This window comes from Pelagerythrobacter marensis, from assembly GCF_036700095.1.
Lineage (GTDB): Bacteria > Pseudomonadota > Alphaproteobacteria > Sphingomonadales > Sphingomonadaceae > Pelagerythrobacter > Pelagerythrobacter marensis_A.
Genome location: NZ_CP144918.1, coordinates 978,831 through 1,035,537 on the forward strand (window position 1 = coordinate 978,831; position 56,707 = coordinate 1,035,537).

Annotated in this window: 53 protein-coding genes (1 of these 53 running past the window's edge); 36 read left to right on the plus strand and 17 right to left on the minus strand. The window is 66.2% G+C overall.

What is annotated here, in order from left to right; all coding sequences use genetic code 11:
• The first annotated feature begins 89 nt into the window (after positions 1–89).
• The 5 genes from V5F89_RS04525 (at position 90) to V5F89_RS04545 (ending at position 4,651) form a co-directional block, all read left to right on the plus strand.
• Positions 90–1,256: an isovaleryl-CoA dehydrogenase gene (locus V5F89_RS04525; protein WP_338447058.1), complete on the plus strand. Its 1,167-nt coding sequence runs from the start codon at positions 90–92 to the stop codon at positions 1,254–1,256.
• 89 nt (positions 1,257–1,345) lie between these two features.
• A complete protein-coding gene (locus tag V5F89_RS04530) occupies positions 1,346–1,732 on the plus strand; it encodes an endonuclease domain-containing protein (protein WP_338447059.1) in 387 nt (128 codons plus the stop codon).
• Positions 1,729–3,336 carry a carboxyl transferase domain-containing protein gene (locus tag V5F89_RS04535; RefSeq protein ID WP_338447060.1) on the plus strand — a complete coding sequence of 536 codons (1,608 nt, stop codon included), beginning with the start codon at positions 1,729–1,731 and terminating at the stop codon, positions 3,334–3,336. The genes V5F89_RS04530 and V5F89_RS04535 overlap by 4 nt, the downstream gene beginning before the upstream one ends.
• Before the next feature lie 86 nt (positions 3,337–3,422).
• The gene (locus V5F89_RS04540; RefSeq protein WP_338447061.1) at positions 3,423–3,926 is read left to right on the plus strand and encodes a hypothetical protein; all 504 of its coding nucleotides are present in this window, start codon (positions 3,423–3,425) and stop codon (positions 3,924–3,926) included.
• A 92-nt stretch (positions 3,927–4,018) separates the two neighbouring features.
• Positions 4,019–4,651 carry a hypothetical protein gene (locus tag V5F89_RS04545; protein WP_338447062.1) on the plus strand — a complete coding sequence of 211 codons (633 nt, stop codon included), beginning with the start codon at positions 4,019–4,021 and terminating at the stop codon, positions 4,649–4,651.
• A 9-nt stretch (positions 4,652–4,660) separates the two neighbouring features.
• Here the strand turns inward: V5F89_RS04545 and V5F89_RS04550 are convergent, their stop codons facing one another.
• Positions 4,661–6,397, minus strand: coding sequence for a bifunctional metallophosphatase/5'-nucleotidase (locus V5F89_RS04550; RefSeq protein WP_338447063.1), 1,737 nt, complete (start codon positions 6,395–6,397; stop codon positions 4,661–4,663).
• A 164-nt stretch (positions 6,398–6,561) separates the two neighbouring features.
• Here V5F89_RS04550 and V5F89_RS04555 point away from each other — a divergent pair, with 164 nt between their 5' ends.
• Positions 6,562–7,065, plus strand: a complete 504-nt coding sequence (locus V5F89_RS04555; RefSeq protein ID WP_338447064.1) for a hypothetical protein — start codon at positions 6,562–6,564, stop codon at positions 7,063–7,065.
• Positions 7,066–7,300: 235 nt separating this feature from the next.
• Here V5F89_RS04555 and V5F89_RS04560 read toward each other — a convergent pair whose 3' ends face one another.
• The gene (locus tag V5F89_RS04560) at positions 7,301–9,580 is read right to left on the minus strand and encodes a TonB-dependent receptor (RefSeq protein ID WP_338447065.1); all 2,280 of its coding nucleotides are present in this window, start codon (positions 9,578–9,580) and stop codon (positions 7,301–7,303) included.
• Between the two features lie 140 nt (positions 9,581–9,720).
• Between V5F89_RS04560 and V5F89_RS04565 the strand changes: the two genes are divergently transcribed.
• Positions 9,721–10,614 (plus strand): GDSL-type esterase/lipase family protein, encoded by an 894-nt coding sequence (locus V5F89_RS04565; RefSeq protein ID WP_338447066.1) that lies wholly within the window; start codon positions 9,721–9,723, stop codon positions 10,612–10,614.
• Here V5F89_RS04565 and V5F89_RS04570 read toward each other — a convergent pair.
• On the minus strand, positions 10,600–11,496 hold the full coding sequence (locus V5F89_RS04570; RefSeq protein WP_338447067.1) for a sugar phosphate isomerase/epimerase: 897 nt from the start codon (positions 11,494–11,496) through the stop codon (positions 10,600–10,602). The two genes, V5F89_RS04565 and V5F89_RS04570, sit on opposite strands and share 15 nt — an antisense overlap.
• Before the next feature lie 94 nt (positions 11,497–11,590).
• On the opposite strand from V5F89_RS04570, the gene V5F89_RS04575 reads away from it, so the two are divergent.
• The 4 genes from V5F89_RS04575 to V5F89_RS04590 are packed head-to-tail and all read left to right on the plus strand — an operon-like array spanning position 11,591 to position 18,209.
• Positions 11,591–12,223, plus strand: a complete 633-nt coding sequence (locus V5F89_RS04575) for a TetR/AcrR family transcriptional regulator (protein ID WP_338447068.1) — start codon at positions 11,591–11,593, stop codon at positions 12,221–12,223.
• 13 nt (positions 12,224–12,236) lie between these two features.
• Positions 12,237–14,486 carry a beta-glucosidase gene (locus V5F89_RS04580; RefSeq protein WP_338447069.1) on the plus strand — a complete coding sequence of 750 codons (2,250 nt, stop codon included), beginning with the start codon at positions 12,237–12,239 and terminating at the stop codon, positions 14,484–14,486.
• A 3-nt stretch (positions 14,487–14,489) separates the two neighbouring features.
• Positions 14,490–16,046: a carboxylesterase/lipase family protein gene (locus tag V5F89_RS04585; protein ID WP_338447070.1), complete on the plus strand. Its 1,557-nt coding sequence runs from the start codon at positions 14,490–14,492 to the stop codon at positions 16,044–16,046.
• A gap of 24 nt (positions 16,047–16,070) precedes the next feature.
• On the plus strand, positions 16,071–18,209 hold the full coding sequence (locus V5F89_RS04590; RefSeq protein ID WP_338447071.1) for a beta-N-acetylhexosaminidase: 2,139 nt from the start codon (positions 16,071–16,073) through the stop codon (positions 18,207–18,209).
• Between the two features lie 37 nt (positions 18,210–18,246).
• Here V5F89_RS04590 and V5F89_RS04595 read toward each other — a convergent pair whose 3' ends face one another.
• Together V5F89_RS04595 and gyrB are read right to left on the minus strand one after the other, a co-directional pair.
• Positions 18,247–19,554 carry a glycoside hydrolase family 1 protein gene (locus V5F89_RS04595; RefSeq protein WP_338447072.1) on the minus strand — a complete coding sequence of 436 codons (1,308 nt, stop codon included), beginning with the start codon at positions 19,552–19,554 and terminating at the stop codon, positions 18,247–18,249.
• Between the two features lie 183 nt (positions 19,555–19,737).
• Positions 19,738–22,266 carry a DNA topoisomerase (ATP-hydrolyzing) subunit B gene (gene gyrB, locus V5F89_RS04600; protein WP_338447073.1) on the minus strand — a complete coding sequence of 843 codons (2,529 nt, stop codon included), beginning with the start codon at positions 22,264–22,266 and terminating at the stop codon, positions 19,738–19,740.
• 190 nt (positions 22,267–22,456) lie between these two features.
• Between gyrB and V5F89_RS04605 the strand changes: the two genes are divergently transcribed.
• Complete coding sequence (locus V5F89_RS04605; protein WP_338447074.1) at positions 22,457–24,010, plus strand: class I adenylate-forming enzyme family protein; 1,554 nt, start codon at positions 22,457–22,459, stop codon at positions 24,008–24,010.
• A gap of 522 nt (positions 24,011–24,532) precedes the next feature.
• Entirely contained in the window at positions 24,533–26,116 is a 1,584-nt protein-coding gene (gene guaA / locus V5F89_RS04610; RefSeq protein WP_338447075.1) for a glutamine-hydrolyzing GMP synthase, read from the plus strand.
• 51 nt (positions 26,117–26,167) lie between these two features.
• Here the strand turns inward: guaA and V5F89_RS04615 are convergent, their stop codons facing one another.
• The gene (locus V5F89_RS04615; protein ID WP_338447076.1) at positions 26,168–27,208 is read right to left on the minus strand and encodes an SMP-30/gluconolactonase/LRE family protein; all 1,041 of its coding nucleotides are present in this window, start codon (positions 27,206–27,208) and stop codon (positions 26,168–26,170) included.
• A gap of 129 nt (positions 27,209–27,337) precedes the next feature.
• On the opposite strand from V5F89_RS04615, the gene V5F89_RS04620 reads away from it, so the two are divergent.
• From V5F89_RS04620 to V5F89_RS04635, 4 genes are all read left to right on the plus strand, one after another.
• On the plus strand, positions 27,338–28,168 hold the full coding sequence (locus V5F89_RS04620; RefSeq protein WP_338447077.1) for a LytTR family DNA-binding domain-containing protein: 831 nt from the start codon (positions 27,338–27,340) through the stop codon (positions 28,166–28,168).
• 188 nt (positions 28,169–28,356) lie between these two features.
• Positions 28,357–28,899: an NAD(P)H-dependent oxidoreductase gene (locus V5F89_RS04625; protein WP_338447078.1), complete on the plus strand. Its 543-nt coding sequence runs from the start codon at positions 28,357–28,359 to the stop codon at positions 28,897–28,899.
• A complete protein-coding gene (locus tag V5F89_RS04630; RefSeq protein ID WP_338447079.1) occupies positions 28,896–29,738 on the plus strand; it encodes an arylamine N-acetyltransferase in 843 nt (280 codons plus the stop codon). Before V5F89_RS04625 ends, V5F89_RS04630 begins: the two co-directional genes overlap by 4 nt.
• A 96-nt stretch (positions 29,739–29,834) precedes the next feature.
• Positions 29,835–30,809 (plus strand): nitronate monooxygenase family protein, encoded by a 975-nt coding sequence (locus V5F89_RS04635; protein WP_338447080.1) that lies wholly within the window; start codon positions 29,835–29,837, stop codon positions 30,807–30,809.
• Positions 30,810–30,826: 17 nt separating this feature from the next.
• Here V5F89_RS04635 and V5F89_RS04640 read toward each other — a convergent pair whose 3' ends face one another.
• The 5 genes from V5F89_RS04640 to V5F89_RS04660 all read right to left on the minus strand — a co-directional run bounded on the left by V5F89_RS04640 (position 30,827) and on the right by V5F89_RS04660 (position 34,022).
• Positions 30,827–31,375 carry a DUF924 family protein gene (locus V5F89_RS04640; protein ID WP_338447081.1) on the minus strand — a complete coding sequence of 183 codons (549 nt, stop codon included), beginning with the start codon at positions 31,373–31,375 and terminating at the stop codon, positions 30,827–30,829.
• A 7-nt stretch (positions 31,376–31,382) separates the two neighbouring features.
• The gene (locus V5F89_RS04645) at positions 31,383–31,781 is read right to left on the minus strand and encodes a hypothetical protein (RefSeq protein ID WP_338447082.1); all 399 of its coding nucleotides are present in this window, start codon (positions 31,779–31,781) and stop codon (positions 31,383–31,385) included.
• 1 nt (position 31,782) lies between these two features.
• Positions 31,783–32,205, minus strand: coding sequence for a hypothetical protein (locus V5F89_RS04650; RefSeq protein WP_338447083.1), 423 nt, complete (start codon positions 32,203–32,205; stop codon positions 31,783–31,785).
• Positions 32,206–32,264: 59 nt separating this feature from the next.
• The gene (tldD, locus tag V5F89_RS04655; protein ID WP_338447084.1) at positions 32,265–33,695 is read right to left on the minus strand and encodes a metalloprotease TldD; all 1,431 of its coding nucleotides are present in this window, start codon (positions 33,693–33,695) and stop codon (positions 32,265–32,267) included.
• A gap of 66 nt (positions 33,696–33,761) precedes the next feature.
• Positions 33,762–34,022 (minus strand): zinc-finger domain-containing protein, encoded by a 261-nt coding sequence (locus V5F89_RS04660; RefSeq protein ID WP_338447085.1) that lies wholly within the window; start codon positions 34,020–34,022, stop codon positions 33,762–33,764.
• A 79-nt stretch (positions 34,023–34,101) separates the two neighbouring features.
• On the opposite strand from V5F89_RS04660, the gene V5F89_RS04665 reads away from it, so the two are divergent.
• A complete protein-coding gene (locus tag V5F89_RS04665; RefSeq protein WP_338447086.1) occupies positions 34,102–35,073 on the plus strand; it encodes an ABC transporter ATP-binding protein in 972 nt (323 codons plus the stop codon).
• Positions 35,074–35,115: 42 nt separating this feature from the next.
• Here V5F89_RS04665 and V5F89_RS04670 read toward each other — a convergent pair whose 3' ends face one another.
• Positions 35,116–35,316 (minus strand): hypothetical protein, encoded by a 201-nt coding sequence (locus V5F89_RS04670; protein WP_338447087.1) that lies wholly within the window; start codon positions 35,314–35,316, stop codon positions 35,116–35,118.
• A gap of 123 nt (positions 35,317–35,439) precedes the next feature.
• Between V5F89_RS04670 and nadB the strand changes: the two genes are divergently transcribed.
• From nadB to V5F89_RS04695, 5 genes are all read left to right on the plus strand, one after another.
• Positions 35,440–37,020, plus strand: a complete 1,581-nt coding sequence (gene nadB / locus V5F89_RS04675) for an L-aspartate oxidase (RefSeq protein WP_338447088.1) — start codon at positions 35,440–35,442, stop codon at positions 37,018–37,020.
• A gap of 77 nt (positions 37,021–37,097) precedes the next feature.
• Positions 37,098–37,436, plus strand: a complete 339-nt coding sequence (locus V5F89_RS04680; protein WP_338447089.1) for a GIY-YIG nuclease family protein — start codon at positions 37,098–37,100, stop codon at positions 37,434–37,436.
• A 21-nt stretch (positions 37,437–37,457) separates the two neighbouring features.
• Positions 37,458–38,348, plus strand: coding sequence for an alpha/beta hydrolase (locus V5F89_RS04685; RefSeq protein ID WP_338447090.1), 891 nt, complete (start codon positions 37,458–37,460; stop codon positions 38,346–38,348).
• Between the two features lie 504 nt (positions 38,349–38,852).
• Entirely contained in the window at positions 38,853–40,940 is a 2,088-nt protein-coding gene (locus V5F89_RS04690) for a ribonucleoside-diphosphate reductase subunit alpha (protein WP_425334373.1), read from the plus strand.
• A gap of 728 nt (positions 40,941–41,668) precedes the next feature.
• Positions 41,669–42,013, plus strand: a complete 345-nt coding sequence (locus V5F89_RS04695; protein WP_338447092.1) for a hypothetical protein — start codon at positions 41,669–41,671, stop codon at positions 42,011–42,013.
• 99 nt (positions 42,014–42,112) lie between these two features.
• On the opposite strand, the gene V5F89_RS04700 is transcribed toward V5F89_RS04695, so the two are convergent.
• Complete coding sequence (locus V5F89_RS04700; protein WP_338447093.1) at positions 42,113–42,355, minus strand: DUF2171 domain-containing protein; 243 nt, start codon at positions 42,353–42,355, stop codon at positions 42,113–42,115.
• A 101-nt stretch (positions 42,356–42,456) separates the two neighbouring features.
• Positions 42,457–42,729: a hypothetical protein gene (locus tag V5F89_RS04705; protein WP_338447094.1), complete on the minus strand. Its 273-nt coding sequence runs from the start codon at positions 42,727–42,729 to the stop codon at positions 42,457–42,459.
• Between the two features lie 165 nt (positions 42,730–42,894).
• On the opposite strand from V5F89_RS04705, the gene V5F89_RS04710 reads away from it, so the two are divergent.
• The 7 genes from V5F89_RS04710 to V5F89_RS04740 all read left to right on the plus strand — a co-directional run bounded on the left by V5F89_RS04710 (position 42,895) and on the right by V5F89_RS04740 (position 48,420).
• Complete coding sequence (locus tag V5F89_RS04710) at positions 42,895–43,962, plus strand: ribonucleotide-diphosphate reductase subunit beta (RefSeq protein ID WP_338447095.1); 1,068 nt, start codon at positions 42,895–42,897, stop codon at positions 43,960–43,962.
• Between the two features lie 79 nt (positions 43,963–44,041).
• The gene (locus V5F89_RS04715; protein WP_338447096.1) at positions 44,042–44,311 is read left to right on the plus strand and encodes a DUF4160 domain-containing protein; all 270 of its coding nucleotides are present in this window, start codon (positions 44,042–44,044) and stop codon (positions 44,309–44,311) included.
• The gene (locus V5F89_RS04720) at positions 44,304–44,570 is read left to right on the plus strand and encodes a DUF2442 domain-containing protein (RefSeq protein WP_338447097.1); all 267 of its coding nucleotides are present in this window, start codon (positions 44,304–44,306) and stop codon (positions 44,568–44,570) included. The genes V5F89_RS04715 and V5F89_RS04720 overlap by 8 nt, the downstream gene beginning before the upstream one ends.
• An 18-nt stretch (positions 44,571–44,588) precedes the next feature.
• The gene (locus V5F89_RS04725; protein WP_338447098.1) at positions 44,589–45,389 is read left to right on the plus strand and encodes a hypothetical protein; all 801 of its coding nucleotides are present in this window, start codon (positions 44,589–44,591) and stop codon (positions 45,387–45,389) included.
• A 45-nt stretch (positions 45,390–45,434) separates the two neighbouring features.
• Positions 45,435–46,556 carry an 8-amino-7-oxononanoate synthase gene (locus V5F89_RS04730; RefSeq protein WP_338447099.1) on the plus strand — a complete coding sequence of 374 codons (1,122 nt, stop codon included), beginning with the start codon at positions 45,435–45,437 and terminating at the stop codon, positions 46,554–46,556.
• On the plus strand, positions 46,553–47,176 hold the full coding sequence (gene bioD / locus V5F89_RS04735; protein ID WP_338447100.1) for a dethiobiotin synthase: 624 nt from the start codon (positions 46,553–46,555) through the stop codon (positions 47,174–47,176). The genes V5F89_RS04730 and bioD overlap by 4 nt, the downstream gene beginning before the upstream one ends.
• Positions 47,173–48,420, plus strand: coding sequence for an adenosylmethionine--8-amino-7-oxononanoate transaminase (locus V5F89_RS04740; protein WP_338447101.1), 1,248 nt, complete (start codon positions 47,173–47,175; stop codon positions 48,418–48,420). Before bioD ends, V5F89_RS04740 begins: the two co-directional genes overlap by 4 nt.
• 19 nt (positions 48,421–48,439) lie before the next feature.
• Here V5F89_RS04740 and V5F89_RS04745 read toward each other — a convergent pair whose 3' ends face one another.
• Entirely contained in the window at positions 48,440–49,231 is a 792-nt protein-coding gene (locus V5F89_RS04745; RefSeq protein ID WP_338447102.1) for a 2-keto-4-pentenoate hydratase, read from the minus strand.
• Between the two features lie 149 nt (positions 49,232–49,380).
• On the opposite strand from V5F89_RS04745, the gene V5F89_RS04750 reads away from it, so the two are divergent.
• The 5 genes from V5F89_RS04750 (at position 49,381) to V5F89_RS04770 (ending at position 54,558) form a co-directional block, all read left to right on the plus strand.
• Positions 49,381–50,406 (plus strand): LacI family DNA-binding transcriptional regulator, encoded by a 1,026-nt coding sequence (locus V5F89_RS04750; RefSeq protein ID WP_338447103.1) that lies wholly within the window; start codon positions 49,381–49,383, stop codon positions 50,404–50,406.
• A gap of 119 nt (positions 50,407–50,525) precedes the next feature.
• Entirely contained in the window at positions 50,526–51,158 is a 633-nt protein-coding gene (locus V5F89_RS04755; protein WP_338447104.1) for an RpiB/LacA/LacB family sugar-phosphate isomerase, read from the plus strand.
• Positions 51,159–51,216: 58 nt separating this feature from the next.
• Positions 51,217–51,990, plus strand: coding sequence for a 2-dehydro-3-deoxy-D-gluconate 5-dehydrogenase KduD (gene kduD, locus V5F89_RS04760; RefSeq protein WP_338447105.1), 774 nt, complete (start codon positions 51,217–51,219; stop codon positions 51,988–51,990).
• Positions 51,987–53,009 carry a sugar kinase gene (locus V5F89_RS04765; RefSeq protein ID WP_338447106.1) on the plus strand — a complete coding sequence of 341 codons (1,023 nt, stop codon included), beginning with the start codon at positions 51,987–51,989 and terminating at the stop codon, positions 53,007–53,009. Before kduD ends, V5F89_RS04765 begins: the two co-directional genes overlap by 4 nt.
• Positions 52,996–54,558, plus strand: a complete 1,563-nt coding sequence (locus tag V5F89_RS04770; protein WP_338447107.1) for a carboxylesterase/lipase family protein — start codon at positions 52,996–52,998, stop codon at positions 54,556–54,558. The genes V5F89_RS04765 and V5F89_RS04770 overlap by 14 nt, the downstream gene beginning before the upstream one ends.
• A 16-nt stretch (positions 54,559–54,574) precedes the next feature.
• On the opposite strand, the gene V5F89_RS04775 is transcribed toward V5F89_RS04770, so the two are convergent.
• Together V5F89_RS04775 and V5F89_RS04780 are read right to left on the minus strand one after the other, a co-directional pair.
• A complete protein-coding gene (locus tag V5F89_RS04775; RefSeq protein ID WP_338447517.1) occupies positions 54,575–54,964 on the minus strand; it encodes a cupin domain-containing protein in 390 nt (129 codons plus the stop codon).
• 47 nt (positions 54,965–55,011) lie between these two features.
• The gene (locus V5F89_RS04780) at positions 55,012–56,358 is read right to left on the minus strand and encodes a pectate lyase family protein (protein ID WP_425334374.1); all 1,347 of its coding nucleotides are present in this window, start codon (positions 56,356–56,358) and stop codon (positions 55,012–55,014) included.
• 172 nt (positions 56,359–56,530) lie between these two features.
• Between V5F89_RS04780 and V5F89_RS04785 the strand changes: the two genes are divergently transcribed.
• A protein-coding gene (locus tag V5F89_RS04785; RefSeq protein ID WP_338447108.1) for a TonB-dependent receptor crosses the window boundary here: on the plus strand, positions 56,531–56,707 show its 5' end (the start). It continues 2,622 nt past the right edge of the window; the window shows 177 of its 2,799 coding nt (coding positions 1–177); it begins with the start codon at positions 56,531–56,533; its stop codon lies off the right edge, out of view.

Below are 56,707 nucleotides of genomic sequence, written 5' to 3' on the forward strand. Positions count from 1 at the left end.
CAAGTTCCAAAGACTTTTGGATCGTGCCGGCTGTTCGTTTGCCGCCGCGGGCGCGCTCGGCTATGCGCCGTCTGCCAACAGGAGATCCCATGCGCGCCACCCCCGATTTCGATTTCCAGCTGGGCGAAACCGCCGCGATGATCCGCGAGAGCACCGCCCGCTTCGCCGACGAACAGATCGCTCCCCTGGCCGAGAAGGCCGATCGCGAAGACTGGTTCCCGCGCGCGCTGTGGCCTGCGATGGGCGAGCTGGGCCTGCACGGCATCACGGTGGAGGAAGCCGACGGCGGGCTCGGCCTGGGATATCTCGAGCATGTCATTGCGGTCGAGGAAGTCAGCCGGGCCTCGGCCTCGGTCGGGTTGTCGTATGGCGCGCACTCGAACCTCTGCATCAACCAGATCCGCCGCTGGGGCAGCGCGGAGCAGAAGGCGAAATATCTGCCGAAGCTCATTTCGGGCGAGCACGTCGGCTCGCTGGCGATGAGCGAGGCGCAAGCCGGCTCCGACGTGGTTTCGATGAAGCTCAAGGCCGAGGCGGTAGAGGGCGGCTATGTGCTCAACGGCACGAAGTTCTGGATCACCAACGCGACCCACGCGGACACGCTGGTCGTCTATGCCAAGACCGCGCCCGAGGCGGGGAGCCGCGGGATCACCGCCTTCATCATCGAGAAGGACATGCCCGGCTTTGCGATCGGGCAGAAGATCGACAAGATGGGTATGCGCGGCAGCCCCACGGCCGAGCTGGTTTTCGACGATTGCCGGGTGCCCGAAGAGAACGTGATGGGCCCGCTGCACGGCGGGGTCGGCGTGCTGATGAGCGGGCTCGATTACGAGCGCGTCGTGCTGGCCGGATTGCAGCTCGGCATCATGCAGGCCTGCCTCGACTGCGTGATCCCCTACGTCCGCGAGCGCAAGCAGTTCGGCAAGCCGATCGGCGCATTCCAGCTCATGCAGGCGAAAGTGGCCGACATGTACGTCGCGCTGCAATCGGCGCGCGCCTATACATATGCCGTGGCGAAAGCCTGCGACGCTGGCCAGACGACCCGTTTCGACGCGGCCGGCGCGATTCTGCTCTCGAGCGAAAACGCCTTCCGCGTCGCCGCCGAAGCGGTGCAGGCGCTGGGCGGCGCGGGCTATACGAAAGACTGGCCGGTCGAGCGCTACCTGCGCGACGCCAAGCTGCTCGACATCGGCGCCGGCACCAACGAGATCCGCCGCATGCTGATCGGCCGCGAGCTGATCGGGGCGGCAGGGTGATCGATCCTCCCCGGAACGGGGAGGGGGACCGCTCGGCGCAGCCGAGTGGTGGAGGGGGCCCGGCGATTCTCCTTCAGCCGATCCGGCAGGTGAAGCGTGCTCGCAAGCTGCGCCGCGCAATGAGCCTGCCCGAGGTCCTCCTCTGGCAGGAACTGCGCAAGCGGCCCGGCGGCTTCAAGTTCCGCCGCCAGTGTCCGGTAGCGCCTTATACGCTTGACTTCGCCTGCCTCGAAAAGCGACTGGCGATCGAGATAGATGGCGAGGCGCACGATCGCGGCGATGCACCGAAACGGGATGCCGAACGCGACCGGGTGCTGGCGGCCAAGGGCTTTTCCGTTCTGCGCATCGCCGCGCAGGACATCTTGAACGATCTGGAGAGTGTCGTGAACGGTATTCTTGCCCGCTGCCAAGCACTGGGCCCCCTCCACCGTCCTGCGGACGGTCCCCCTCCCCGTTCCGGGGAGGATTTCGAATGACCGCCCCCGTTCTTACCACCAAGCTCGACCGCGAAAGTCCCGAGGCGCAGGCGCGCCATGCGCATAACAAGGCGCTGGCCGAGGAACTGCGCGCCAATGTCGCGCGGGCCGCGCTCGGCGGGCCGGAGAAGCATCGGGAGCGGCACGTTTCGCGCGGCAAGCTGCTTCCGCGCGATCGGGTGGAGCGGCTGCTCGATCCGGGCTCGCCGTTTCTCGAGATCGGGCAGCTTGCTGCCAATGGAATGTACGAGGGCGACGTCAACGGCGCCTCGATGATCTGCGGGATCGGCCGTGTCTCCGGCCGGCAGGCGATGATCGTGGCCAACGATCCGACCGTGAAGGGCGGGTCCTATTATCCGATGACGGTCAAGAAGCACTTGCGCGCGCAGGAAATCGCGCAGGAAAACCGCCTGCCGTGCATCTACCTGGTCGACAGCGGCGGCGCGAACCTGCCCTATCAGGCCGACGTCTTCCCCGACCGCGATCATTTCGGCCGGATCTTCTTCAACCAGGCGAACATGAGCGCGCTGGGCATCCCGCAGATCGCCTGCGTCATGGGCTCCTGCACCGCGGGCGGCGCCTATGTGCCGGCGATGAGCGACGAGACGGTGATCGTGCGCAACCAGGGCACGATCTTCCTCGCCGGTCCGCCGCTGGTGAAGGCGGCGACGGGGGAGGAGATCAGCGCCGAGGATCTGGGCGGCGGCGATCTCCATGCCAGAAAGTCGGGCGTGGTCGATCACCTTGCCGAGAACGACGAGCACGCGCTGACCATTGTGCGCGATGTCGTCGGCCACCTGGGCGAGAACCCGAACCGGGCGACAGGCGTGCAGCTGCGCGATCCGCGCCCGCCGAAGTTCGATCCCGACGACCTCTATGCCATCGTGCCGGAGGATGTCCGCGCGCCCTACGACGTGCACGAAGTGATCGCGCGGCTGGTCGACGGCAGCGAATTCCACGAATTCAAACAACATTATGGCTCCACGCTCGTCTGCGGCTTTGCGCATATCTGGGGCATGCCGGTGGCGATCCTTGCCAACAACGGCGTGCTGTTTTCCGAAAGCGCGCAGAAGGGTGCGCATTTCATCGAGCTGGCCTGCCAGCGGCGCATCCCGCTGCTGTTTCTGCAGAACATTTCCGGCTTCATGGTCGGCGGCAAGTACGAGGCGGAAGGGATCGCCAAGCACGGCGCCAAGCTGGTGACGGCGGTGGCGACCGCGACGGTGCCCAAGATCACGGTCGTGATCGGCGGCAGCTTCGGCGCGGGCAATTACGGCATGTGCGGCCGCGCCTATCAGCCGCGGTTCCTGTTCACCTGGCCCAATGCGCGGATCAGCGTGATGGGCGGGGAGCAGGCCGCGAGCGTGCTCGCCACCGTTCATCGGGACGCCGATACGTGGAGCGCCGAGGAGGCCGAGGCGTTCAAGGCCCCGATCCGGCAGAAATACGAAGACGAAGGCAACCCCTACTACGCCACGGCGCGCCTGTGGGACGATGGCGTGATCGATCCGGTGCAGACGCGCGATGTCCTGGGGCTGGCTTTTGCGGCCACGCTCGAGGCGCCGATCCCCGAACGGCCCGCCTTCGGCGTGTTCCGCATGTAGCAGGCGGCCCGGGGGCAGGATATTTTTCGAAACCGGCCGGCACCTTCGCGCATTGGGGGGGCAGACGCCGGACAAGGAGACGCTCGATGATCATTTCAACCCGCTTCGCCCTCGCCGCTCCGCTTGCCCTGGCAGTGGCGGCCTGCGGCGACACCACCGATGTCGACGAGCGCGTGGTCGAAACGCCCGAACTCGAAACCCCGACCGACGTGACCCTGCCCGAAGTCGAGGTGGAATATCCCGAAGTGCCGGTGAATGCGCGCGCCTCGGTCGAATATGCCGGAACCTACGAGCTGCACACCCGCGACGACCAGGTCAGCACGATCACGCTGGGCGAGGACGACACCTATATCTGGCGCGCCCCCGACGGCACCGAAACGCGCGGTTCGTTCACCTGGGGGGAGGATAACAGCCGGATCCTGATCGAGCGCGACGGCGAGACCCAGGCCTATGCGGTCGCCGAGAACGTTCTCTACCGCCTGCCCGCGGCCGATGCCCCGACGGCAGGCGAACGCAGCGAGGAGACGACCTGGCGGCGCAGCGCGCCCGCGACGGACGACGACGGCGCTGCCGGTTCGGCGGGCGAATAGGCCGCCGCCCGCGCATTTCGCATCGCCCGGGTCTTTAACCCGGCGCCGGCCGTCGCTAGATTGCGCGAAATCTAGCGAATGGACCGATGAACATGACGGCGCCCAGCAACGGGGACAACGAGCGCGCCCAGCTCCTCCGCCTGGCGATGCAGGCGATCGCGCGCACTGGCGAGACCCCCACGCGCGCGGCATTGGCGAAAGAGGCGCGCATGCCGCGCGCACGGATCGACGCGATCTTCGCGACCGACGACGAGCTGTTCGATGCCATCCTCGAACAGTGGTACGCCCCCGACATCGCGATCATGGAAGAAGTGATCGAATCCGACTTGCCGATCCGCCGCAAGTTCTACGAATTCTTCGCGCGCCGGTTTCGCCGCGCGCGCGAGCGTTTTCGCAAGGACCCGGCGGCCTTCGCCGTCTATTGCGAGATCGGCACCGACAAGTTCGAAAACGTGCGCGGCTATATCGATCTGGCCGACCACTATCTGTCGGAACTGATCGCCCAGGCGCAGGAGGAAGGCTATTTCGCCGGTCTCGGAATCAATCGCGCGCTTTCGCTCATCAACCAGATGGTCGCCTGCTATATCCTGCCGCAGATGCTGATGATCCTGGACGAGGACAAGCTGGCGGAAGACAAGCTGGCGACGATCATCGACACGCTGTTCGACGGTCTTTCGGGCGAAGCGCGCGGCGCGGCCCCCGTCGCCGGCCTGCGGATCGCCTGACGACGCCGGTTATCGCTGCGTGAGGTCGCGCACGCGCCCGGTCGCGGGGAGCGGGCGCATGTCCGCCGCGCCCAGATAGGCTTCGATGGCATCGAGATCGAGCGGGCCGGTGACGCTCTCGGCGCCCTGTTCGAACACGGTGAAGCCGTCGCCGCCCGCGGCAAGGAAGCTGTTCGTCGTGATGCGATAGGTGGCCGCGCGATCGACGGGCCGGCCGTGAAGACTGGCCGAAACGATCCTGCCGCCCGCCGGCCTGCTCATGTCGTAAGCGAAGGCGAACCCTTCGGAGACGGAGAAGGTCTGGACGAAGCCGTCGTCGTCCAGCTGCTGTTCGAGCAGGGCGAGCACCTGCGCGCCGGTATAGGTTCGGGTCACCAGCGTGTTGCCGAACGGCTGCACGGCGAAGATGTCGCCGAAGGTCACCGTGCCATCGCCATCCGGCACGATCGGCGCACGAATGCCCGAATTGTTCATCAGCGCGATCTGCGCGCCGGCGTCGCGCGTGGCGAACAGGTGCGCATCGGCGATCAGGTTGCCCAGCGCGGTTTCCTCGGTCGCCGGGCCGGGGTCCCGCGCTGGGCCGGAAATCCGCCCGACGGGCCGGGTCGAGGCTTCGCGGGCGGCCTCGGCATAGCGGGCGACATAGGCGGTCATGCCGGGATCCGCGGGGAAGGAGGCGAAAGCGGGATCGGCATTCTCCCCGGCGTTCTGCACCACGATGTTCCGCGCCGCGACCGAAAGGACCGAATCCGTCGCGGGGTCGATCGTCAGGGCGATATCGGTCAGCAAGGTGCCGCCGTATCCGGCGCTCGTGACGGTGAAGTCGCGCGCGGGATCGACCTCGCCGAACGCGCAGATATACGACCGGTGGGTATGGCCGGAAATCACCAGGTCCACGCGCGGGTCCAGCCGTTCGAGGATGGCGCGCAGGGGCCCTGCGATTGCACCGCAGCCGGAAAACGGGGTCCCCGGTTCCGGCTCCAGGCCCTGATGGATCGCGACCACTATCGCGTCGGCACCGTCCGCCTTGAGCTGCGGCACGATCGCATTGATCGCATCCGCCTCGTCCCCGAACGTCAGCCCGGAAACCCCGCTCGGGGTCACGAGCATCGGCGTGTCCTTCAGCGTCAGGCCGATCACCCCCACCGCGACCGCGCTCTCGCCGCGCCCGAAGCGGCGGATCGCGGCGCCCGGGAACAGCGTGTCGCCGCTTTCGGTCAGCACGTTGGCTGCCAGGAAGCCGAAATCGGCGCCGGCGAAATCCGGTTCCACGGCACAGGGTTCGCGCAATCCGTGACGCGCGCACCCGCCGTCCTGCAATCGCTTGAGTTCGCGCCAGCCGCGGTCGAACTCGTGATTGCCGACGGCGTTGAAATCCAGCCCCATGCGGTTCATCGCCCCCACCGCCGGTTCGTCGAGGAAGAGCGACGAGACGAGCGGGCTGGCGCCCACGAGATCGCCCGCAGCGATGACCAGCGAATGGTCGCCCCCTTGCCGGTGCCGCGCGACCGCGCTCGCGAGATAGGCCGCGCCGCCCGCGCGCACCGCGTGGCTTGCGCCATCGCTCCCGGTCAGGCGGATCGGCCGGGCGAGCGGCTCCAGGTTGCCGTGAAAATCGTTCAGCCCGACGATCTTGATCGTGACCGGTGCAGGGGCCGGACCGCCAGCCGGGGGCGCCTCGCGCAGTGTCGAGCAGGCGCCGAGCGTGGCGACGAGAAGCGGGAGCAAGAGCGCGCGCGAAATCATGCGGGATGTCTCCTGCCGGCGATAGATGTCCGGCCGATGACATGCGTGCCGCCGGCCGCGACGGGAAGCAGGCGGAGCGATCGCGGTCGTCGGCCGGGCTGTCGGAATTTTGTCACACGATGACTCTAACCGCATTGCATCGCTGATTCGACAGGAACTTTCTCATGCGTATCACGCCCGCTGCATTTGCCTTTGTCGTTGCCGCCCCCCTCGCCCTTGCCGCCTGCGGCGAGCGGCCTGAAGGGGAAAGTGCCGAGGATTTTGCCGCCCGCGTCAACGGTGGCGCGACTCCCGCCGCCGCGAGCGGCCCGCGCGATGCGAAGCAGCCCGACGGGCCGCGCGATCCCTCGCTGCCGCGCGTCGCGGCCGACGGGCGCAAGGCGCTCGATCAGGGGAATGCCTATTGGCGCAGCAATCCCGACGGCACCCGCGACAGCCTCGCGATCGGCAAGGACGGCACGTTCACGATGGTTCAGGACGGCCAGACGCAGACCGGCAAGTGGGAATGGCTGCCCGACGGCAAGCGCTTGCGTCTGCTGGGCGTGACGCACCAGCCGATCGTTCTGATCGCCGACGGGGCGCTCTATCGGATGCAGAACGAGAACGTGCCGTTCGACGACGTGACGCCCGACCGCGTCTACCTGAGAGGCGAAAACGCCGCGCAATAGGGCTTCTCCACAGGCCTTCCCGCAGCCTGATCGCGCCGGCGAGGGCGACCACGGTCCGGCCGGCGCGGCAGGCCCCGTTGCCGCCCGCCACGACCGCTGCGGGTGTCACTCCTCTTCCCCGGCCGCGCGGACTCCCTCGGTCACGCCGGCAAACGGCGATATGCTCGGCTCGCCCATGAACGGGTTTCGATCCCAGGGCTTCGATCCCAGGGGCTTCGATGGTTGTGTTGCGAGTTCAGAATCGAAAGGCGAGTGTGCCGCCGATGGTGCGGAATGCTTCCGGCATCACGATCTTCGCATAGCCGTCCGGATTGATGACGCCGGCCGCGTAAGGCGCGTAGAAGCGCTTGTCGAGCAGGTTGCGGGCATAGATGCCGATCCGCCAGCTACGGTCCTCGGCGCCGATGCCGATCGTCCCGTTGAGCAGGCCATAGGCGGCGATCTCGGCATTGGGGTCGCCGATGACCGCTTGCGTTTTCGAACGCCACGCCCAGTTGGCGGAGGCGTCGATCTGCAGATCGTCGCCGACCGGCTGCTCGTAATTGGCGCGCAGGACGTAGGACCACTTGGGTGCGTTGGGCAGGCGATAGCCGCGATAGTTGGCGACCGTCGTGGTCGTCCCCGGCACGACATAGCATCCCTCGCCGACGACGGGGGATATGGGCTGGCCCGGATAGCAGACGCCGTCGTAATCGCGGAAGGTCGCGTCGTTGTAGGCGCCGCTGGCCGACAGACGCAGCGTGGGCGTGATGCGGAAGCTGCTCTCCACCTCCACGCCCCGCGCGCGGAGCATCCCGGCATTGGAGAGATAGAAGGCGGGCGGAGTGACGGTGGTGTCGAAGGTCTGAGCCTGGAAGTCGCGGAAATTCGACCAGTAGAGCGCGAGGTTGAACGTGCCCCTGCCATCGAGGAAGTTCGCCTTGGTGCCGATTTCCCAGCTCTTCACGGTTTCGGGCTTCACCTCCCGGATCACGCCGCTGGTGCCGTCGATTGCCGGTCCCTTGAAGCCGGTCGAATAGGTCGCATAGAACATGAGGTCGCGGGTCGGCTCGATCTGGACGCCGATTTTGCCCGACAGATTGTCCGCCTTCACCGTACCATCGTAGTCGGGCAGCGTGCCGAGCGGGACGGCAGGGAAGGGGAGCGGCGTCACGACCAGCGTGCCGTGGTTGCGGTCGTTCGTGTAGCGCATGCCGCCGATCAGCTTGATCTCGTCGGTCAGGGCGAAGGTGGCGTTGCCGAAGGCGGCCAGGCTGCGGACCCGGTTGGTGGCATCGCGGCGCCCGCCGCCCACGACCACCGGCATGCCGAACAGCCCGTAGTAATTGCCGTACTGGACCGTGTAGCCGGCGTTCTCGGTGCGATAGTAATAGAGGCCGAGGACGTATTCGAGGCGCTCGCCCCCGGGCGAGGTCAGGCGCAGTTCCTGCGTGAACTGGTTGCTGTCGACGCCGCCGTCGCTGTTGTTGAAGACATCGGCGGGGGACGCGTCGATGTCCGAAAGTTGCAGCGTTTCGAGATGGCGATAGGCCGTGATCGAGGTCAGCGTGTGATCGCCCAGCCCGAGATTGACTTCCAGCGATCCGGCATAGAGCGAAGTGTCGGCAGTCCAGTCGCCATCCATATAGCTCAGGTAGACGTCCGGCCCGGGCTTCACCGGGAAGGCGGCGAACTGCGAATTGTATAGCGCGCTCGAGCCCAGCGACTGGATGATCGCGCCATCGCGTGCGAAGGCCGTCTGGTACTCGCCCGTCAGCAGGAACGAGAGGTTGTCCGCCGGCTCCCACAGCAACCTGGCGCGGATGCCGTTGTTTTTGCGGTCGCCAACCGCGCGCGAATCGTTGAGCACATAGGGAATCGCGCCGTCCTGGCCGTTCGCATAGCCGGATACACGCAGCGCGACGGTGTCGCCGAGCGGCACATTGGCACTTGTCTGCACCACGCGTTCGTTGCGCTCCCCATATTTGAGATCAAGCGACATCGAGGACACGCCGATTTCCGGCTTCTTCGTGATGACCTGGATCACGCCTGCGCTGGAATTCTTGCCGAACAGCGTGCCCTGCGGGCCGCGCAGCACCTCGATCCGCTGGATATCGGCAAAACCGGTCGAGCCGGGATCGCGCGCCAGACCGATGACCACCCCATCGATCACAAGGCCCACGGTCTGCTCGACCCCACTGTCGTAGGTCTGCGTGCCGACGCCGCGGATCTGATAGCCGCCGCCGTTCGATACCGGGTTGGTTGCCGAGAAAGTGATATTCGGCGCCAGGTACTGAATGTCGCTGACTTCCTTCAGCCCCGATTCGGAGAGAGCGTCACCCGACACGGCCGTTACGGAGATCGGAACATCCTGCAGCCGCGCTTCGCGGCGAGTCGCGGTGACGATGATTTCGTCGCCGCTGCCGCTTGCCGCTGCGTCGTCTTGTTCGCTCTGCGCCATGGCGGGCGCCGTCCACAGGGCGGTTGCCGCCACTGTGCCGAGCAAAATGGTCCGTCCCGCGCCGAATCGATCCATGATATCCTCCCCTCAGGCGCTGACAGGCGCCGTTACTGTCGGGAGACCGTACAGCGGCAACTTACAAGCAGTCAAGATCGCTTGTAAGTTGCCGTCCCGGCGGATAGGTGTCGAAAGATGCGCAGGAGGGCGCGTTGAATATGAAGTCCTGGATTATCTGGCCGTTGCTGGCGGCCGCCCCAGCAGCCGTGGCGGCGGAGCCGGCGCCTGCACCTGCACCTGCACCTGCACCTGCACCCAAGGTCGGCGTCGTTGCCGATCCCTGCGCGACCTTGCCGCCGATGCCGGCCATCGTTGCCGACTATATGGCCCGGGCGAAGGCGGCGGCCGAGGCCGGTGAGCCCTTGCCGCCGGCGTCCGAGGCGGGGATGGAGATATACCGCCAATGGCAGCAGGACCTGTTGCTGGCCGATTATCCGGGGCTTTGCCGCTATGCCGAAGCCAATCGGGCATTACCGCCGGCGACAGCCGATCGCGTCGTCTTCATGGGCGATTCGATCACCGAATTGTGGTTGCGCGAGCAGCCGGCCTTTTTCACCGGCGACCGCATCGGCCGCGGAATTGGCGGACAGACCACGACCCAGATGGTGGCGCGCTTTCGCGCCGATGCGATCGCGCTCGAACCGCGCATCGTCCACATCATGGCCGGCACCAACGATATTGCGGGCAATGGCGGGCCGACCTCGCTCGACCGGATCGAAGCGAATATCCGCACGATGGTCGATCTGGCGCAGGCGCACGGGATCGAGGTCGTGCTGGGATCGGTGCTGCCCGCACAGCGTTTCGATTGGCGGCCCGGTATCGACCCGGTTGAGACAATCGCTGCGCTGAACGAGCGCCTGCGGACGCTCGCGGCGAGCAAGGGCCTTGTTTACGCCGACTACTACAGCGCGCTCGACAATGGCGAAGGCGGTCTTTCGCAAGAGCATGCCGAGGACGGCGTCCACCCCACGCCTGCCGGCTATGCGGCGATGCGGCCGATCGCCGAACGCGCTCTGGCGGCGGCGCGCACCAGCGAACTAGAGGGCCGATAGGAAGCGATAGGCCTTCCCGATCGCTTCGATCACGCGGTTGGCGGGTGTCTCCTCCTCCTCGACGAAGGCATAGCGAACGCCGGCCGCCGCCATCGCTTTCATCGCCGCGCCGAAATCGACGGCGCCCGTGCCGATCGGGGCGGTTTGCGGGATCCGGTCGACGGCAGGTTCGAAGCCCGGTTTCCAATCCTTGAGATGCGCGAGCGGCGCGCGCGACCCGAGCCTTTTCAGGTAGGGCAGGGGATCGACGCCCGCTGCGACGGTGTTGCCGATATCGAGTTCGAAAACGACGAGTTCCGGGTCGCAGCGTTCGATCATATCGTCGAATGCGTAGCGGCCGCCGAAGCGAACGAAGTCGAGCCCGTGCGTGTGATAGGCGAACCGCATTCCCGCCTCTTTCACCTTGCCGCCGATCACATTGAACCGCTCGGCGGTTCGCAGGAAGTCGTCGCGCGTCAAAGCGGCGATCGCGTCGCGAAATGCATTGTCGGACTTGCCGACCAGCGACCGGAAGGCGGGGACGAGCGGTATCGGGGCAACGACGTAGTCCATGCCTATTTCGGCGCATTGACCGATCAGGCGTTCGACCTCCCCATCCGCCATATCGGCGCGCACGGCGTGGGCGCCCACGGCATTGAGGCCGTTCCGTTCGAGAATGCCGCGAATGATGCGCCCGTCGCGTTCGTAGAATCCGGCGAATTCGACGTGTCGCACGCCCGTGGCGGCGATGGCAGCCATGGCGCCCTCGAAATCCGCCGCCAGCAGTTCGCGCGCCATGTAGAGCTGCACGCCGATGGCGGGGCTCACGGTCGCTGCCCGCACGGCGGCCGGCAACGCCATACTCGCCAGGCCTGTGGCGAAGAACATGCGCCGGTCGACCATCCCTAGTCTCCCCTGCGCCGCCTTTTGGCTTGCCATGCATCTATGCCGGCCATATGTAACGGTCAATCCTGCTTGTAAATGTGGAGGTCAAGGGATGGCTGAGAAACCGCGTCGGCAGACGCAGGCGGAACGAAGCGCGGGAACGCGCGAGGCCTTGCTTTCAGCGGCGATCGAGACCCTCCACGAACACGGTTACGCGGCGACCTCGACGATGCTCGTCGCCGAAAAGGCAGGGGTTAGCCGGGGGGCGATGCTCCACCAGTTCCGGACCAAGGCCGACCTGATGACGTTCGTGGTGGAGGCGGTGTTCGAGGAAGAACTGGAACGCTACGCCGAATACCTGAGCGGGATGACCGATCCGGAGCAAAGGCTGCTCGCATATCCCGAGATGGCATGGGACGTGCTCAGCCGGCCTTCGGGCGTCGCCGTGCTCGAGATCCTGCAGGGGTCGCGCAGCGATCCGCAGCTCTGCGAGAAGCTGGCGCCCGTGCAGACCCGGATCGAGGAACAGGCGCTCGCCTTTACGCATCTGGCCGCCCCGGGCGATACCAGAGGCGCGATGGCGGTCATGCGTCTGATCGTCTGGGCGGTCCGCGGCCTGTCGATTGCGCAGGTGCTGGCGCCCGCACCTGGAAGCGTGAGGGATTCCGTAAAGCTGCTTCGCCGCCTGATCGAGGCCGGGCTCGAAACCGGCGTCCTGTCGGTCCGCAGCGGAAAAGACATCTAAACAGGAGAGGGAAATGGGACGCGCGATATCCACCGTCGTGCTGGCGGCCGCAATGGCATGGGCAATGCCGGCCACGGCCGAACGGGCGGAAGCTACACATCGAAACCAGGAGAATACCGTGGATGAGCGCGCCGCCGCTTTGGTCGATTCGATGACGCTCGAGGAGCAGATCGCTCTGACCGCTTCGGTATCCGGGGGCAGTCTGCTCGAGCTGGGCATTCCGCTTCCCGATTTCATTCCCGAAGCGATGCGCGTACCCAAGCCCGAGGGGGCGATCGGCACTGCAGGCTTCGTCCCGGCGATCGAGCGGGTCGACTTTCCCGCGCTGCATCTTGCCGACGCCAGCCTCGGGCTGGCCGATATCGGCTATCTGCGACCGGGCCAGCAATCGACGTCTCTCCCCGCCACTCTGTCGCTCGCCGCGACCTTCGACCCGGAAATGGCACGCGAAGCGGGACGGATCATCGGCGCGGAAGCGTTCGCCAAGGGCGTCAACGTGATGCTCGCGGGCGGCGTCAATCTCGCGCGTGAACTGCGCAACGGGCGCAATTTCGAATACCTCGGCGAAGACCCGCTGCTCGCCGGCCTGATGGTGTCCGAGCAGATCGCCGGCATCCAGGATCACAACGTCGCCTCCACGATCAAGCACTACGCGCTCAATCCGCAGGAGAGTGGACGCTTCGTCTACAACGCTCGTATCGATGAAGCTGCGCTGCGCGAATCCGACTTGCTTGCCTTCGAAATCGGGATCGAGCGCGGCAAGCCCGCCGCCATCATGTGCGCCTACAACAAGGTCAACGGCACTTACGCGTGCGAGAACGAGTTTCTCCTCAACGACGTGCTCAAGGGCGACTGGGGCTTTCGCGGCTGGGTAATGTCCGACTGGGGGGCGGTTCACAGCCTCGTGCCGTCGGTCGAAGCCGGACTCGATCAGCAGTCGCCGCAAGACAAGGATTACTTCGGCGGTCTGGCCGAGGCGGTGCGGGCCGGCGAAATCGATCGCGCGCGCGTGCGCGACATGGCGTTCCGCATCGTGCGGTCGATGATGGCGGTCGGCGCCCTCGAGCATCGTGCGAGCCCGGGCGGCGCGATCGACAAGGAAGCCCATAGCGCCCGCGCACAAGCCCTCGCGGAAGCGGGCATGGTCCTCCTCAAGAACGACGGCATCCTGCCGCTCGCGGCTGAAACGAAGTCGATCGCGGTGATCGGCCGCCACGCGGACAAGGGGGTGCCCATCGGCGGCGGGTCGTCGCAGGTCATCCCCTGGGGCGGCGTCTATCGCGACGCGCCGGGCGCCAACCCGCTTTCGGCCCTGCTCGCGCCGAGCTATGGCCTGTCGTCTCCGCTCGAGGCGCTGCGGGCCGCGCTGCCGGATGCGGACATCGTGTTCGACGACGGCAGCGACGCAGTGCGCGCCGCCGCGGTCGCCGCCAAGGCCGACCTGGTCGTCGTCTATGCCGTGAAGCCGGAGATGGAAGGCATCGACCACGCCGATTTCTCGCTCCCCTATGGACAAGATGCGATGATCGACGCCGTGGCGACGGCCAATCCCAGGACGGTCGTGGTGCTGCAGACAGGCAATCCCGTGGCGATGCCGTGGCTGGACAAGGTCGGGGCGGTGCTGGAGGCATGGTTCTCCGGCCAACGCGGCGGCCAGGCGATGGCGGCGATCCTGACCGGGGCGAGTTCGCCGCAGGGACGCCTGCCGATCACTTTCCCCGCTTCGGCAGAGCAACTGCCGCACAAGGCGGTCGTGGGCTACGACCCCGCCAAGCAGCGACCGCTCGGTATCGGCGTTGAATACGATCCCTTTCCGATCGACTATGTGGAAGGCAGCGACATCGGCTATCGCTGGTTCGACCGCACGGATGCGGAACCGCTCTTTCCGTTCGGGTTCGGTCTGACCTACACCAGTTTCGACTATGACGGGCTGGCGTTTCGCGGTGGCGAAGGCCTCAGCGTGCAGGCGCGGATCACCAACACCGGCGCGCGCGAGGGAACCGAAGTTGCGCAGCTCTACGTCGCGCCGCCGGGGCGCACGCACCGCCTGGCCGGCTGGGCGAAAGTGACGCTGAAACCCGGCGAAAGCCGCCAGGTAACGATCGACGCTCACCCCTGGTTGCTGCTCTCCTACGACGACGAAGCGGGACAGTGGGTGCGTCCGCGCGGCGAATATCGCTTTTTCGTCGGCAAGTCGGCGGGAGAGCCGATGCTGACGGGCAGCGCCGTGCTGACCGCCGCCACCCAAGATCGGGCACGCTGAGCCATGCGCCACGGATTGCTGTTCGCCGCCTTGCTGCTGTTCGCCGCGCCGGCTCAGGCCGCACCGCCCCAGGTCGAAACCCACGCCGGGGCAGTGCGGGGCACGGTCGAAGCGGGCGTCGAGGTATTCAAGGGGATCCCCTTTGCCGCGCCGCCGGTGGGCGACTTGCGCTGGCGCCCGCCGCAGCCGGTGACGCCGTGGCAGGGCGTGCGCGACGCGACCCGGCCCGGCCACGATTGCATGCGGCCGGCCGCCGACCCCGCGTTCGCGCCGTCGGAGGACTGCCTCTATCTCAACGTCTGGCGGCCGGCAGGCGCAACGGAGGACAAGTTGCCGGTTCTGGTCTGGATCCACGGCGGCGCCTTCGTCTCCGGATCGAACGTGCCTGCCGAAGCATCGGGAGCGAACTTCGCCCGCGACGGGGTGATCTTCGTCGCGCCGAATTATCGCCTCGGCCGCTTCGGCTTCTTCGCCCATCCGGCGCTGTCCGCCGAGCACTCCGACGAACCCAAGGGCAACTACGGCTATCTCGACCAGATCGCGGCGCTCGAATGGGTGCAGCGCAACATCGCCGCCTTCGGCGGCGACCCCGACAATGTCACCATCATGGGCGCGTCGGCGGGCGGGGAATCGGTGCTGGCACTGATGGCGTCGCCGCTGGCCGAGGGTCTGTTCGACCGGGTCATTGCCCAGTCGGGCGGCGGACGGACGCAACTCCTCGGCGCGCAGTATCTCGCCAAGGATACTGCGGCGCACCCTTCGGCCGAGAAAATCGGGCTGGCCTTCGCCAGCAGCGTCGGAATCGAGGGGCGTGGTCCGGCGGCGCTCGGGAAACTGCGCGCGCTTCCGGCTGAGAAAATTGCCGGCAACCTGACCGCGCTCGGCCTGCTGTTCCTCGGCGAGCGGGAGCGCTTCTCGGGTCCGATGGTCGATGGCCGGATCGTGACCGCGGAGCCCGCGGCCGCGCTGAAGGCGGCACCGCCGCTGCCGATCATTGTCGGTGCCGCCGAAGCCGATCTCGGCCTCAACCGCGCACCGAGCAAGGATGCGGCGTTTGCGGCTTTCGGTCCGCTCGAGGATGCGGCGCGGCTGGCCTACGATCCCGACGGCACGGCGACGCTCGACGCAGTCAACGGCATGATCGGCCGCGACCGCACGATGATCGAACCGGCGCGGCTGGTCGCGCGCACTGTCGCCGCGAACGGTGAACCGGCCTTCCTGTTCCGGTTCTCCTATGTCGCGGAATCGCTGCGCGGCAAGGCGATCAAGGGCGCCGAACATTCGAGCGAGGTCGTCTATGCCTTCGACACGCTGCCCGCGCTGCTCGGCGATGCGGTGACCGCGACCGACGCGGCCGTCGCGGCGACAATGCACAGCTACTGGGTCAACTTTGCCAGGACCGGCACTCCCAATGGCCCGGGTCTGCCCGACTGGCCGGCGGTGACGCCGGAGTCCGACCCGCTGCTCGATTTTCAGGCGGACGGAACCGCGGTTGCCAAGCGCGATCCGTGGCAGGCGCGGCTCGATGTGACCGAGGCGAACGCCGAACGCGGCGATTAGACGGCGATGGGGAGGGGAGCAGCCATGATCGGGAGAAGTCTGGGATCGGCGGCAGCCATGCTGCTCGCGGCCTCGGCGCAGGCCGCACCGGCGCTGATGCCGTTGCCCAAATCGGTGACGATGAACGGCGAGGGGGAACTGGCGGTTGCCGGACCGCTCGAGGCCGATTGGCGCGGGTGCGGCGATCCGGTGCGGCTCGAACGGGCGGCCGTTCGGCTGAACGCCGATATTCTGAGGCAGACCGGGCTGATTCTCGACGCCGACAAGCCGGTGGCGGCCAGCGTGACATGCCGCACGGACGAAAACGCGGTCGATGCCGGAGAGAGCTATCGCCTGACGGTGAACGCGCAGGGCTTCGCCATCGACGCCGGCGGCCCGACCGGAGTGCTGCGCGCCTTTGCCACCCTGCGCCAGCTCGTGGGCCTGTCGCCCGCCGGCATCGCCATCCCCTATCAGACCATCCGCGACGCACCGCGCTTCGCCTGGCGCGGCGTGATGCTCGATCCCGCGCGGCATTTCATTTCGGTCGCTACGCTCAAGCGGCAGATCGACGCGATGGAGCGCCTGAAATTCAACACGCTCCACCTCCACCTTTCCGACGATCAGGGGTTCCGCGTCGAAAGCCGGCTCTATCCGAAGCTCAATGCGGACGGCGATTATTACCGGCAGGAGGAGATACGCGAGATCGTCGCCTATGCGGCCGATCGCGGCATTCGCATCGTCCCGGAGTTCGACGTGCCGGGCCATAGCCGCGCGATCGTGGAAGCCTACCCCGAGATCGGCACAATCTCGGAGACGACGTTTCTTGGCGTGCCCGCCGTGGCGCTGAACCCGGCGTCGGAGGGGACTTACGAATTTCTCGAACGCCTGTTCGGGGAAATGGCGGGGCTCTTTCCCGACCCGCATTTCCATGTTGGCGGCGACGAGGTGAGCGAGACCGTCTGGAACGACGCGGCCGACGTGAAGGCATTGATGGCGAGGGAGAACCTGGCCGATATGAAGGCGGTCGAAGGATACTTCCTGCACCGGGTGTCGAAGATCGTTCGCAAGCTCGGCAAGACCATGATCGGGTGGGAGGAAGTCGCAAAGGCCGGGCTTCCCGGGGACACGATCGTCCAGGCCTGGCAGACCTCGAACGCGATGGCGGACGCCACGGCCAGGGGGCACCGCACCGTCATGTCGGCCGGCTACTATCTCAATCTGCTGATGCCTGCGGACTATCACTACGCCATCGATCCCGCTGCGACATCGGGCGCCGGGCTGACCCCGGAGCATGCCGAGCAGTTGCGCGGACTCAGCCCATTGCTCGCGACCGTCGTTACCGATGCTCTCGTCGACCATCCCCATCCCCCGCTGACTCCCGAGCAGGAGGAACTGCTGATCGGGGCGGAGGCGCCGCTGTGGGGCGAGATCGCCGCCGATGAACTGATCGACCACCATCTCTGGCCCCGCGCGGCCGTGCTTGCCGAGCGCTTCTGGTCGCCGGCGAAAGTTCGCGACGAGAGCGACATGTATCGGCGCCTCGCCATCGTCGCCGAGCAGTTGACGGTCAGCGGCCTCGACGACCAGGCCAATCGGCTGCGGATTGCCACGCGCCTCGCACCGGGCGACGTAGGTCCGGTGGTCGACCTGCTCGCGATCACCGGCCCCGTGCGCAACATGGCCCACGACCATCGCATCAAGGCGATGCTCGCCGGCCGACGCATCGTCCAGCCGCTCAACGCGCTCGCCGATGCGGCGCCGGTGGATAGCCTGCTCGCACGCCGCTTTGCCGATGAAGCCGCGCGCTATGTCGCGGGCGAGCGGGGGCTTGCCGAGACATTGAAGGGACGGCTGACCGCCTGGCGCGACAACGACGCGCGCTACCGCGCGGTCGCGGCCGGCAAGCCGATGCTCGAAGCGGCCTTGCCGACGTCCGCGCTGATCGCCGGTTTGGCCCGGAGCGGCCTGGCCGCGCTCGCCGCGCTCGAGGGAGGGACTCCGCTGAGCGCCGCCGAAACCGAGGAGGCGAAGCGGCTGCTGGCGCAAGTCGCCGCAGAAGAGGCGGCATCCTGGCGTCCGTTCGATTCCTTCATCCGCCCACAACCCGCCGCCGACCTGATCGTGAAGATCGGACCTGGCGTGAGCGCGCTGGTCGAAGCCGCGGCAGCGGCAAAGGATTGAGCGGGCCGGCGGCGCCCGACAGCCGCCGCCGGTCGTTCTATCGGCCGAGGCCGCCGCGTCGGGCGATGTCGCCCAGGAAGCGCGCCGACGGCTTCGGCAGGCGGCGAAATGTCTTCGGTTCGACCGCCACGAGGCCGAACTTGGGGCGATAGCCGGCGACCCATTCCCAGTTGTCGAGAAGGGACCAGTGGATATAGCCGCGCAAGTCGATGCCGTCGGCCAGGCACCGTTCGACTCCGGCAACCGCGCCTTCGATATAGGCGATGCGGCGGCTGTCGTCCTCGGTCGCGACGCCGTTTTCGGTGACGTACAGCGGCCGGTCGGTGCGGCTGGCCGCCAGCCGGATGGCACCCTCGACCGCGCCGGGGGTGAAAGCGTAGCCCATTTGTGTCAGCTCGGTGCCTGGCGGCGGCGGCACGTCGGCCTTCGGACCGACCTCGCCGCCGGTATAGACCTGGACGCCGACGAAATCGCCCGATGCGGCAAGCCACCGGTCGAGCATTTCGGACTGCTTGCGCTTGAGGCCGCTGTCGTCGCCGCCGGCCGCCCTATCGGCCGGGATCGCCAGCGTCAGCCCGATCGGAAAGCGCGCGCCGGCCTTGCGCATCGCAACGACGGCCTGCTCGTGCGCAGCGACGATACCGTCGTACTGCAATTCGCCGGCGAGCATCGGGCTCGACCACGCAGGCGCGTTCTGAGCTGTGCCGGCCGCCTTTTGCGCCGCCTGGATGAAGGGGCGATACTTCTCCGCAACCCCGCTCCAGCGGACGACGGTGGCGAGATTGGGCTCGTTAAAGGTGGCGGCCATATGGATGAGGTCGCCCATCGCGCCGACGACACGGTCGCAATGCGCGGCAAAGGCATCGACGTTGGCGGGATCGGTGAACCCGCCGCTTGCGGCGACCCAGCGCGGCACCGTGAAGTGGCTGAGGGTGACGACCGCCTTCAACCCATGCCGGTGGCAGGATTCGAGAACGCGGCGATAATAGGCGAGGCCTGCGTGCGATATCTGCCCCCGCTCCGGCTCGATCCGCGACCATTCGATACCGAAACGATGTGTGTTGAAGCCGAGCGAGGCCGAGAGCGCTATATCCTCGTCGAACCGATGATAGGTGTCGCAGGCATCACCCGACGGATCGGCGAAGATCGCGGGCTGCACATGCTCCATAACCCACAGGTCGCTGGCTATGTTGCCGCCTTCCGACTGGTAAGCGGAACCGGCCGTTCCCCATAGGAAATCGGTGTTCGAAGCGCTCTTCGGGCGGGTCGCAGCGCCACCGCGCGCTGCGACGAATGCCCCTCCGGCAACGCCCCCGACCAGTCCGATAAAACTCCGCCGCTCCATAACCCCTCCATTTACAGTCATTCCTGACTGTAAATAGCTCGGGCTGTACCTTTCGGCAAGCCTCCTTGCAGGGGCTCGGATGCAAACCGTTGGATTCGGCGCTCGGGTTACCTCCAAGAGCCAGTCGTTTTGCCAACCGAGCGGCCTGATTCTGCAATGATGTTGGGGCGTCCTGCAGGCCGATCAGATATCGAGATTGGCGACGTTGAGCGCGTTGTCCTGAATGAACTCGCGGCGCGGTTCCACGATATCGCCCATCAGACGGGTGAAGATCTCGTCGGTGACGTCGGCGTCCTCGACCTTGACCTGCAGCAGGGCGCGGTTTTCGGGATCGAGCGTGGTTTCCCACAATTGCTCCGCGTTCATTTCGCCCAGGCCCTTGTAACGCTGGACCGACAGGCCCTTGCGCCCGGCGGCCAGCACTCTGTCGAGCAGCTCGGTCGGGCGGGTGATCGCATCGTCCGCCGTGGCGGCGATTTCCACTTCCTCGCCCTCCGCATTCTCGTCGGCCGGTTCGCTTTCGGCACCGATCCGCGCCAGGCGCGCGGGGCTGGCATAGACTTCGGCGTTCTCGCTCGCGAGCCGGTGCAGCTTGCGCGCTTCGGCACTGGCGACAAACGCGGCCTCGATGTCGTGGACGTCGGTCACACCGCGCCATATCCGTTCCAAGCGGATGCCGCCGTCGGCGTGCAGTTCGGCGCTCCATTTCGCTTCCGGATCGGCCCGGCCCAGCCGCTGCGCCGCATTGTCGAGCGCGCGGGCGCGCCCCGCAGCATCGATCGCCGGATCGAGCGCGCCGGAGAGCGCCAGTTGCTCGACGATCACGGCATCGTATTTGCGCGGCACGAACGCGATCAGGTTGCGGATGCGCAGGCCGTGTTCGACGAGCGCGCGCAGGTCCCGCTCGGCGCGCGTGCCGCCCGCCGTTTCCAGTACGCGGTTCTGCAGCCCGGCATCGACCAGATAGCGGTCGAGCGCCCCCTGGTCCTTCAGATAGACTTCGCTGCGCCCCTTGCTCACCTTGTAAAGCGGCGGCTGGGCGATGAAGAGGTGCCCGGCCTTGATGATCTCGGGCATCTGGCGGTGGAAGAACGTGAGCAGCAGGGTGCGGATATGCGCACCGTCGACGTCGGCGTCGGTCATGATCACGATCTTGTGATAGCGCAGCTTTTCGAGGTCGAAATCGTCGCGGATGCCGGTGCCCATCGCCTGGATCAGCGTGCCGACCTCCTTGCTGCCGATGATCCGGTCGAACCGCGCGCGTTCGACGTTGAGGATCTTGCCCTTGAGCGGCAGGATCGCCTGCGTCTTGCGGTCGCGGCCCTGCTTGGCCGAGCCGCCGGCGGAATCGCCCTCGACCAGGAACAGTTCGCTCTTCGCCGGATCGCGTTCCTGGCAGTCGGCCAGCTTGCCGGGCAGGCTGGCAACGCTCATCGCGCCCTTGCGGCTCATCTCGCGCGCCTTGCGCGCCGCCTCGCGCGCGGCGGCGGCGTCGACGATCTTCTGGATGATCGCCTTCGCATCGGCCGGGTTCTCCTCCAGCCACTCGGTCATCTTCTCGCCCATCAGCGATTCGAGCGGCTGGCGCACTTCGGAACTGACCAGCTTGTCCTTGGTCTGCGACCCGAACTTGGGATCGGGCAGCTTGACCGAAACGATCGCGGTCAGGCCTTCGCGCATGTCCTCGCCGGTGAGCGAGACCTTTTCCTTCTTCAGCAGGCCCGAGGCGCCGGCATAGTTGTTCAGCGTCCGGGTCAGCGCGGCGCGGAAGGCGGCGAGGTGCGTGCCGCCGTCGCGCTGGGGGATGTTGTTGGTGAAGCAGAGCACGTTTTCGTAGTACGAATCGTTCCACTCCAGCGCGACGTCGATCCCGATCCCGTCCTTCTCCGCCGAAACCGAGATCGGTTCCGCCACCAGCGCCTGCTTGTTGCGGTCGAGATACTTCACGAACGCGCCGATACCGCCTTCGTAGAACAGGTCGTGCTCCTGCACCTCCTCGTGCCGCCGATCGCGCAGGAGAATGCGCACGCCGGAGTTGAGGAAGGCGAGTTCGCGATAGCGGTGCTCGAGTTTGTCGAAATCGAATTCGGTGACGTTCTTGAACGTGTCCGTCGAGGGCAGGAAAGTCACCCGGGTGCCCTTCTTCAACCCGTTCTCGTCGCCGTTGGCGCTCACCGGCGGGGCATCGCCCACGATCTCGAGCGGCGCGACGGCATCGCCGTGCTCGAACCGCATCCAGTGCTCCTTGCCGTCGCGCCAGACGGTCAGCTCGAGCCATTCGGACAGCGCGTTGACCACCGAGACACCGACTCCGTGAAGGCCGCCGGAAACCTTGTAAGCGTTGTCGTCGCTGGTGTTTTCGAACTTCCCGCCGGCGTGAAGCTGGGTCATGATGACCTCGGCCGCCGACACGCCCTCGCCCTTGTGCAGGTCGACCGGGATGCCGCGGCCGTTGTCCTCGACCGAAACCGATCCGTCGGCATTGAGTTCGATCAGCACGAGATCGCAATGGCCGGCCAGCGCCTCGTCGATCGCGTTGTCGGACACCTCGAACACCATGTGATGCAGGCCGGAGCCGTCGTCGGTATCGCCGATGTACATGCCGGGCCGTTTGCGGACGGCGTCGAGCCCTTTGAGGACCTTGATCGAATCCGCGCCGTAGCCGTTGGTTTTCGCCGCTTCGGGCGGGGTGTTCTCGGGTGTCTCGTCCATGCCGATTATATAGGCCCGCACGCCCCCGATCCCAAGCGAAACGCGCATCCCGCGCCGGGTTTTCCACGGCTTGCCGCAGGCGGGCCGGAACCTCGGCGCGGTTGCGCGCTGGTTCGCCGCCCGAGCGCGGAGCGACGAGGAGACGCAGTGAGCGCTTGCCGGCGGGCTCCGCCGCGCTAGGATCGGCGCCATGAATCAGCGCGACGTACCGGCCCGGATCGGGGCCGAATTCGATTCCTTTTCCGCCATTCTGACGGCCTGGTCGGAGCAGCAGCCCGAGGCGATCGCCCTGCGCGACGAACAGGGCGAACTGACCTGGGGCGAACTGGCCGACCGGGTCGAACGGATCGCCGCGAAGCTGCAGGAGGACGGGCTGGAGCGCGGGCAGGCCGTGGCGATCCTGGGCCCGTCCACCATTGCCTACGCGCTCGTCTTCCTGGCGGCGGTGCGGGCCGGGGGCGTGGCCGCGCCGCTGACGACCAGCGCCAGCCGCGAGCAGCTCGAAGGGATGGCGCGCGACAGCGGGGCGCGGCACCTGTTTGTCGACGGCGAGCGGCTGGACCAGTTGGGCGAGGATTTCCTGCCCGATATGCGGCGGATCGTCCTCGGCGAGATCGACGAATGGATGGCGCCTGCGGGCGAGCGCGCAAGGCCGTTCGATCCCGACCCCGAGGACCCGTTCAACATCATCTATTCGAGCGGCACGACCGGCGTTCCCAAGGGCATCGTCCATTCGCACCGGATGCGCTGGCGGCAGTTCGCCTCGATCGCCGCATCGTATCTCGCCAACGGCGTCGAGCCGCGCGCGCTGGCCTCGACACCGCTCTATTCGAACACCACGATGGCGGCGTTCCTTGCGCCCTTGCTCGCCGGCGGGACGGTGCGGGTCATGGGCAAGTTCACTGCAACCGGCTGGCTGGAATATGCTCAGGCCGATCGTACGACCGTGACGATGCTGGTTCCCGTTCAGTATCAGCGGCTGATGGACGAGCCGCGCTTCGACGATTACGACTTGTCCTCGCTCGCGCTGAAATACTGCACGTCGGCGCCGTTTCCGGTACCGCTCAAGCGCGAGGTTCTGCGCCGGATGCCGGGCGCTCTGGTAGAGATCTACTCGATGACCGAAGGCGGGGTCGTGTGTCTGCTCCCCTGCCACGAATTTCCCGACAAGCTGCATACCGTGGGCCGTCCTGCGCCCGGAAGCGAGCTGAAGGTGCTCGACGACGACGATCGCGAGGTTCCGCCGGGCACGGCCGGCAATCTCGTCGGACGCAGCCCGACGATGATGAGCGGCTACAAGAACCGGCCCGACAAGACGCGGGAAGGATACTGGACCGATCCGGCCACCGGCGCGGTCTGGCAGCGTATGGGCGATATCGGGCGGGTCGATGCCGACGGCTTCGTCGAACTGGTCGGCCGGGCCAAGGACATGATCATTTCCGGCGGCTTCAACATCTATCCCGCCGACCTGGAAGCCGAGTTGGAGCGCGAGCCCGACGTGGCGGAAGCCGCCGTGGTCGGCGTGCCGAGCCGGCGCTGGGGCGAAAGCCCGGTCGGGTTCGTGCGGCTGGGGGACGGGGCACGCCCGGTCGCCGACGTGCTGGCCGCCGTCAATGCCAGGCTGGGGAAGACCCAGCGGCTGGCGGCGCTGCATCTGATCGGGGAAATGCCGCGCAGCCATATCGGCAAGCTGCTCAAGACCGAACTGCGGGAAAAGGCTGAAGCGCTCGGCGGGGTCGAATAGGCTCTGTTCGCAGGAGTGGCGATGGAGACGCGGCCGCTTTGGGGGGGAGGCTTTGGCGGCCGCGTCTCTCTCGCTGTTCTTTCCTCGCGAAGCTCAGGCGATTGCCGCGCCGAGCATGAGGCTGCTGATGGAGGCAGCCGCGAGGAAAGCCAGGAAGTGCGATGCTGTCGTGCGCATGGCATATCTCCTGTTCGAGGAGGCCGGGGGAAGGGGGGAGAGAGGAGAGAGAGGACCTTCCGCCCGGCTCGAGAGGCGAAATAATCTTTCGCCTGCCTTTCCACAAATGAGAAAACTGCCATATTTGTTGCAAAATACGCAACTGAAAGCGCGATGCTCTTCGGTTGCGGTAGCCGTATTCGGGTCAAGCGTGCAAAATATGCAGGTTTCGCGGCAGGTTCCGTGCCCTGGCCGAAACGGCGGCAGACCGCGCGCCGGCGGGCTCGGCCCGGTCGGCCGGGGCGCGGCGGAGCATGTCTCACGCCCCTGCTGGACAGGTGCCGCGCCAAGCCCCTAACGGGACGCATGGACCTGCACCCGAACGATTCCCGTCCCGATTCCATCCTGATCGTCGATTTCGGCAGTCAGGTGACCCAGCTTATCGCCCGCCGCGTGCGCGAGGCGGGGGTCTATTCCGAAATCGCGCCATTCTCGATGGCGGAAGAAGCTTTCGAACGCCTCCGGCCCAAAGGGATCATCCTTTCGGGATCGCCCGCCGGCGTCCCCGACGAGGGCAGCCCGCGCGCGCCGGAAATGCTGTTTACGGCGGGCGTGCCGATCCTCGGCATTTGCTACGGCCAGCAAGTGATGACTCACCAGCTCGGCGGCGAAGTGCGCCCCGGGCATGAGACCGGGGAGGGCGGGGAGTTCGGCCGCGCCTATCTCACCGTCACCAAGGATTGCGCCCTGTTCGACGGCCTGTGGCAAGTGGGCGAACGGCACCAGGTCTGGATGAGCCACGGCGATAAGGTCACCCGCTTCGCCGAAGGGTTCGAAATCGTCGCGATCAGCGACGGCGCGCCGTTTGCGGTGATCGCCGACGAAGATCGCAAGTTCTACGGCACGCAGTTCCATCCCGAAGTCGTCCATACGCCCGATGGCGCGAAGCTGATCGCCAATTTCGTGCGGCATGTCTGCGGGCTGGCGGGCGACTGGACGATGGCCGAATTCCGCAAGACCAAGATCGCCGAGATTCGCGAGCAGGTCGGCGACGGCAAAGTGATCTGCGGCCTTTCGGGCGGGGTCGACAGCGCGGTGGCCGCGGTGCTGATCCACGAGGCGATCGGCGACCAGCTGACCTGTGTGTTCGTCGATCACGGCCTGATGCGGATGAACGAGGCGGAGCAGGTCGTCACGCTGTTCCGCGACCATTACAACATTCCGCTCGTCCATGTGGATGCGGAGGAGATGTTCCTCGCCGGCCTGGCGGGCGAAACCGACCCGGAAAAGAAGCGCAAGTTCATCGGCAAGGCCTTCATCGACTTGTTCGAAGCGGAGGCGAAGACCATCGGCGGGGCCGATTTCCTCGCCCAGGGCACGCTCTATCCCGACGTGATCGAATCGGTCTCTTTCACCGGGGGGCCGAGCGTGACGATCAAGAGCCATCACAACGTCGGCGGCCTGCCTGAACGCATGAACATGAAACTGGTCGAGCCGCTGCGCGAGCTGTTCAAGGACGAAGTCCGCGTGCTCGGCCGCGAACTGGGCCTGCCCGAGGTTTTCGTCGGCCGCCATCCGTTTCCCGGCCCCGGCCTGGCGATCCGCATCCCGGGCGAGGTGACGAAGGAACGGTGCGAGATCCTGCGCAAGGCCGACGCGATCTATCTGGAGGAAATCCGCGCCGCCGGCCTCTACGACGCCATCTGGCAGGCGTTCGCGGTCCTGCTGCCGGTCAAGACTGTCGGTGTGATGGGCGACGGGCGCACATACGACAGCGTCTGCGGCCTGCGCGCGGTGACCAGCACCGACGGGATGACGGCGGACGTCTATCCTTTCGATGCCGCGTTCCTCACCCGCGTGGCGACGCGCATCGTCAACGAAGTGAAGGGTATCAACCGCGTGGTTTACGACTGCACCAGCAAGCCGCCCGGCACGATCGAGTGGGAATGATTCAGGTCCGTCGCCGGCCCGACTGACATTCGAGCTTGCTGTCATTCGGGATCAGGGATTCGACGTGACGGCGACGCTCCTGCCGACGAGCGTGCCGGCGAAAAGCCTGTCACCCACCTGGACAACGTTGGAAGGCGTAAACGCCCCTTCCTCGGCTCTGATCATGTTCTCGATCGCCCATGTTTCGGGATCGATTACCGCAACGAAACCGGTAAGGCTGTCGTTGACGAACCAGCTGCGGGGCAGGCTCATCAGAATGCGGCGAGGTGTCTTGTAAGGCAGTATCCACCGGTTGAGTGCCGGCGCATGATCGTAGAGCGCCAGTAGCAGCCGCCCCTCGTCGTCGTAATCGAGGCCGTCGGGCATGCCTGGCAAATCCGTGATGACATGGTCGACCTCTCCCCGTCGGGGGCCTTCCAACCAGATTCGGGTCACCCGATAGCGTGAGGATTCCCCGACAATGAGCGCGCGCCGGTCGGGCGAAATCACGAGGCTGTTGGGGAAATAGAGACCGTCCGCCACGATGGTCGTTTCCCCGGACGCGGGATCGATGCGGACGATGCGGCCATAAGGGCGGCCCTCCAGAAGATCCGGGAGCGTGTAGCTCGGCTGCACGCCTATCGTTGCGCGGTTATATCGGATGGATGAGTCGCTGACATATATTGTGCCATCGGCTGCGGAAACCACGCCGTTGGGGAGATAGATCGGCTCGCCGTTCACGCTGTCGGCGAGCAGCGTGACGGTTCCGTCCCTGGCAATGCGTTGCACCCCAATCCCGTGATTGGCCACCAGAAGGTTGCCGTGGCTGTCGAAGGAGAGACCGAGCGGCCGCCCGCCCGTGTCGGCGAACGTGCTCCATTCGGTGTCGTCGGGGCCCAATCGCAATATCTTGCCATCGACGACCCCGACGTAGAGCGTGCCGGTGGGGTCGGCGACGATGTCCTCGGGATGCGCTACCGGTGTCGCTACGGGTTCCCATCGCCTGAGCAGAACGGAGTCGTCTTCGGTTGGAGTGGCGGGGAGATGCCGGGTATCGAAGGTGACAGGGTCGAAATCTACTCCGAATGGAAGCATACGGGCGGTAGTGATCACGACTGCACCAACCGCAAGTGCGGCTGATGCTATGAAAAGACGGCGAGTGCGGTGCATTTTTGGTCCCGGTCTTCGGTTGCAGTCGGGGGTATAGACGGAGCGTTTACCGCCCGAGGAAAGGGGAAGTTCGTGACCGGCGCGATATCGTTCGCAAGCGACGTCCACGTGACGCAAAGGCTGCCCCGAAATGCCGTCATGGCGCTCGGCTGTGTGCTGGCGCTGTGTCCGATCCTGTTATGGCAATCGGACCGGTTCTCGATAAACGAGGTGTTGCGGCCGGCGATCAGCCTGACTTTCTGGCTTGCCTTGTCGACGACGGTTGCCGTGCAGGCCGTCATCAGCACGATAGTGATGCAGGCTTTCCTGCCGAACCCCTCGCGCTCGGCTTTCTGGCTTTCCCGACTTGGCAATACGATGCTCAACGTCGCACTCGCAAGTATCGAGAGCATCGGGTTCAAGCATTTCTGGGGCCTGCCGATAGGCGGGCAACACGATTTCGCCGGTATCGCCCTGATTGCGAGCGTTCCCGTAGTGCTGACGTTGCTCGCTGCCGAACGCGGCATCGCGGTGCGGCGGCGCCCGGCGACCGCCGCGGCGCCGGCCTTGCACCGCGCCGGAATGCTGAAGCGTATGCCGCGGGGCGTTGTCGGTCCCGTCGAACTCCTGCGCTCGGAAGATCACTACCTGCACGTCCACACGGCGTCGGGCGCTGGCATGATCAAGTACCGCCTCGGCGACGCTGTCGACGAACTGGGGCCCGAGGCGGGCATGCAGGTGCACAAGTCGTGGTGGGTGAGCTATTCCGCAATATGCGGTATCGAGCGGAGCAGCGGGCGGTTCTGGATCGTGCTGCGCGATGGGCGGCGGGTTCCGGTATCGCGGACCTATCTTGCGGAAGTCCGCGAGCGCTGGCGCGGTGCCGAAGGCGATCCGCCCCATGCAAAAGGCAATTCGGTCTGACACCGGATGGGGTTTCCGGTTACATCGTTGCGGACTGTCGCCGGCCGGGGATGCTTCGCCACTGGTCCGGCATTCGTTTCCGGCAATCACAGTGGACGAAAATTGCGATCACGAAACGGCTTGATCTCAAGTTTGGTTGAAGTTGTATCGATCTGTTCCTCTCCGATGCAATCGAAGGAACGAGGAACATGACGGATACTTTGCGGATAGGACTTGTCTACGGCAGCGCGCGGCCCGGCCGGCTGTGCGACAGCGTCGCCGGCTGGGTGGCCGAAAGGGTCGCGGCGCGCGGCGGAATGGCGGTCGAAACGATCGATCCCGCCGCGGGCCATGACGAGGCCGAACTGATCCGGCGCATCGACCGCGCGGACGGGTTCATCGTGGTCACGCCCGAATACAATCACAGCTTCCCCGCGCCGCTGAAGGCCCTGATCGACGCGGCCAGCAGCGAATGGCATGCCAAGCCGGTCGCTTTCGTCTCTTACGGCGGCATATCCGGCGGCCTGCGCGCGGTCGAACACTTGCGCGGCGTTTTCGCAGAGCTTCACGCCGTGGGGATCCGGGACACGGTCAGCTTCGCCGCGGCGTGGGAGCAGTTCGGCGAGGATGCCCAGCTGCACGATCCGCGCCGGGCCGAGCGGGCGATGGCGACCCTGCTGCTGCGGTTCGACTGGTGGAGCCGGGCTCTGCGCAATGCGCGGATTGCGCAAAGCTATGGAGAAGCGGCATGAGCGAGCGCGACATGAGCGAGCACAGCGTGGATCTCGCCGCCTATTGCGCGCGCATTGGCTATTCCGGGCCGCTCGAACCGACTCTGGCGACCCTTCGCGCGCTGCAGGAACTGCATCCGGCCGCGATCACTTTCGAAGCGATCGACGTCCTGCTGGACCGCGGGGTGGATCTTTCGCCCCGCGCGGTCGACGACAAGCTTATCGTGCGCGGCCGCGGAGGCTATTGCTACGAACAGAACGGGCTTTTCAAGCGCGTGCTGGAAGCCATCGGCTTCGAGGTCGAGGGCCTGATCGCCCGGGTGAACTGGCATGCTCCGCCCGATGCGCCGCTGGCACCGCCGTCGCACATGGCGCTGCGCGTCACGGTCGACGCCGTGCCGTGGCTGGTGGATGTCGGTTTCGGCAGCTGCGTGCCGACCGCGCCGATCCGGCTGGCCTGTCGCGAGCCGCAGAGCACGCGCCACGAGATCTTTCGCCTGACGCCGGCAAGCCACGGGCTGCAACTCGAAGCCTCGATCGCGGGCAAGTGGCAGCCGGTCTATCGCCTGGCCCCTACGCCAATGCTCGATGGCGACTACGAGTTGCACAACTGGTTCACAGCCACCCATCCCGGTTCGCACTTCCGCCACCGGCTGATCGTGACGCGCACGACGCCCGATGCGCGGCACGTGCTCGCCGATGCGCGCCTGACGGTGCGCGGCAGCGACGGGACGGTTCACCGCGAAACGCTCGACGCCGATGCGATCGAGCGCGCGCTGGCGGAGCGGTTCGCCTTGCCGGTCGAAAGCGACTGGCGGCCGATAATCGAACGTGCAGCGGCGGCGAGCGCTTCGGGCTGAAACTTCTGCTTGCCTGCACGCTCGCCCGGATGCCTTGCCAGCATCCGCAAATTGCGACAGTCCGGCCCGGACACGTTGCGCAAAGGGGAGAGGCCAATGAAGACCGCGATCACCGAAATGTTCGGTATCGAGCACCCGATCATCCAGGGCGGTATGCACTATGTCGGGTTTGCCGAAATGGCGGCGGCGGTGTCGAACGCCGGAGGGCTCGGGATCATTACCGGGCTGACGCAGAAGACCCCCGCCGACCTCGCCAACGAGATCGCGCGCTGCCGCGACATGACCGACAAGCCGTTCGGCGTGAACCTTACTTTTCTGCCCACGGTGAACGCGCCCGACTATCCCGGCTATATCCGCGCGATCGTCGAAGGCGGGGTGAAAGTGGTGGAAACCGCCGGCAACAATCCCCAGGCCGTGCTCCCGCATCTCAAGGACGCGGGGATCAAGGTGATCCACAAATGCACCAGCGTGCGCCATGCGCTGAAGGCGCAGTCGATCGGGTGCGACGCGGTCTCGGTCGACGGGTTCGAATGCGGCGGCCATCCGGGCGAGGACGACGTGCCGAACTTCATCCTCCTGCCGCGCGCGGCGGACGAGCTGGAGATACCGTTCGTGTCCAGCGGCGGCATGGCCGACGGGCGCAGCCTGGTCGCCAGCCTCGCGTTCGGCGCGGCGGGCATGAACATGGGCACGCGCTTCATTGCAACGAAGGAAGCGCCGGTTCACGACAACGTCAAACAGGCGATCCTGGCCGCCAGCGAGCTCGATACGCGGCTGGTGATGCGTCCGCTGCGCAATACCGAACGGGTGCTGACGAACGACGCGGTCGAGCGGCTGCTGGAGAAGGAACGCGCGCTGGGCGCCGATCTGAAGTTCGAAGACATTATCGAGGAAGTCGCCGGGGTCTACCCCTCGATCATGCGCGAAGGGGAAATGGACCGCGGAGCGTGGAGTTGCGGGATGGTCGCGGGCCTCGTCTACGATATCCCGACGTGCCGGGAACTGATCAAGCGCATCATGAAGCAGGCGAACGAGATCGTCGACCGGATCGACGGCCTGCGCCGGGCCTGAATGGCGCCGAAGGGTTCCTACCAGGCGTAACCGGCGGCAACCGCCCGCTTCTCTGCGGCAGACGACTTGCGGCCCAGCGCCGGATTGCGGTGCGGGAAGCGGCCGAAGCGCGCGATCATGCGATAGTGACTGACCGCGAAGCGGCGTTGCTGCGGCGACCGCGCGAAATAGGCGAGCGATGCGCGCTGGTCGGCGATTTCCTCGCTGTGCATCAGCGGCATGGCGATAAAGGCGCGTTCGCGCTCGGGCAGGCGCACATCCCAGCCGCGAGCGATCGCGGTCCGGGCGAGCTGGCGGGCCAGCGGATCGGAGGCGAAAGCGCGCGCCTGCCCCCGGAACAGGTTGCGGGGGACCTGGTCGAACAAGAGGATCGCGGCCTGCGCGGTTCGAAGATCGCCCAGGAATTCACGCGCGGGCCGGTGGCGCAAGGTCTTCCATTCCCGGACAAAACGGCGACGCAGCAGGGCGTCGACTTCGGCCCCGCCCCCGTACCAGTCGGCCGGGCCGAGCCGCTGGAACCAGACATGCAGCAGTTCCGCCGCCCAGCGGCGCCGGGCGGCGGTCATGCGTCGGTTAGCCTTCGACTTTCTTGTAGGGGACGAAATCGCCCAGGAAGATATTGCCGGTGTAGAACCCGCCCATCCGGTCGAACGTCGTGATGATGTCCGTCCGGCACAACTGGCTGCCGGTCCGGCGAATGGCCATGGCATCGCCATTGTCGAGCGAGGCGGCGTCGCGCGGGATATTCACGTAAAGCGTGTTGCCGCGTTCGATCACGATCGCGGTCCCGTCGATGATCCGCATGCGCGTGTTCGGCGCCATCTGCACGCACGATTGCGGCTCGCCCGCCACGCGCCCTTCGATCAATTTGGCGAGTTTCGCTTCGCCTTTGGTCTCGTGGTCGTCGGCTGCGGCAGGGGCGGCGAATAGCGCGCCCGCCGCGATGGCACCGATCAGAGTAGCTGTCTTCATTTCAGCCTCCTTGTTTCTCATGGCTCTTGTCCCCCCCAGCCTTCGTATACGGGACAAAACTGTCGAGAATCAGGATCGGTCCTGCCACCCCGCCTATCCGGTCGCGCAGCTCGACCCGGTCGTGGCGGCAGATCTGGGTTCCATATTGATGGAACACCGGCAGGTCGCTGTTGGAAAGCATGCGCGCGCCGCTCGGGCGGTTGACCCACAGCGTCGCGCCGTCGCGGAAGACGATTGCGGTCCGGTCGACGATCTGGATCGAGTCGCGCTGGCTTTCGTGCAGGCAGTGTACCGGCTCGCCCGCCACGCGCCCTTCGAGCATTTCGGCAAGCCGCGCCTCTCCGCGCGAAGGCTCCTCCGCCAGCGCCGGGCCGGCGGTGGCGATCGTCAATGCGGCCAGCGCGGGGAGAATCCTGTGTTTCATGGTCCGCCGGTATATCACGCTTCGCGTGAACGCGCGATGAGCATTGCGCGGCGGCAGCGTCAGGCCGTGCCGCCGACGGTCAGCCGGTCGACCAGCAGCGTGGGCTGGCCGACGCCCGCGGGAACGCCCTGTCCCCCCTTGCCGCACATTCCCACGCCTTCGTCGAGCGCGAGGTCGTTGCCGATGCCCGAAACGCGGGTCAGCACGCTGGGCCCGTCGCCGATCAGGGTTGCGCCCTTGATCGGCGCGCCGATCCGGCCGTCCTCGACCAGATAGGCTTCGGTGCAGGAGAAGACGAACTTGCCCGAAACGATATCGACCTGCCCGCCGCCGAAGCTCTTGGCATAGATGCCGCGCTTCATCCGGCCGAGCAGGTCTGCCGGGTCGTCTTCGCCCGCGCGCATGAAAGTGTTGGTCATGCGCGGCATGGGCGCGTGTTCGAAGCTTTCGCGCCGCCCGTTGCCGGTCGGCTCCATGCCCATCAGGCGGGCGTTCAGCCGGTCCTGCATATAGCCCTTGAGAATGCCGTCCTCGATCAGCACGGTCTCGCGCGTGGGCGTGCCCTCGTCGTCGATCGACAGCGAACCGCGCCGGTCGGGGATCGCGCCATCGTCGACCACGGTGACGCCGGGCGCTGCGACTCGCTCGCCGATCCGGCCGGAGAAGGCACTCGTGCCCTTGCGGTTGAAATCCCCCTCCAGCCCGTGGCCGACGGCTTCGTGGAGGAGCACGCCGGGCCAGCCGGGGCCGAGCAGAACCGCCATCTCGCCTGCCGGCGCGTCGACGCTCTCGAGGTTGACCATCGCCTGGCGCACCGCCTCGTCGACCGCGCGGTTCCAGCCGGCGGGATCGAACAGCCGGTCGTATAGGTGCCGGCCGCCGAAACCGAAACTGCCCCGCTCGCGCCGGCCGTTCGCTTCGGCCACGACGCCGACGTTGAGGCGCACCAGCGGGCGCACGTCGGTGGCGACGAAGCCGTCGGGCCGCACGATCTCCACCACGCTCCAGCTCGCGAGCAGGCTGGCGGTGACTTGCGACACGCGCGGATCGCGGGCGCGCGCTGCGGCATCGATCGCCTCGAGCAGCGCGACCTTGTCCGCGAAAGGCACCGCGTCGAGCGGGTTGTCGGCGGTGTAGAGATGGCGGTTGTTTCCCCTTGGCGGGGCCGCGCGCGGGCCCCTGGCCGGGTCGAGCAGGTGCAGCGTTTCGCCCGCGCGAACGATCGCCGCCTCGCCGATCTCGTTGGCATGGGCAAAGCCGGTCGTCTCGCCCGAGACACCGCGCAGGCCGAACCCCGAATCGCGCGCATAGTCGGCGGTCTTGAGGCGCCCGTCGTCGAATGCGAGTGCTTCGCGCGCGGTATATTGCAGATAGAGTTCGCCATCGTCGCACCGTTCCAGCAGGCGTGCGGTCAGCGCGGCGGCGCGTTCAGGGTCGAGTTTGCCTTCGCCGTAGAGGAAGGCGCGCGGATCGGTCGGCTGGACGGTCATGCCCGGCGATATAGACATAGTGCGCCGGCAATGTCAGGGGCGGTGGCTGCGCAGTGCCGGGCCGCGTCAGCGGTGGCCGGGATCGCCCCCGGCGGAAATGTCTTCCAGCGCGGCCTGGTTCGCGCCGTCCGCGGGGCCGCCGCGCAGCACGAATCGCCGGTCGCAATAGCCGCAATCGACGTAGCCATGCTCGTCGATCTCCAGCCAGACGCGCGGGTGGCCGAGCGCCGAGGCGCGATAGCGGTCGCCCGGGCGAATCGCATCGGCGCCATCGCACTTGACGCGAACATGATCGACCAGGATCGTTTCAGGCGGCGGAATATCCATGCGGCCGCAGATACTGCCATGCGCGGGCCTGTGCAACTGGCCCTTTACGGATCGATCGGGGACGGCCAATTGGGCGATCATGACCGACGCCGCCCAGCAGACTTCGCCCGCCGATCCCCCGCCGGCGATTGCCATTCGCGATCTGACCAAACGCTATGCGGGCGAGAAGGGCGAGCCGGGCAAGCTCGCGCTCGACGGGGTGAGTTTCGACGTGCCGCAAGGGCAGATCTTCGGCCTGCTCGGCCCCAACGGCGCGGGCAAGTCGACTTTGATCAATATTCTCGCCGGGCTGGTCAACAAGACTTCGGGCAGCGCCGAGATCTGGGGCTTCGACATCGATCACAACCCGCGCAACGCCAAGCGCATGATCGGGATCGTCCCGCAGGAAATCGTCTTCGACCCGTTCTTCACCCCGTTCGAGGTGCTGGAAAACCAGGGCGGATTCTACGGCATCGGCAAGCGCGACCGGCGCAGCGAGGAACTGCTCGCCGCCGTGCACCTGGCCGACAAGCGCGATGCCTATGCCCGCACGCTGTCGGGCGGGATGAAGCGGCGCCTGCTGATCGCCAAGGCAATGGTCCACACGCCGCCGATCCTCGTGCTCGACGAGCCCACCGCGGGCGTCGACGTCGAACTGCGCCGGCAGCTGTGGGATCTGGTGGGCGAACTGAACGCCGAAGGCGTGACGGTCGTTCTCACCACCCATTACCTGGAGGAAGCCGAGCAGCTTTGCGATCGGATCGCGATCATCAATCATGGCAAGCTGATCGCCAACAAGCCGACGCGCGAACTGGTCGGGATGGCGCGTGAGAAGATCGTTCGCGTCACGCTCGACCGCGACATCGCCGACCCGCCGATGGAGGAAGGCTTCCTCAAGGTCGAAGCGACCGATCCGCGCACGCTGGAGGTGACTTACGATCGCGATGCGACCAGCGCGGGCCAGGTGCTCGCCCGGATTCAGGCGCGCGGCTATGCGATCGAGGACGTCACCACGCGCGAGGCCGACCTCGAGGATGTTTTTGTCTCGCTCACCAGCGCGGCCCGGCCATAACCGGGAATGCGGCGCCGGTAGCGCCGGCGCCCCGTTCTGCGATCACCGCGAGGCGGCGGCGCGGAAGCGGCGCGCGGCGTCGAGCGCCTGCTTCTTGGTGGCTTCTTCGCAATCGGCGTCGGCGAGCGTTTCGATCTCGGCCGCTGCGCAGTTGAGCAGACGCTTGGCGATCGCTCCTTCGTGCTCGGCTTCGTCGCGCTCGCGGCGCAGGCGTTGCGTTTTGGCGTCGGACTTCTCGCCCATCTGTTAAGACCTTTTTGTCGAGTTTCGTTGACGGCATCGCGACCGGAGCCAGCACATCGCCGCTTTGATGAAGAATATATCTCCTCTCTGTCGCCTGCCGGCCCCGTGTGCAAGAGAGGCGCGATGAACGATTGTGACATTCTCGTCATCGGATCGGGCGCGGCCGGGCTGACGGCGGCGCTCGCGCTGGCCGAAACGCGGCGCGTGACCGTGCTGGCCAAGGGCTCGCTCACCGGCGGCAGCACGGCCTGGGCGCAAGGCGGGATCGCCGCCGTGCTGGATGCCGGCGACACCTTCGACAACCATATCCGCGACACGATGGTCGCGGGGGCGGGCCTCAACCGGCGCGAGACGGTCGAGTTCGTGATCGAGCGCGCGCCGCATGCGATCGACCGGCTGGTCGAACTCGGCGTGCCGTTCAACCGCCAGAGCGGGGACCTGCACCTGACGCGCGAGGGCGGCCATTCGCACCGCCGCATCGTCCACGTCGACGACGCGACCGGCTGGGCGGTGCAGGATGCGCTGCTCAAGGCGGCCGAGGCGCATCCGAACATCGCGCTCCTGCCCGGCCAGGCGTGCATCGACCTGATCACCGGGCGCAACCAGCAGACTTTCTCCGGTTCCGGCCGCGTCTGGGGCGCCTATGCACTCGACGAGGCGAGCGGCAAGGTCGTGGCCCATGTCGCCCGCGCGACCGTGCTCGCAACCGGCGGGGCGGGCCGCGTCTACCAGTTCTCGACCGCCCCGCGCGGCGCGACCGGCGACGGTATCGCCATGGCCTGGCGCGCCGGTTGCCGCGTCGCCAACATGGAAATGATGCAGTTCCACCCGACCTGCCTCTACAATCTGGAGGTCAAGAACTTCCTCATAACCGAGGCCGTGCGGGGCGAGGGCGGCCATCTGCTCCATCCCGAAACCGGCCACCGCTATATGGTGGATTACGACGCGGAGCGGATGGAGCTGGCCCCGCGCGATATCGTGGCGCGGGCGAACGACGACCAGATCAAACGCTACGGGCTCGATTACGTCCATCTCGACATCAGCCATCTGCCGCCCGAGTTCGTGCGCCGGCATTTCCCGACGATTCACGAAAAGCTGGCGGGGCTGGGGATCGACATGACGCGCGAGCCGATCCCGGTCGTCCCGGCGCAGCACTATACTTGCGGGGGCGTGTTGATCGGGCTGAATGCGCGGACCGATCTGCCCGGCCTGTGGGCCGCCGGCGAATGCACCGAAAGCGGCCTCCACGGCGCCAACCGCCTGGCGTCCAACAGCCTGCTCGAATGCTTCGTGTTCGGCGAGGCGGCGGCGCGCGACATCGCGGAATGCTGGGACCGGCTCGACGACCCGCCGCCGATCCGCGAGTGGGACGAGAGCCGCGTGACCGATTCCGACGAGGAAGTCGTCATCAAGCAGAACTGGACCGAGATCCGGCGCATGATGTGGAACTATGTCGGCATCGTGCGCACGACCAAGCGGCTGGAACGCGCGCAGCATCGGATCGAGCTGCTCGCGCAAGAGATTGAGGACTATTACGGTTCCTTCCGGGTGACCACCGATCTGATCGAGCTGCGCAACCTCCACCAATGCGCCGACCTGATCGTGCGCAGCGCCTTGCGGCGTCACGAGAGCCGCGGACTGCACTTCACGCTGGACTACCCCGAAACGCTGCCCAAGGCGCACGACACGGTGCTGATTCCGTGAATGTCCCCCGCCCCCTCGCGTTGCCTCCCCCGTCCGTCATTCCCGCGAAAGCGGGAACCCAGAAGAGCTGACGCACGGTGACGCGTGAACGCCTGCCGACCGTCTATTTGCTGGCGTCGCAGCGGAACGGCACGCTTTACCTGGGTGTGACTTCCGATCTGGTCGCACGCATCCACCAGCACCGTGAGGGGACTTTCGGCGGCTTTACCAGGCAATATGCCGTCCATCGGCTCGTCTGGTTCGAACACCACGGCACGATGGAAGACGCCATTGTTCGGGAGAAGCGGATCAAGAAGTGGCGGCGGGCATGGAAGCTCGAGCTGATCGAGCAGGATAATCCGCGTTGGCTTGATCTGGCAGAGCAATTCGGCTTCGATCCGCTCTCACGCTCTGGGTTCCCGCGTTCGCGGGAATGACGGACGGGGGGAGAATCACAATTGCCACAAATCGCCGCCAACGGCATCACGCTGGAATACGAAGACTACGGCGATCCGGCCGATCCGCCGATCCTGTTGATCATGGGGCTGGGCGCCCAGCTGACGCTGTGGCCGATCGAGCTGGTCGAGGCGCTGGTGGCGCAGGGCTTCCGCGTCATTCGCTACGACAATCGCGACATCGGCCTCAGCCACAAGTTCGACGGGGTGAAGGCGCCGGGGATTCTGGCGCTGACGCTGCTGGGGCGGATCGGTCTTGCGCCGCGCGTGCCCTATACGCTCGGCGACATGGCGGCCGATGCAGTCGGCCTGCTCGATTCGCTGGGGATCGAACGGGCGCATATCGTCGGCGCGAGCATGGGCGGGATGATTGCGCAGCATGTCGCGTTCTCGTGGCCGGAACGCGTGTTGTCGCTGACGTCGATCATGTCGACCACCGGCAACCGCCGCCTGCCGCCCGCGCGCAAGGAAGCGCTCGACGTGCTGACCAAGCGCCCCGATTCGACCGACGAGGCAGTGCTCGTCGCGCATGGGATGAAGATCGCGCGCACGATCGGCAGCCCGGCCTATCCGGCGGACGAGGATCGTCTGCGGGCCAATGTGACGGCAAGCGTGCGACGCAGCTACTATCCCGCGGGGCTGCAACGCCAGATCGCCGCCATTCTCGACGACGGCGACCGGCGCGCGCGCCTGCGGCGGGTCGAGGCGCCGACACTGGTGATCCATGGCGAGGCGGACCCGCTCATCCCGCTTCCGGGCGGCGAGGATACCGCGGCGTCGATCCGCGGGGCGCGGCTGAAAACCTTCCCCGGCATGGGGCACGATCTGCCACTCGAACTGGTCGAGCCGATCGCCGAGGCGATCGCCGAACATGCGCGCGCTGCGGCGGGTTAGAATCGTTTTCGGCAAGCCTGCCAGCAACTTGCATCAGAAAATTGCGTGTGCCGATTCGATTGATTCAAAGCCTCGCGATCCCCATTTTCCGCACATATATTTTTTCACTGAATCATTTTGGGGGTTGCACTTGGGCGGAGCCAAGGAAATCCCGCGCGTCGCGGCGTGCCACCTGGCTAAGACACCCTTCGGCGGGCCGGTTCCTCGGCATTTCTCCTCTTGCGTGTGGGGGCAGCCTGATTCAGTATCTAGTGGTCAGGTCGGGCTTGCGACCCACTAGATCGTGTTATTGAGGCGCCCAACCCCCTTCGGGCACGGGTGGTCGCGGAAGGCACGGACGGGACTGGCGCAAAACGACCGGACGGGGCAGATCGGGGGGCGAAGTTCGCCCGTTTTGCCGTGACCAGGGCATGGTGGAGAGAAGCTTCGCCCTGTCAAATGTAGCTGAAACGGCGGGCGCGCGGCGCCGTTCGTTTCCAATGGCGCGAAAGCGGGTGGGGCACGATGGATTTCAGGACCGGAGACGAAGCGGCTATGGGACTCGATCAGACGGGGACAGTCGATCATGCAGGCGATGTCGCGCCCGAGAATGAAATCGGCGCCGGCAGCGCCGGGGCCGGGAAGGCGGCATTGAAGATGGAACAGGCCGACAAGGGCAGCGAACACCTCGTGGAAGGCGCCGCCGATGGCATTGTCGCCGACAAGGCCAATGCCGCGCTGGCGCAGGCGGTGACTGCGGCGGCCGAGGCCAATGCCGAAAAACCCGACAGCAAGAAGATCCTCGACCGCCGGTTCGACATTGCCATCGACGAATCGCGCGATGCGCTGCTGACCGAATTCGGCAAGGAAACGCTGATCGACCGCTACCTTCTGCCGGGCGAGAAGTTCCAGGATCTCTTCGCCCGCGTGGCCGACGCCTATGCCGACGACCAGGATCACGCGCAGCGCCTCTACGACTATATCTCGAAGCTCTGGTTCATGCCCGCCACGCCGGTGCTGTCGAACGGCGGCACCAACCGCGGGCTGCCGATCTCCTGCTATCTCAACTCGGTCGAGGACAGCCTCGAAGGGATCGTCGGCACCTGGAACGAGAATGTCTGGCTTGCCAGCCGTGGTGGTGGCATCGGCACGTACTGGGGTCAGGTGCGCGGGATCGGCGAACCGGTCGGCCTCAACGGCAAGACCAGCGGCATCATCCCCTTCGTGCGGGTGATGGACAGCCTGACGCTGGCAATCAGCCAGGGTTCGTTGCGGCGCGGCTCGGCCGCCTGCTACATCGACGTCTCGCATCCCGAGATCGAGGAATTCCTCGAGATCCGCAAGCCTTCGGGCGACTTCAACCGCAAGGCGCTCAACCTGCATCACGGCGTGCTGCTCACCGACGAATTTATGGAAGCGGTGCGCAATGGCGAGGAATTCGACCTCAAGAGCCCGCGCGACGGCAGCGTGCGCAAGACGGTCGACGCGCGCAGCCTGTTCCAGAAGCTGGTCGAAACGCGGCTTGCCACGGGCGAGCCCTACATCGTCTTCTCCGACACTGTGAACCGGATGATGCCCAAGCATCACCGCGAGCTGGGCCTCAAGGTGTCGACATCGAACCTGTGCTCGGAAATCACCTTGCCGACCGGTCGCGATCATCTCGGCAACGATCGCACGGCGGTCTGCTGCCTCTCTTCGCTCAACCTCGAGAAGTGGGACGAATGGAGCGAGGACAAGCAGTTTATCGAGGATGTCATGCGCTTCCTCGACAATGTGCTGCAGGACTATATCGACCGCGCCCCGCCCGAAATGGCGCGCGCCAAGTATTCGGCCATGCGCGAACGCAGCGTCGGCATGGGCGTGATGGGCTTCCACTCTTTCCTGCAGAGCAAGAACATCGGCTTCGAAAGCCCGATGGCGAAAGTGTGGAACCTCAAGATGTTCAAGCATATCAACGCCAAGGCGAACGAGGCGTCGATGATGCTGGCGAAAGAGCGCGGGCCCTGTCCCGATGCCGAGGAAATGGGTGCGATGGAGCGCTTTTCCTGCAAGATGGCGATCGCGCCGACCGCGTCGATCTCGATCATCTGCGGCGGCACGTCGGCCTGCATCGAGCCGATCCCGGCGAACATCTACACGCACAAGACCCTGTCGGGCTCGTTCGTGGTCAAGAACCCCTATCTCGAGAAGCTGCTGCGCGCGAAGTCGAAGGATTCGACCAACGTGTGGAACTCGATTCTCGAGAAAGGCGGATCGGTCCAGCACCTCGACTTCCTGACACCGGAGGAAAAGGCGACCTTCAAGACCAGTTTCGAGATCGACCAGCGCTGGCTGCTCGAATTCGCGGCCGACCGCACGCCCTATATCGACCAGGCGCAGAGCCTGAACCTCTTCATCCCGGCCGACGTCGACAAGTGGGACCTGATGATGCTCCACTTCCAGGCGTGGGAGAAGGGCATCAAGTCGCTTTACTACCTGCGCTCGAAGTCCGTGCAGCGCGCCGGTTTCGCCGGCGGCGTCGAGGCCGACAACACCACCGATGCCGCAAAGTACGAGTTGAGCGCGGGCGCCGGCGAGCAGACCGACTACGAGGAATGCCTGGCCTGCCAGTGATATCATATGTGGATAACCCGAGTTGTCTGGCTTGGACGACTCGGGCGCGTTAAGGAAGTTGGCTAAATATATGAATCGACTCGGGCGACACGCTGCAGAGTCATCAAAAGTTGGGGGCCAGCTTTTTGGCTGACCCCCTGCAAGCTGAACGGCGATGCGTACGAGCCTGCGTTGCAATCTCTGACTCGCACGTACCGCCGTTCAGGTCAACCTGAGACCCCCGGTTTCAGGCGGTATGGGCTTGTTGAATAGCTGTGGATTGTTCTGACCCGCAGCTGCTCAAGTTCTATGACTTTGCTTGCAAAACAACTCGATGCCTCAGCTGCGGAGCGCCGAGTTGATCCTTAGATTGGAGCGCTGGCCGGGGGCTGGCGTCCGCCGGCAAGGAAATGGAAATGAACTTCTACACTACCACTCGCAAACCCCTCGGCACTACTGCTCGGACCGGGGAAATTTGCCCAGAATCGGGTGTTTGGCAGTCGATGGATACGCCTTCGACTACCGCGCCAATCGCAAAAGGCAATCGCTTGCCTCCCCACAACGGGCGTGCTGTTACGTGGAAGCTAATTCGCTACGCCTAGTAGCTTGTCTAGCTTGTTAATGAGAGAGTCCCCGGTTTCGCTACGCGGCCCGGGGGCTTTTGCCTCCTGGCTCGGGAACAGCGAAGCGATGGACAACCTCGACGGTGTGCTCGATACGATAGCGTCGCATCTCGACGGGAGGCCTGCATGATACCTCGCATCCGCCCTCACCCTCCCACGCCGCTGCGCGGCGCGGGCCCCTCCCTCTCCCGATGGGGGAGGGGCATAGCGGCCCTCCTCCTCCTCGCCGCCCTCTCCGCCTGTGCGTCGCAAGTCGATGCCGGGGTCTCGCAAGAAGCGGGCACGCCCGGCTTCTGGTGGGGCCTGTGGCACGGGTTCGTCTTCCCCTTCGCGTGGATCGGCTCGCTGTTCGATCCGGGCATCGCGGTCTATGCCGTGCCCAATCGCGGCGGGTGGTACGATTTCGGGTTCTTCCTCGGGATCACCGTGCTCGGCGGCGGATCGTGGTTCGGCTCCAGATCGCGCAAATGACCCGGTGAAAAGCAAGAACCCCGGCCGCGCCAAGGGGCGGGCCGGGGTTCCTCGCTGTCCGCTGTCGTCGGGGATACGCAGCGGTTGAAGGCGTAAGGATCAGACTGTCGGCGTGGCATTCGTGCCCACACCGGGGGGAAGGCTCGCGTTTTCCTTCAGATAGATCCGATTGTCGTCGATCTTCTCGATCTCGTCGATCGAGAGGAAGTGGTGCATGTCGTCGGCGCTGTCGGACCGCGTCAGCTTGATCGTGTCGTCCTTCACTTCGTCGACCGTGCCGACATGCTGGCCGTTGCAATCGGCGACTTCCATATGTTCCTTGATGCGTAGCTTCTCGAACATAAATATAATCCTTTCAATTGCTTGTATGTGAGCTTAACGAGCCGCAGCGGGTATTCGTTCCGCCGTTCGGCGCATGTGGACCACGGCTCGTTCGCTCTCGCTCAGCGCTGGTTCTCGTCCGGGACGGGGCGGGCGGCATCCGCGCGGGCCCGCCGCGCCGGATCGTTCGACGTTTCGCCGACCACCGGCTCGCCTGCTTGTGCCTGCTGTCGGCCGATTGCGCCGGTATTGAGGTCCTGCACCGCGCCATCGGCCTGCGGGTCGGGCGATTCGCGCGTTTCGCTTTCGCGTGGGCCGGTGCGCTCGATCCCGCCCGGCTCGTGGCCCGGCTTCAAGGTCACGTTGCGGCTGTCGTCGGGTTCGTATTCGCCCATGGGGATTCTCCTTTCCCCATATCAACCCCCGCGGGCATGGCGCCGTTCCGGGGCGTCGCCGCAAACAATGCCCGGCTTATCCCCGTCGAATCGGTATCGCTTGCCTTCGAAAGCGGGGCGTGATTCCCTATATAGAGTCGTCACGCGCAAACCGGAGACCACAAGATGTCGTTGCTAGAAGCCCGCAAGACCTACAAGCCGTTCGAATACCCGTGGGCTTACGACTTCTGGAAGCGCCAGCAGCAGATCCACTGGATGCCCGAGGAAGTGCCGCTGGGCGAGGATTGCCGCGACTGGGCGCAGAAGCTCTCCGACCACGAGCGGAACCTGCTCACCCAGATCTTCCGCTTCTTCACCCAGGCCGATGTCGAGGTGCAGGACTGCTACCACGACAAGTACGCCCGCGTGTTCAAGCCGACCGAGATCAAGATGATGCTCGCCGCCTTCTCCAACATGGAGACGGTGCACATCGCCGCCTATTCGCACCTGCTCGACACGATCGGCATGCCCGAAAGCGAATACGGCATGTTCCTCGAATACGAGGAGATGAAGGCCAAGCACGACTATCTGCAGAATTTCGGCGTCGACACCGACGAGGATATCGCCCGCACCCTGGCGATGTTCGGCGGCTTTACCGAGGGGCTGCAGCTCTTCGCCAGCTTCGCCATGCTGATGAACTTCCCGCGCTTCAACAAGATGAAGGGCATGGGCCAGATCGTCAGCTGGTCGGTCCGCGACGAGAGCCTGCACTGCGAAGGCATCACCCGCCTGTTCCACGCCTTCGTGCAGGAACGCGACTGCCTGACCAAGGCGGTCAAGGAAGACATCATGGACATGTGCCAGAAGACGGTGCGGCTGGAAGACGCCTTCATCGACCTTGCGTTCGAGCAGGGCCCGGTGCCCGGCATGACGGCGAAGGAGATCAAGCACTACATCCGCTATATCGCCGACTGGCGCCTGGGCCAGCTCGGCCTGCCCGCGATCTACATGGTCGAGGACCACCCGCTGCCCTGGCTCGCCCCGCTATTGAACGGCGTGGAGCACGCCAACTTCTTCGAAACCCGCGCGACCGAATATTCCAAGGGCGCGACCAGGGGCAACTGGCAGGACGTCTGGTCGAGCTTCGACAAACGCCAGAAGGCGAAGAAGGGCGAGGAAGCGAACGACCTTGGCGACGAGGGGCCGGGGCTGTTTGGGGACGGCGGTGAGAGCGGGAGCGTGGCGGCGGAGTGATGGTGTGCTGAAGCGGCATAGTCGGGGGCGCGTGCCCGTTCGAACATATCGTCACATGCAAGCTTCATAAGCCTCGATCATGCCGATTATCTCCAGCTTCTACGGCATTCTGATCCGGATGTATTTCGCCGATCATGCGCCGCCGCATTTCCATGCGGCGTATCAGGGGCACGAGGCGTTGGTGCGGATCGCCGATGGTCAGATCATCGAAGGGTCGCTGCCGAACAAGGCGCGCCGGATCGTGGCCGACTGGGCTTCCGAGCACCGCGCCGAGCTTGAGGCGAATTGGCGATGCGGCCAGGAACTGCTACCGATGGAGCGCATTCCCGGAGCGGACCAAGATGATTAAGCTCGTTAGAATCGAAGTATGCGGCCCGCATGAACTGGCGCTCCATTTCAGCGACGGCAGCCATGGCGAGTGGTCGGCCGAGCCGATTCTCGCGCGCGACACGGTGCTCACCCGCCCGCTGGAGAGCGAAGCCTACTTCCGCCGTGCCTTTATCGACGCGGGCGCGCTGGCGTGGCCGAATGGGCTCGATTTCTCCGCTCGCTCTTTGCACGAGGAACTCGCCCGCGCGAACAAGCTCAAATCTGTTCATGCTGCATAGCCGGACTGCGCCAGACGCATGACCTCCCGTATCCTCGCCGCTCTCGCCGCCGCGGCCTCGCTCACCCTTGTCACCTCCGCCATCGCCTGCTCCGTCACACCTGACTACCGCGTGCCCACCAATCTCGAACTCGCCGAAGAGGCCGAGTTGGTGCTGCTCGGGCGGGTCGTCGGGGAGGAAAAAGAGGCCGAATTCTGGAAGTCCTCGCTGCTGGTCGAGCCGGTGCGGGCGATCAAGGGCAAAGCGCCTGAAGGCACGATCTCGATCACCGGGGCTCGGCTCGATCCGCCGCTGGCGTGGGGCGCTGACGGAATGCTCTCCAACCCCTACGAGTTGGCGGAGGCCCATCCCGACTCCTACTCCGGTGCTTGTCTGCGACGAGTTTTCCCGCGCGGCACCATGGCGCTGTTCTTCCTCGAGCGCGCGCCGGACGGCGAGGGCTGGCGGCCGTCGGGCGGGCCGTTCTCGCGCTGGGCGGAGGACGTGCTAAGCGAGGAGGCGCCGTGGCTGATGCTGACGCAGTTGTACGTCGAGGTCGCCGCCGCGCCCGAGAGCGCGCGCAAGGCCATGCTCGAAGCCGAACGCGCCGAACTCGCTGCCATGGCCGACGATCCGGTTGCGCAGCTTATCGCCGCCGATATCGCGCGCCAGCTCGCCGGCCCGAACGAAACCTGGCACGAGACAATGGCGCGCGAGATCGAAGCCTCCCGCGAAACGCGCGAAGCGGTGGAGGCGATCGAGGACGCGATAGGCGATGTCGTCGGGGAAGCGCCGGAACCGGGCCTGACTCAGGCCGATGCGATGGAGGACGAGCGCTAGCAACCGACTCGGCAATCGGCGCGATTGGCGCTAGGCGGCGCGGCGATGACGGCACTCGATACTTTGCAAGACGATCTCGACGACCTCGAACGGCGCGGGCGGGGGCGCCGGCTGGTCCCGCGGACGGGGATCGATTTCGCATCGAACGACTACCTCGGCCTTGCCGGGTCGGAGCGTCTGCGCCAGGCCGTGCGCAATGCGGTCGAGCGGGAGGTTCCGGTCGGTTCGGGCGGCTCGCGGCTGCTGCGCGGGAACGCGCCCGAACATATGCTTCTGGAGGAAGAAGCCGCTCGTTTCTTCGGCACCGGCTGCGCCGTCTTTCTCGGTTCCGGCTATTGCGCCAATACGCTGCTGTTTTCGACTCTGCCCCAGCGCGGCGACCTGATCGTGCATGACGACCTCGTTCACGCCAGCGCGCGCGAGGGCATTCGGCTGGCGCGGGCAGAAGCCGCCGGCTTTGCCCATAACGACGTGACGGCAGCGGCCGACGCGATTTCCCGCTGGCGCCGCAACGGCGGGCGGGGAACGCCGTGGATCGCGCTGGAAAGCCTCTACAGCATGGACGGCGATCGCGCGCCGCTGTCGCAATTCGCCGACCTCGCCGCGCAAGCCGGTGCGATGCTTGTGATCGACGAGGCCCATGCCACCGGCGTCTTCGGCACCGACGGGCGCGGGCTGGCCGGGGAACTCGACGGAGCCGACAACGTGATCTCGCTGAAGACCTGCGGCAAGGCTCTGGGCTGCGAGGGCGCGCTGCTCGTCGGCCCGGCGCCGATGCGCGATTTCATCGTCAACCGCGGACGGCAGTTCATCTTCTCCACCGCCCCCTCGCCGTTGATCGCCGCGGTGGTGCGCGAGAGCCTGCGGATCCTGCGCGACGAACCGCAGCGGCGCGAGCGGCTGCATGCGCTGGTCGACCATGCGGCGCGCGGCCTCGCCCGGCTGGGCGCCGATACGACCGATACGCCGATCCAGCGCATCGTCCTGGGCGACGACCGGCGGACGATGGCCGCGGCCGCCGCATTGCAGGATCGCGGGTTCGACGTGCGGGGAATTCGCCCGCCCACCGTTCCCGCCGGCACCTCGCGCCTGCGCATCTCGCTCACCCTCAATGTAACGGAACAGGATGTGACGGCTCTGACGGACGCGCTGGAGGACGTGCTGTGAACAAAACGATCGTTATCACCGGCACCGACACCGATGTCGGCAAGACCGTGTTTGCGGCGGGCCTCGCCGCAGTGCTCGGCGCGCATTACTGGAAACCGGTCCAGGCCGGGACCGAGGATGGCGGAGATGCCGCGAAAGTGGCGGCCTTGGGCGTTCCGGCGCCGAAGATCCTGCCGGAGGCCTATCGCCTCGGCACGCCATGCTCGCCCCACCGCTCGGCAGAGATCGACGGGGTCGAAATCGATCTCCGACGGCTGGAGCCGCCGCGGGTCGAAGGCGCGCTGGTGGTGGAAGGCGCGGGCGGCGCGCTGGTGCCGGTGACGCGGCAGGTGCTTTATGCCGACCTGTTCGCGCGCTGGGGGCACCCGACAGTCGTGGTGGCAAGCACGCGGCTGGGCACGATCAACCACACCCTCCTGACGCTGGAGGCTATGCGCGCGCGGGCCGTGCCCGTCCTGGGTGTCGCCTTCGTGGGCGAAGCGAACGCGGACAGCGAGCGGACGATCTGCGATTTCGGCAAAGTCGACCGGCTGGGGCGTCTCCCCTGGCTCGATCCGCTATCGGCCGACAGCCTCGCCGCGGCCTTCCGCGCGAATTTCAGCGCCGGGGATTTCGTATGAGCAGCTCGCCGATCTGGCATCCGTTCACCCAGCACGGGCTGGGCGATCCGATACCCGAAGTCGTTCGGGCGGAGGGCGCCGCGCTCATCACCGCGGAGGGCCGGCGGGTGATCGACGCGATCTCGTCGTGGTGGGTCACGACGCATGGCCATGCCCATCCGCGGATCGCCGCCGCCATCGCCGAACAGGCGGCGCGCCTCGACCAGATCATATTCGCCGGCTGGACGCACGAACCGGCGGAGACGGTCGCGACCGGCCTGCGCGCGATCATGCCCGCCGAACTGACGCGGGTGTTCTTCTCCGATTCGGGATCGACCAGCGTCGAAGTCGCGCTGAAAATGGCGCTTGGATACTGGCTCCATCGCGGCGAGGCGCGTCATCGCATCCTCGTGCTGGAGCACGGCTATCACGGCGACACGATCGGCGCGATGTCGGTCGGTGCGCGCGGCGCGTTCAACCGCGCCTACGAGCCCCTGCTGTTCGACGTGGAGACGATCCCCTTCCCCGGGGACGGCTGCGAGCAGGCGACGCTCGATGCGCTGGAGCGGGCATGCAGCGCGGGTGCCGCCGCGTTTATCGCGGAGCCGCTGATCCTGGGGGCCGGAGGGATGCTGACCTATTCCCCCCGCACCTTGCGCGAAATGCACGCGATCTGCGCGCGGCACGGGGTGCTCTTCATCGCCGACGAAGTGATGACCGGCTGGGGCCGGACCGGCACCCTGCTTGCCTGCGATCAGGCGGAAATCGCCCCGGATATCCTGTGCCTTTCGAAAGGCCTGACCGGAGGAGCGATCCCGCTCGCGGTGACGATGGCGCGCGAGCCGATATTCGCCGCGCACTATGCCGAAGACCGCGCGCGAATGTTCTTTCATTCCTCCAGCTACACCGCGAACCCGATCGCCTGCGCCGCGGCAGCGGCGAACCTTGCGATCTGGCGGGAGGAGCCGGTGTCCGACCGGATTGCCGACCTGTCACGGCGGCAGGGGGCCGCGCTGGCATCGCTGTCCGATCATCCGCGGGCATCGAACCTGCGGCACCTGGGCACGATCGCGGCGCTCGATATCGGGGCGGCCGAAGGATATCTCTCCGACCTCGCTCCCCGGCTGCTGCGCTTTTTTCGCGAGCAGGACGTTCTGCTGCGGCCGCTGGGCAATACGGTCTATGTCATGCCGCCCTATTGCATCGGCAACGACGATCTGGCGCGGATATACCGCATTATCGGGCGCGCACTCGACGAAGTGTGATCCGGCCGGCCCGGCGCCTCTACAGGGCAGCGATGCCCGCGGCGACTTCGCCGATGCCGGAGAAGCGGGCGACCACGGCATCGCCCGGAACGACCTCGTGCACGCCTGTGATCGCCCCGCTCGATACCCACCAGCCGGCGGCGGGAGCGATCCCCCGATCCGCCAGGTTAGCGAGGAGGAAGCGGACCGCGCCGAAAGGGCCGTCGAGCATCGTGGCGGTGGTCGCTTCGCCCACGACTTCGCCATTCACTTCGAGCGCCACCCCGATCGACGACAAATCGTCCCAGGCCTCGCGATCGAGCGGCCGGCCGAGCACGAGCCCGGCATTGTTGCCGTGATCCGAAACCGTCACGCAGGGGCCGTCGCGATTGATCCCCGGATAGGGGGAGGAGGCGATCTCGATACCGATGCGAACTTCGTCGATCCACCCCATCGCTTCTTCGTTCGATTGCGGGGGTGGTGCATCGGGGGCAGGGGGCGCGAGGCGGAGCATGAATTCCGCCTCTGCTGCGGCGAAGCCTTCCTTGAAGACGGCCATCGAAACCGGCTCGTCCTTCGCGAGGAAGATGGTGTCCGCAAAGATCGGGCCGGCAAGGCGGTTCGCACCCAGCGCACTGTCGTCGGGCGGATTGATCTTGCCGACTTTCCAGCCACCGACCGGCCGGTTCCAGATCTCCAGCGCGGTGTCCTGGATCGCATAGGCCTCGTCGAGGCTGGCGGGTGCGTTCCCGCCGGGATAGGCGTTCAGTGCGTGACCCGATCGCCGGGCATTTACAAACACTTCAGCGATATCACGCGCAGCGATATTCAAGACGGAACCCTCCCCGAAGTTGCTATCAATGCCTGTTAGTGGTCGATTAGGAAACCGGTGTCAAAACTTTTGTGATGCGGGGCGCTTTGGGTAATCCGAAACATCCTCTAAGACCTTTGCGTGCCCTGAAGGGGTGGGAGTTCGAGTGAATGGAAAAGTCGGACAAACAACCGACAATCAACGATGTCGCGCGTAAGGCGGGGGTTTCGAAGAAGACAGTCAGCAGAGTGATCAACCGATCGCCGCTGCTCAAGATGGACACACGCGAAAGGGTCGAGGCGGTTATCGCCGAACTGGGATATGTTCCCAATCCGCAGGCCCGGGCCCTGGCCTTGCGGCGCAATTTCCTGCTCGGCCTCCTGCACGACAACCCGAACGCGCAGACCGTGCTCAATTTCCAGGAGGGGGTGCTCGACGCGATCCGCAAGACCGAGTTCGCGCTGGTCGTGCGGCCGGTCGATCGGCACTCGCCGGAGATGCTCGACGATATCCGCAATTTCCTCGAATTGCAGCGGCTCTACGGCGTGCTGATCCTGCCGCCGATCTCGGAGGACGACGAACTCGCGGCGCTCTGCCGCGATATGGGCTGCGGTTATGTCCGCATGGGGTCCGCCGCGCTCGACGAGGCCGAGCACCTCGTCCAGTCCAACGACCGCGAGATGGTGGAGGGCGTGGTCGACTATCTCGTGGAGCGCGGCCACCGCCGGATAGGGTTGATCGAAGGGCCTGCCGGGTTCCGTTCCGCCTTCGAGCGGCGCGAGGGGTTCCTGTCCGCGATGCGGCGGTACGGCCTCGATGTGCCGCAGGATGCGATCGTGCAGGGCAACTACCGGTTCGACTCGGGGGTCGAGGCCGCCGGCCGCCTGCTGGACGTGCATCCGCGGGTTACCGCAGTCTTCGCCAGCAACGACGAAATGGCCGCCGGCGCCTATCATGCGGCGCGCGAGCGCGGGATCGAAATTCCCCGCGACTTGTCCATCGTCGGGTTCGACGATTCGCCGATCGCCGCGCATATCTGGCCGCCGATGACCACGGTCGGATGGCCGATACGCGAAATGGGCAAGGCTGCGGCGCTCAAGCTGGTTGCCCCGGACATGGCGGATGCCCGGCCGTCCTCCTTCCCCGCGCGCCTGGTCACGCGCGGCTCGGTCGCGCCGCCTGCCAGGGAAATCTGATCCGCGCGGTTGAAATGACCCCTGTTTTGGAGGTAGAAGCAGGATTGACACCGGTTTCCTAATCCGAATCGGATACGCGACAATTTGCACCAGAGCCCTTTGCGGGCAGGGAGAATCTTATGAAAATCGCCCTCATCACCGAGAACAGCCAGGCGGCCAAGAACGGCATCATCCACGAGGCGCTGACCACGGTTGCCGAACCGTTTGGCCACGAGGTTTTCAATTACGGCATGTATTCGGCCGAGGATACCGCATCGCTGACCTATGTGATGAACGGCCTGCTGGCCGGCATCCTGCTCAATTCGAAGGCAGCCGATTTCGTCGTCACCGGTTGCGGCACGGGCATGGGGTCGATGCTGGCCTGCAATTCGATGCCCGGGGTCTTCTGCGGCCTTGTGATCGACCCGACCGATGCCTTCCTGTTCAACCAGATCAACGCCGGCAATGCCATTTCGATGCCCTATGCCAAGGGGTTCGGCTGGGCGGCCGAGCTGAATTTGCAGGATTGCTACCGCAAGCTGTTCGAGAACGAGCCCGGGGCGGGTTATCCGCGCGAACGCGCCGAAGTCATGAAGAAGAATCGCGGCATCCTTACGGATCTCAAGAACGCGACCTGCCACGACATGCTGACCGTTCTGAAGAATGTCGACCAGGACCTGCTGCGTTCCGCGATCGCGGGCGAGCGTTTCGCCGAGTATTTCTACGCCAATTCGCAGGACGAAGCGATCAGCGACTACTTGCGCAATCTGTAAGTCCTGCGGGAATCGCAAACCGGCGTGACCGCAGCGCGCCGTTATGAGAGGGAGAGCTATGGGAACCACCCCCTTCGATCTGACGGGGCGCACAGCCGTCGTCACGGGCGCCAACACGGGTATCGGGCAGGGCATCGCGCTTGCACTGGCCGAAGCCGGCGCGGACATCGCCGCGGTCGGGCGCAGCCGGGCCGACGAGACGGCCGAGAAAGTCCGCGCGCTGGGGCGCCGCTGCGAACTCGTGTCCGCCGATCTGTCGACGATCGCGCCGGTTGCCGATGTGGTCGACACCGTCGTCGCGAAGCTCGGCCGGCTCGACATCCTGGTCAACAATGCGGGAATCATCCGGCGCGCGGATGCGCTCGACTTCTCGGAAGAAGACTGGGACGCGGTGATGGACACCAATCTCAAGTCGCTGTTCTTTCTCTGTCAGGCTGCGGCGCGCCATATGGTCACCTGGTCGAGCCAGGATGGGCAGCGGGCAAAGATCATCAACATCGCCTCGATGCTCACGTTCCAGGGCGGCATTCGCGTCCCCAGCTATACCGCCAGCAAAAGCGGCGTGGGCGGGTTGACCAAGCTGCTTGCCAACGAGTGGGCGCCGCGGGGGATCAACGTCAACGCCATCGCACCGGGCTATATCGCCACCAACAACACCGCCGCGCTCCAGGCAGACGAGGTGCGCAACCGTCAGATCGTCGAGCGCATCCCCGAAGCGCGCTGGGGCCGGCCCGAGGACATCGGTGGAGCCGCCGTCTTCCTTGCCAGCAGCGCCGCCGACTACGTGCAGGGGCACGTTCTCGCGGTGGACGGCGGCTGGCTGGCGCGGTGAGCGAGGCTGTGCCGGCGCCTGTCGTCTGCTTCGGCGAGATGCTGGTGCGCCTTTCGCCTCCCGCCGGTGTGCCGCTCGCGCGCGCGGGCGAGTTGGGAATCGCGGTTGGCGGGGCAGAGGCCAATGTCGCCGCGGCGCTCGCCAGTCTGGGGCAGCCGGCAAAGATGCTCACTGTCGTTCCCGACAATCCACTGGGGCGGATGGCGCGGGCCACGCTCGCGTCCGCGGGAGTGGACACCGAATTCATGACCGCCGGACCGGGGCGCATGGGCTTGTACTTCTTCGAGCCGCCCGCCGGCCCGGTCGCCGGCCGGGTAACCTACGACCGGGGCGGGAGCGTCTTTGCCGATGCAGCGCCGGCCGACCTCGATTTCGCGCGTGCGCTCGACGGGGCGGCTTTGCTGCACATGTCCGGCATCACGCCGGCGCTCGGCCCGCGCGGGGTCGATCTCGCCCGTGCGGCCCAGGCCGCCGCAAAGGCGGCGCGCGTGCCGATCTGCTTCGACGGCAACTATCGCGCCCACTTGTGGGAAGGGTGGGATTCGAACCCGCGCGAGATCCTGCGCGAGCTGGTGGGCGAAGCGCGCATCCTGATCGGAAACCACCGCGATATCTCGCTCCTGCTCGGCGAAACCTTTTCCGGCGACGGGCCCGACAGGCGGCGCGAGGCGGCCGAAGCGGCCTTCGCGGCCTTTCCTTCGCTCGAACTGATCGCCTCCACCGCCCGCCATGTCGAGACCGGGCAGATCCATCGGCTTGCCGCCCGCGTCGATCGGCGGGGGGATCACTGGCAGACCGGCGAAGTGCGGATCGAGGGCGTGATCGACCGGATCGGGACCGGCGATGCCTTTGCCGCCGGCCTGCTGCTGCGATACCTCGAAGGCGCCTCGGCACAGGAAATGGCCAAGTCCGCACTCGCAATGGCGGTGATGAAGCACGGTGTGGCGGGGGACATGGTCCTGCCGACGCGTGCCGAACTCGACGAATTCGACGCGGGTGGCGGCGATGTCCGGCGCTAGGCTCGATCGCCGGGCTTTCGTCGCTGCGGGTATGGCTGCGGGAGCGGGGCTGGCATCGGCGCCCGTGCTGGGACGGCGCGCATCGGCGCGCCCGCAAGCCGGGCGCTATCGCGGGGTGCGAACCGGCCCGGTCGCCGCGTTTCTCGGCATCCGCTATGCCCGGGCAGCCCGTTTCGCGGCGCCCGAACCGATCGCTTTTACCGGCGAGCCGCTCGACGCGGTCGAGTTCGGCCCCATCGCCCCACAACTGGGACTGCAGGACCATCCGCAGAGCGAAGACTGCCTGTTCCTCAACGTCTGGACGCCCGAGGCAGATGCACGCGCCCGGCGCCCGGTCATGGTGTACTTCCACGGCGGCGCCTATACGTCGGGCACGGTCACCGATCCGCTGACCCACGGGCAGCATCTCGCGGAACGGGGCGACGTCGTGGTCGTCACCGTGAACCAGCGGCTCAACGTGTTCGGTTACGGCTGGCTCTCACCGTTCGGCGAACGGTTCGCCGATAGCGGAAATCTCGGCCAGCTCGACCTCCTCTGCGCCCTCGGGTGGGTGCGCGCGAACATCGGGGCATTCGGCGGCGATCCTGCGCGCGTGATGGTCTTCGGGCAGTCGGGCGGCGGAGCGAAGATTGCCACACTGATGGCCATGCCTGCCGCCGCGGGCCTGTTCCATTCCGCCGCCACGATGAGCGGACAGCAGGTTACGGCGAGCGGCCCGGGCAATGCTCTGGCGCGGACCCGCGCTTTCCTGGCGGAGATCGGGGTGCGCGAAGGCGACATCGACAGCCTGCTTGCCCTGCCGGCGGAACGGCTGGTCGAAGGGCTGGATGCGCGCGATCCCATCCTGGGTGGACGCGTCTATTTCGGGCCGGTGCTGGACATGAGGAACCTGCCTCGCCATCCGTTCTGGCCCGACGCGGCGCCCCAGTCGCGCGATATCCCGATGATACTGGGCAATACGCTGGATGAGACGCGAGCTTTCATCGACCCGCGCGGCCCTGTCCTCGCCGGGATCGACTGGTCGAACATCGCTGAAAGGCTGGCGCCCCAGATCCGGATCGATCTCGATCCGCGCTGGGTGGTGGCACAATATCGCGCACGCTATCCCGATTGGTCGGTAGAGCGCGTGTTCTATGCCGCCACCACCGCCGGGCGAAGCTGGCCCGGGCAGGTGATCGAGGCCGATGCCCGTGCGCGCGCCGGCGCGAAGCAGACCTGGGTCTATCAACTCGATCGCCCCTCGCCGATCGATCCATTGCGGGGTGCGGCGCACACTGACGATCTTCCCTATCTGTTCGGCACGCTCGACGCGCCGGGCAGCTATTCGGGCACCGATAGCGGGGCCGCCGCGACCAGCGCCGCGATGATCGCGGCGTTTACAGGCCTGGCGCGTGCGGGCCGGCCGGGTCTGCCGGAGTGGACGCCCTATACCCTGCCCGCCCGCGATACGCTGGTGATCGGCGACGGGACGACGACGATGGTGGCGGACCCGCGCCGATGGCAGCGCGAGCTGTGGGCCACGGCCCCCTATATCCAGCCCGGAAGCTGAGCGGCGGCCCGCGCGATCATTCGCGCGGGCTCGTCGGATAGGCGATGATGATCGAGAGCGGTTCCGGCCCGACCTGGCGGATTCCGACCACGGCCCCTTCGTAGAGATAGGCCGCCATGCCCGGTCGCAGCTCCGCCTCCTGCCCGTCGGAGATCACGACGCCCCGGCCCGAAGTCACGTAGTAGACCTCGTCGTGGCTGATCGGGTGCTCGCCCACTGCGGCCCCGGGGTCGAGGACGCGGCGGCGGAACTCCATCGTGCGCGGCTGCGGCGCGGCATCGCTGATGCGATAGGCGGTGGACATACCGATCGCGCCATGCGGCGGCGCCTCGCGGACCATGACATCTTCTTCGGCAACGACCACCATCGGCGGCGCCGCGGCAGGCGGGTCGCCCGCCGATGCCATCGTGCAGGCGGGCAGGGCCGCTGCGGCGGCGAGAGTCCAGCAGCGGCTCATTGCCCGCCTCCCCGCATCTCGCGGTCGCGCGGCGACAGATGCTCCTGCGCGCCGACCTTCTGGCCCGGATAGCGGCCGCTGCGCGGAGTCATCGTATCGAGGTTCCAATCGGCTTCGCGGAAGGGGGCGCGGGTCGATTCGATTTGCGGATAGCCGCCCACTTCGTCTTCCGAATCGATAATCTCGCCGCGACCTTCGGCAATATAGAACAGGACGCGGATCTCCTCTTCGCCCCGATCCCAGGGACGCGCCCCGGCGGTTGCGAGCAGCGTCGTCTCGACGTCTTCCGTCGGCAGGATGTCGAAGGCCGAAAGATCGGCCAGCGGCGTTTCGGAACGGATCAGCCTGGCCCGGGTATGGCCGTAGCGGCCGAACTCCGGCAGAGGATTGCCGTGCCGGTCGACCGCGACGTTGTCCTTGCCGTAATAGGCGAGATCGCCCACGCCGCCGAGCATCAGGAAGGGCAGCCCTTCGTCGGTATCGTTGCCGCCGCGCATGACATTGCCGACCGCCGTGATCTCCCCCGTGACATGCGGGTAGCCGGCCCATTCCAGGTCCATCAGGTTGTAGTGCACGGCGCGAAGCTGCGGGTTGTAGATAAGGTTGTTCACCATCGTGACCTGCGCGCCGCCCTTTACCAGCGGCGCGCGTTCCACATGATGCGCCCAGATATTGCGGTCGAACACCACGCCGGTCGCATTGTCGTGGACCAGCGACCCTTTCGAGTGCTCGCCTTTGGGGTGGCTCGAATCGGCCAGTCCCTCCGCTGCAAGGTTGAGCCGGAAGGTGATGTTGTGACTGGTCCCCTCGCGCCATTCCTCCACCGAATCGCCGGTGAAGCGCGGCCCGCTGGCGGACATGTTCTCGTCGATCGCCCACATGAAGGTGTTGTTTTCGACCAGAACGTTCGCGGCGCCGGCTGTCGAAAAGGCATCGACCTCCCACCCGCTCCGCTTTGCCTGTCCGGCAGCGCCGGTCAGCACGCGCAGATGGCTGATCTTCACATCGTGCGTCTTCACGTCGATCCCGCCGCGCAGCAGGGTGATGCCGGGCGAGGGGGCTGTCTGGCCGGCTATGGTCACATAGGGCTCGCTGATCCGCAGCGAGGACCGGCCGAGATCGATCGCGCCGCCCACTTCGAACACGATGATTCGCGGACCCTTGGCGGCGAGCGCCTCGGCGAGGCTGCCCGGCCCGTCCTTGGCCAGGGAGGTTACTTTGATGATGCGGCCGCCCTTGCCGCCCTCGGTCGGGTCCGGCGGGGCGGCATGTCCCGGTGCGGCGATCAGCAGGCTGAGCGCCCCGGCGAAAGCGGCCAGGTGCGCGGCAAATTTCATTTTCATGGCGTCTCCTCTCCAACACAACTTGACAAGGGTTGCCTGCATAGGCAATGAAGAATGACACCGGTTACCAAAAAACGCCGGAGTTGGGAATGATCGGATGTCGGAGGGTGTGGCGCTGAGGCGCCCGCAGACTCACCCCGAAAAGACACCGGTGCCATTTTGGGGAGGAGTTATGAAGTACTCACTCGTTTCGTGTCGTGCCAAGGCGGCCCTGCTGGCCGGGAGCGCGCTGGTTCTGCCGCACACGGTGTTCGCTCAGGACACCGCCACGCTGGATGCCGAAGAGGTCGGCCAGGAGGCGCTGGCCGAGGTTGCAGACGAAGGTAACGTCATCGTCGTTTCGGGTTTT

Coding starts and splice junctions, on each gene's coding strand:
- V5F89_RS04585 (WP_338447070.1), top strand. CDS start 14,490: ATGCGCCACGGATTGCTGTTCGCCGCCTTGCTGCTGTTCGCCGCGCCG.
- V5F89_RS04525 (WP_338447058.1), top strand. CDS start 90: ATGCGCGCCACCCCCGATTTCGATTTCCAGCTGGGCGAAACCGCCGCG.
- V5F89_RS04595 (WP_338447072.1), bottom strand. CDS start 19,554: ATGGAGCGGCGGAGTTTTATCGGACTGGTCGGGGGCGTTGCCGGAGGG.
- V5F89_RS04545 (WP_338447062.1), top strand. CDS start 4,019: ATGACGGCGCCCAGCAACGGGGACAACGAGCGCGCCCAGCTCCTCCGC.
- V5F89_RS04625 (WP_338447078.1), top strand. CDS start 28,357: ATGACGGATACTTTGCGGATAGGACTTGTCTACGGCAGCGCGCGGCCC.
- V5F89_RS04580 (WP_338447069.1), top strand. CDS start 12,237: ATGGGACGCGCGATATCCACCGTCGTGCTGGCGGCCGCAATGGCATGG.
- V5F89_RS04605 (WP_338447074.1), top strand. CDS start 22,457: ATGAATCAGCGCGACGTACCGGCCCGGATCGGGGCCGAATTCGATTCC.
- V5F89_RS04570 (WP_338447067.1), bottom strand. CDS start 11,496: ATGGTCGACCGGCGCATGTTCTTCGCCACAGGCCTGGCGAGTATGGCG.
- V5F89_RS04540 (WP_338447061.1), top strand. CDS start 3,423: ATGATCATTTCAACCCGCTTCGCCCTCGCCGCTCCGCTTGCCCTGGCA.
- V5F89_RS04590 (WP_338447071.1), top strand. CDS start 16,071: ATGATCGGGAGAAGTCTGGGATCGGCGGCAGCCATGCTGCTCGCGGCC.
- V5F89_RS04535 (WP_338447060.1), top strand. CDS start 1,729: ATGACCGCCCCCGTTCTTACCACCAAGCTCGACCGCGAAAGTCCCGAG.
- V5F89_RS04750 (WP_338447103.1), top strand. CDS start 49,381: ATGGAAAAGTCGGACAAACAACCGACAATCAACGATGTCGCGCGTAAG.
- V5F89_RS04770 (WP_338447107.1), top strand. CDS start 52,996: ATGTCCGGCGCTAGGCTCGATCGCCGGGCTTTCGTCGCTGCGGGTATG.
- V5F89_RS04635 (WP_338447080.1), top strand. CDS start 29,835: ATGAAGACCGCGATCACCGAAATGTTCGGTATCGAGCACCCGATCATC.
- nadB (WP_338447088.1), top strand. CDS start 35,440: ATGAACGATTGTGACATTCTCGTCATCGGATCGGGCGCGGCCGGGCTG.
- V5F89_RS04555 (WP_338447064.1), top strand. CDS start 6,562: ATGCGTATCACGCCCGCTGCATTTGCCTTTGTCGTTGCCGCCCCCCTC.
- kduD (WP_338447105.1), top strand. CDS start 51,217: ATGGGAACCACCCCCTTCGATCTGACGGGGCGCACAGCCGTCGTCACG.
- V5F89_RS04565 (WP_338447066.1), top strand. CDS start 9,721: ATGAAGTCCTGGATTATCTGGCCGTTGCTGGCGGCCGCCCCAGCAGCC.
- V5F89_RS04550 (WP_338447063.1), bottom strand. CDS start 6,397: ATGATTTCGCGCGCGCTCTTGCTCCCGCTTCTCGTCGCCACGCTCGGC.
- V5F89_RS04695 (WP_338447092.1), top strand. CDS start 41,669: ATGATACCTCGCATCCGCCCTCACCCTCCCACGCCGCTGCGCGGCGCG.
- gyrB (WP_338447073.1), bottom strand. CDS start 22,266: ATGGACGAGACACCCGAGAACACCCCGCCCGAAGCGGCGAAAACCAAC.
- V5F89_RS04715 (WP_338447096.1), top strand. CDS start 44,042: ATGCCGATTATCTCCAGCTTCTACGGCATTCTGATCCGGATGTATTTC.
- V5F89_RS04740 (WP_338447101.1), top strand. CDS start 47,173: ATGAGCAGCTCGCCGATCTGGCATCCGTTCACCCAGCACGGGCTGGGC.
- V5F89_RS04690 (WP_425334373.1), top strand. CDS start 38,853: ATGGATTTCAGGACCGGAGACGAAGCGGCTATGGGACTCGATCAGACG.
- V5F89_RS04710 (WP_338447095.1), top strand. CDS start 42,895: ATGTCGTTGCTAGAAGCCCGCAAGACCTACAAGCCGTTCGAATACCCG.
- V5F89_RS04560 (WP_338447065.1), bottom strand. CDS start 9,580: ATGGATCGATTCGGCGCGGGACGGACCATTTTGCTCGGCACAGTGGCG.
- V5F89_RS04775 (WP_338447517.1), bottom strand. CDS start 54,964: ATGGCATCGGCGGGCGACCCGCCTGCCGCGGCGCCGCCGATGGTGGTC.
- V5F89_RS04575 (WP_338447068.1), top strand. CDS start 11,591: ATGGCTGAGAAACCGCGTCGGCAGACGCAGGCGGAACGAAGCGCGGGA.
- V5F89_RS04730 (WP_338447099.1), top strand. CDS start 45,435: ATGACGGCACTCGATACTTTGCAAGACGATCTCGACGACCTCGAACGG.
- tldD (WP_338447084.1), bottom strand. CDS start 33,695: ATGACCGTCCAGCCGACCGATCCGCGCGCCTTCCTCTACGGCGAAGGC.
- V5F89_RS04705 (WP_338447094.1), bottom strand. CDS start 42,729: ATGGGCGAATACGAACCCGACGACAGCCGCAACGTGACCTTGAAGCCG.
- V5F89_RS04720 (WP_338447097.1), top strand. CDS start 44,304: ATGATTAAGCTCGTTAGAATCGAAGTATGCGGCCCGCATGAACTGGCG.
- V5F89_RS04670 (WP_338447087.1), bottom strand. CDS start 35,316: ATGGGCGAGAAGTCCGACGCCAAAACGCAACGCCTGCGCCGCGAGCGC.
- V5F89_RS04780 (WP_425334374.1), bottom strand. CDS start 56,358: ATGAAAATGAAATTTGCCGCGCACCTGGCCGCTTTCGCCGGGGCGCTC.
- V5F89_RS04650 (WP_338447083.1), bottom strand. CDS start 32,205: ATGAAACACAGGATTCTCCCCGCGCTGGCCGCATTGACGATCGCCACC.
- V5F89_RS04755 (WP_338447104.1), top strand. CDS start 50,526: ATGAAAATCGCCCTCATCACCGAGAACAGCCAGGCGGCCAAGAACGGC.
- V5F89_RS04660 (WP_338447085.1), bottom strand. CDS start 34,022: ATGGATATTCCGCCGCCTGAAACGATCCTGGTCGATCATGTTCGCGTC.
- V5F89_RS04630 (WP_338447079.1), top strand. CDS start 28,896: ATGAGCGAGCGCGACATGAGCGAGCACAGCGTGGATCTCGCCGCCTAT.
- V5F89_RS04700 (WP_338447093.1), bottom strand. CDS start 42,355: ATGTTCGAGAAGCTACGCATCAAGGAACATATGGAAGTCGCCGATTGC.
- V5F89_RS04640 (WP_338447081.1), bottom strand. CDS start 31,375: ATGACCGCCGCCCGGCGCCGCTGGGCGGCGGAACTGCTGCATGTCTGG.
- guaA (WP_338447075.1), top strand. CDS start 24,533: ATGGACCTGCACCCGAACGATTCCCGTCCCGATTCCATCCTGATCGTC.
- V5F89_RS04645 (WP_338447082.1), bottom strand. CDS start 31,781: ATGAAGACAGCTACTCTGATCGGTGCCATCGCGGCGGGCGCGCTATTC.
- V5F89_RS04665 (WP_338447086.1), top strand. CDS start 34,102: ATGACCGACGCCGCCCAGCAGACTTCGCCCGCCGATCCCCCGCCGGCG.
- V5F89_RS04725 (WP_338447098.1), top strand. CDS start 44,589: ATGACCTCCCGTATCCTCGCCGCTCTCGCCGCCGCGGCCTCGCTCACC.